Raw genomic sequence first — 54178 nt, 5'->3', positions numbered from 1 at the left:
GGCGAGCTCGCGGAGATCCTGCGCCTCCTCCGCGTCCGCGAGATCCGCGGACACCTCGAGCACTTCGGCGCCGACCACGAGGCCCGCGGCGAGGTCCTGGTCGTCGCGAGCCTGCGCCTGACGCTCGTCGCGCTCGGCCCGCTCGGTGTCGCGGTCGACGAGCGTGGCGCGCACCACGGCGGGATCGGCGCCCGTCTCCAACACCTCGACGTCGTAGCGGTCACGAAGCTCTTGGCGGATGCGAGCCTCGGCGTCACGGGCAGCCTGGTCTTCGTCGCGGAACGTGACGGCCGTCTCGTAGGCTCGGGCGACGTCGCGCACCTGCGCCTGGTCCCACCACGACGCATTGTGCACGGGTGCAAGCTCGGCCCGTGCCGCGACCCTCTGCGCGTCGAGCTGCGCCTGCAGCTGACGTGCTTCCTCGAGGTCGCGCCGCGTCGCCCGCTGGGCGGCGTCCTGTCGCGCCTGGACCGCTGAGCGCGCCAGTTGCGCGGCAGCCATGATCTGCTGGCGGATGTTCCCCTCGGCTTCTTCGAACACTCCATCGGCCTGTAGCTCTGCCATGGCTCTCCCCTATCGCCGTTTCTGTCTAACGCTGCGCGCCGCGCTCGGTCGGCGTAGTCGGTACCTGCGGCCGCGGCGTGAGCGGCGTCGGAAGCGGGCTGCCTGCCGGTCGTGCCGGCGCCTGCCCTCCGGTGGCCTGGCGCAGCGTCTCGGTCATCGGGCTCTCGGCCGCGACGCCGACAAGCTCGGGCATCCGCGCTCGCACGGCATCCAGTCGCGAGCCGAGCGCATTGCGGATCTCCGCCGCGCGGCGCGACTCGTCAACGGCCTGGTGCATCGAGTAGATCGCCTGCGCCGTCCGCATCAGCTGACGGAACAGCATCGCCTCCGCCTGCGTGCCCTGGCCATGCGTCGTCGCCATGGCCAGGAGGTTCGCCGCCCCGGCGATCGAGCGAGGCCCGGTCGTGTTCCTGCGTCCCACGTCGCGGGCTCTGATCTGAGACGTGCGGGCGAGCGTCCGCGAAGCATCTGCGAGCGGGCCGGGTGTCGCCTCGACACGCTGCGACCATGCGGCGAACGCGCCGCTGGTTTCGCGGGCCACCCGCGCCCACGTCGCACGGTCGGTCGGATCGACCGCACTCAGCTGGTCGCGCAGCTGCGTCACCTGGTCGGTGTACTCGCGCCACAGCTCCGCTCCGGGCGCCTGCTGCTCCCGGCCGGGGGCAACAGGACGGTAGCGCATCGGGTTGCGCCAGGTCGCCTGCCACTCGTTGACGCCGGCCTGTGCAGCTGCCGGCGAGTCCTCCCAGCCCTCCCGCAGACGCGGGAGGGTGAGGTCGCGCGCCAGCCGCCCGCCGCCGTACCAGACGATCTGCTCCCCGTCGCGGGGTCGCATGGCCACCGAGTAGCCGGCCACCACGTCGTCGCGGTTCGCGGCGAACCGGGGACGGACAACGACGCCGGCCTGGTGGAGCCGGCGCACGAATTCGCCCTCGTCGACCGATGCCGCGGCAGCCGCTCGCACGCTCCGCTCGAGCCGCACCGACGCCACGGTGTCGTCGCCGCGGCGTTCAGCTGAGGCTCGCTCCCCCGGACGTTCGCCGCGCATGCCCATGTCCGAGCCGCGCGCCTCGAGCAACTGCAGCCCGTGCTCCTGCTCGAGCTCGCGGGCGATCGACTGAGCCCGCGAGTAGTCGTGGTGGATCGACGCCTTGGTGCCGTCCTCCCGCACCAAATTGACCGCGATGTGGATATGGTCGTTGCCTGCCTTCGACAGGCCGTGCCGAACGGCCACCCACCGGCAGCCAGCCTTGCCGGATGCCGCAGTGAATCCCATCCGGTCGACGAACTGCTCCGCGATGGTCGCCCAGTGCTCGTCGGTCAGCTGCCCCTCCTCAGCACGGAGGCTGAGGCTGGCGTGCCAGACGTGGCCGCCGTTGACCTCGACCCCGAACGCCGTCCGGGGTTCGTCGAGGTGCTTGGCGATCGCCAACGCCGTCGACGGTGCAAGCTCGCTGTCACCGAAGAAGGTGAACGTCGCGGAGTCGCCGTTCACCAGGTGCGGCTCGGTGTGCTCGTTCGAACGCCCCTCCCCCGCGAGGTAGCTCAGCAGACCCCCCATGCGGTCGCCGCGGGTGACGTTCGGCATCATGAGTCGGCCAGCCGATCCACCGCGTCAGTGACCCTCGGGAACAGTCGCCGGAACTCGGCGGTGACCGCCGCGGCCTCAGCGGGGAAGGTGCCCTCCGTGTTCGCGTAGCGGGCGAGCTGATTGAGGTTCGTGGCGATGCCGGCGACCTCTCGACGCACCGCGAACAGCTCCGCGATCGCCGCCTTCCGCTCGGTGCTTGTCTCGACGTGCGTGCTCTTCGCGGACTCGTGCAGCAGCCGCGGAACGCTCATGCCGGCAGCCGCGGCCTTGGCCTCGAGCTCGGCCGCCTCGGTCGGCGTCACGGTCACCGGGTAGCGCTTCGTGCGCTTCTCCCCCGCCGCCGCATTGGCACGCCGGCGACGACCGAAGAGCCCGCGATCGGACGACTCGCTCATGGCTCCTCCTCCCCTGGCCCAGCGCAGCGACCCCGCCTCCTGGCGGGGCTTCATACGACCAGTATGCCGAGTCAGGACGCCCCGCGTCTAGACTCCAAGCCGGTTTATGGAACATAAACCTATAGCTTGCTCCGTTCGGAACTCCGTCCCAACGGTGCGCAGCAGCGTGCTCGGATCGAAGAGCCGAGAGAGCCGGAGCGAAGCTCCGCGATGTTGTTGGCCGGCTGCGCCGGCGCGGCAACTCCGTTGCCTTTCGCACCGGGTGAGGGTACGCACCACTCCCCGATCGTCAAGGGCTTTCGCGGCATATCCTCGCTGCGCTCCGGTATTCCACGGTCCCTTGACGACCGACTCCTGGCGCTGTATTCGGCGGGTGCCGAAAGGCAATGGGAGATGTGAGAGAGGGGTCCGTCATGGGCGCAAATGGAACGTCGGTCGTGGGTTCGGTCGAGCAGGTAGGCGAGTACGAAGTGCCCGTCGACCCGATGGAGCTCCTGCAGTGCGACAGCTGCCAGTGACCACCACAGAGCGGTCGGTCGTCGACGTCACAACCGTGATGACGATGCTCCCGACCGGCGACGACGACGCGGGTCGGCGGGGTCAGAAACTCGCCTCCCGCGAAGAAGATCTGCGATCGGCGGGGCGCTACGGATACGTAGTGTGCACAACGGTCGCCATCCCTGCCGGTGATTACGTGATGATCGTCGACACCCTCGCGAGGGAGGAAGTCAGACAGTGAACACGACCACGACCACCGCGCTCGCGCAGCTGACGATCGAGCACGTCGAAGAACTGTTCATGATCCCCGACGAGGTGAGCGCAGTCCTCGGGGTCAGCCGCGGCGACCTTCGCCGGATGCGCGATGCAGGCCTCGGACCGGCGTACTTCTCGATCGACTCAACGATCCGATACCTGCCCGTCGACGTCGACGCGTGGCGCCTCGAGCACCCGAACGGCATCGAGCTTCCACGACGTCGGAAGCTCGGCGCGCGCTAGCGGCCGTAGCCTCGCCCGGCGTCGAATCCCGGAGAACGATACCCAGCACTCGGCGCCGGGTTGGCCGAGGTGCCGGCACTGCCGGCGCCGGGTCGGGTCGGAGTATCTATCCCCGCCAGGCGGGATGCCTCATACGACTTCACCGTGCGCGCCATGAGACCGTCGTCGGTGACGATCGCGCGCAGCGTCGATCGCAGCGGGTCAAGGTTGTTGTTCACTCGCGCCTCGTGCGAGATCCGAATGTTGACGTCGTTCGGGATCGCCTGCCAGTGGATCGTGTGGCCAGCCTCGGCGGCCAGCTGGTCCCACAGCGCGCGTTGAGTGCGACCGTTCCCGTCGCGGAACGGGTGTGCTTCGTTGAGGTCGTTGAAGTGCCCGGCGAGGCGATCGGCAAACTCTTCGTTGCTGAGCCCGCGCAGGTAGTTCTCCTGGCGCAGCTGGTCGGCCATACCGTTGACCACGAAAGGGATGTGCTCGACGGGCAGGAAGCCGGCCTTGGCCTGCGCGCCGTCCGGGAGATCTCTGACGCCCTTGGATATCCCGACCGTGCGCAACTCGCCAGCCCACGGGTAGACGTCGCGGAACAGTTCGCGGTGGATTGCCTGCACGTGCTCGAGGTCGTAGCTGCCGGCGACCGGTTCCGCGCGCAGGCCGATCAGTCGATACTCAACGTGGCTGTTCTCGAACTGCTCGAGTTGCGCCGGCGTTGACACCGGCGGCGCCGATAGGTTGCGCAGCAGACCCGTTGCAGGGTCGAAGTAACCGGCCCACCGTTCCGGCTCGGAGCCGGCCTCCCAAGGCCGGTCACTTCCGGTCACCGCGGAGCGGTCGTAGGGTGCAGCTCCCGCACCATGTCACCGAGCTCGCCGTAGCTGATCTCGCCCGCCACCCAACGATCCTGAGCGGCGTGCACCTGGTCGCTGCTACGTCCGCCCTCGAGCGCGGAAGAGTGGCGAGCGTCCTCGACGATCGCCCGCCGGCGGGCAGCCTCGGCCGACGTGATGGTGGTCTGGATCGAATCCGACATGCTCACTCCCTCACTTGATCGGCTTGCACCAATTCTACCGTCGTCCGGGGACGTCGGTAAGGTGCTGGGCCGGTCGATTGAGGGACGTGGCCGCCGCGGTAACTGGGCAACTTGACTGCGCCGACACTCGAACGTATGTTCGATTCATTCGAGGCGGTGAGGAACGGTTGGGACAGAACAGGCGCTACGGTTCCGACCTCACTGACGCCGCGGTGAACGAGGTCGTCACGCGGCCCATGCCAATATCGCTCTCCAAGCTCGAGCTGGGGCAGCAGATGGTGACCACCCCAGAGGAGCCGGTCGCGGTTGAGGCGTGGGTGCGCTTTCCGGAGCACCCGATCCGGGTTGAGGGTCGTGCGGTCGCGTGGACCGACAAGGCGGTGTGGGTTGAGTTCACGATGCGCAACGGCGCGACGTTGCGCGCTTGGGTGTGGGCTTCGGCTGTCGATCGCAAGGGGGCGAGAAAGCCCCCGCCCGCGGAGAGAGAGTGAGAACGCGGGACGGGGGCTTGGCTCGAGGCGGATCATGCGTCCGCGATCATCTGCAGCGCCATGGCGTTGACGTGCGCTCGAGCGTGCTCGAGCAGCTGGCGGATGCCGTCAACTTCGCCGGGCGCTTGCAGGCCGGCCACCCGGCCGGCTTCGGTTTCAGTGGAGAACTCCGTGAGTACCTGGTGCAGCAGCTGAGCCCTGGTCCACGCAGCACTGTAGGGCAGAGCGGCAGAGGCCGGATCCTCGGCCTCGCACATCTGCCAGCGCAGCACGATCATCTGTCGCAGGTCCTCATCCAGCAGAGGTGAGCTCACGGGATCTCCTTCGGTCGTTGGGAAAGGGGCCGGCGGATGCCGGCCCCGACCCATGAGCTATTCCTGCTTGGCGTTGCGGGTGACGGCCGCGGTCGCGCGGCTCAGGTCGACCCCGATGGTGTCGGCGTCGATGACGCGCCCGTACTGCTTCGCGCCTTCCTTGTCCTCCCAGCTGTTGCTGTGCTCCTTGCCGACGACGATCACGGCGTCTCCCTTGTGTAGGGATGCGGCCGCGTTCTCGCCCAGCTCGAACCGTGCCTCGACGAAGTGCGAGGTTGGGGTGTCGTGCGCGACGAACTTGCCGCCGCGGTACTCCCCCGTGTTCTCGATCACGCGCAGCTTGGTGATGCTGACGTTTCCGGCCTGGACCACTTCGGGGTCTGCGGCCAGGTTCCCGGTGATGGTGCGTGCTGACATGGTGCTTCTCCTTCTCGGTTGTGCGGTTAGTCGTTGCGGGTGAGCGTGTCGATGATGATGGTGTACTCCCCCGACGCCACCGTGACGGTGCTGGCGAGGGTGTAGCCCGATCGGGCGAAGCCGCTCAGGTCCTCGGTACGGCGCTCAAGCTGCGGCACCGTGCGGCTGTCGTCCTCGCGGCTGACCCGCGTGGTGATCGTGTCGATGGTCGCCATGATTACTGGCATCCGTCGCACTGCAGCTGGTCCATTGGGTCGACGGGCACCTCGTACTCGCCTACCTGGTCGACGTTCTCTCGATCCATCGTTCTCGTTCCTCTCTCGATCAACCGTTTTTCTTTGCCTTCCGGCAGAAGAGATCGATTGAGAGCGGGAGTGGCGCAGTGTAGGGACNACTCGCCTACCTGGTCGACGTTCTCTCGATCCATCGTTCTCGTTCCTCTCTCGATCAACCGTTTTTCTTTGCCTTCCGGCAGAAGAGATCGATTGAGAGCGGGAGTGGCGCAGTGTAGGGACCGTGGAATACCGGACTGAGCGCAGCGAGGGAGGATATGCCGCGAAAGCTCGGAACGGAGGCGCGAAGCGAACTATGATCGCGCAGCCGGAAAGGTCAAAGAATTCGGTATCAGGCAGGGCCGCGACGCGGCTCGATCGCCGATCAGCGCAGCTGCGAGGCTCCCCCATCCCCATGACCGATCAGCTCAGCGGTCGTCCGGCGGTGAGCCGGCCTCCGTCGCCGGCATAGGGCTGGCCGTCGTTGTACAGCTGTTCGCGCCGCTCGACCTCGCGGGCGATCGCGGACGCGATGAACTCGGAGAAGGACCCATCCCCCTCGAGGTGGCCGGTAGCACGGAACGCGGCCTTGGCGCGATCGCGCGTCGATCGCGGGATGTAGGTGCTCATCTTCTCGGTAGGGCTGCCCTCTGCCAGCGGAATCGGCCGCTGGACCGCCTTGGGAGCCTCCGCGCGGCTCTTTGGCCGCGTGGGCGCCTTCTGGGCCGCCTGTGGGGCGCTGACGGGCGCTGCAGGCGGTTCGGGGCGTTCAGCCGGCGCAGGCGTTGCCACGGTGGGCGTGACGGTCGCTGCGGGCTGGCCGGTGCCCTTCATCCGGTCGAGGGCGCTCAGGTTGCCGAGCTGGCGCCGCGGTGCGTCACTCATGCCGGCTGTCCTTGCGTGGCGGCCTGTTCCAGGCTCTCGGCGGTCGCGAGGCGGCCGATCAGTTCCTCTGTGACGCTCTGGAAGTCATCGGCAACCGACGTCGCCGTGGGCGGCGCGAAGCTGGCGGCAGCGGCCTCGCCCTTGAGGACCTCGTACCACTTCGGGGCCTCGGCGTTCTTCTCGTCGAGCTCGTGCACGAGCAGGCCGCGTTCGCGGGCGGCTTGGGCGGTTGCCTCGGAGTGGCGAACGGTGGCGGTGAACACGTCGCCGGAGGCTTCCGCGCCTTCACCCTCGATCCGGTGGCGCGCCTCGCGCTGCACGACGGTCGCGGACGGGTTCACGCCCACAAGCACCACGCCCAGCAGCCCGATCGTGGGGTTCACGCCCACTGCGCCGTCGGCACGCTCGCTTCGGACCAACTGCATTCGGTCTGCGACGGCCTCGAATCCGCGACGGCTGGATGCGTCGCTCTTGACCGGGGCGAGGATCCAGCGCGCGGCGCCGGCCGCTGCGGTCTGCAGGGCCTCCTCCCCTGGTGGGCAGTCGATGAGGACAATGTCGTACTGCGAGGCGATCGGCGCCAGCACGCGAGCGAGCGCGAGTTGAGTTGTCTCGGAGCTGGATCCGCGGGTGACCAGGAAGGCGCTGGCCTTCTCGAGTTCGGGGCCACCTACGAACACGTCGAGGTTCGGCCGCACCTGCTTCACGGGTTCGGTGAGGTAGCGGCCTTCGGTCTGCAGTGCGTCTGCGAGGGCTGCGCCGCGGTCGTCGCGGTCGTCGCCGGTGTAGCCCAGATCCTCCGCCAGGTTGCCCTGCGGGTCCAGGTCGACCAGGAGGACGCGCTGGCCGTTGTAGGCCAGCAGCCCGCCCAGGTTGGCGGTGAGCGTGGTCTTGAATACGCCACCCTTGCCGTTCATTACGGCGATCACGCGTGAAAGCGCGGATCGGTCGATGGTCGCTGCCATGGTTCCTCCTCGGTTAGAAATGCTGGCATTACCAGCATAACCCCCATTATGGGTATTACCCGCAATACTGGGATTAGTGGTGTTGGTGGCAATGCCTCTATTGCCAGCATAGCAGGTAACGCCCGCAATACCAGTAATGCGGGCATTTAGGCGGGGGGAGCGCGAGGGGGAGTCAAGGACCCCTCGCCGGCGGCGCGGAAGCGGGGGGGGGGGGGGGGTTGGTCCCCCCCTCGCCCCCCCCCCCCCCCTGTACGCGGCTTTCTCCCGCTTCCGCGCCGCCGGGGGGGGGGGGGTTGGTCCCCCCCTCGCCCCCCCCCCCCCCCGGCGGCGCGGAAGCGCCCCGACCTCGTGCCGGGAGGTCGGGGCGCGTGGTGCCCGCGCGGGGGATCGCGGCGGGCTACCTCTCGGGGGAGTCCTCGGTGATGCCGTCGAGGATCGTGCGGGCGGTGGCAAGCACGCGCGTCGCGGTCGCCTTGACGGTTTCCACGTCGCCCTGAGTCCATCCGGCGATGTAGCCGATGCTCTTGCTGCTTGTGTCGAGTCCGAGCACACCCGCGACGATGTAGGCGACCGACTCGGCCTCGGTTTCGTAGATGCCGCGGTGCTCGTGGTAGTCCTCGTGCTCGGCATGCATCAGCGCGTGCGCTGCCTCGTGCAGCATGGTCGCGGCTGCCTGGGCTGGCTGCAGCTCGTCGTGAATGGTGATCGTCTGCGTTCCGTGCTGGGTGAATCCGTTGGCCTCGCCGGTGTGGGCGTGCTCGATGCTCCATCCCTGCCCGGTGAGCCATTCCGCTGTGGCGTCGTAGATTCCGGCATCGTCGCCTCCGATGAGTCGGGGAGCGAGCTCGGGGATCTCCTCGCCGTCGATCGAGTCAGTCTGGCTGACGTCGAACACGCTGAGAATGGGGAAGTAGGGGCGGCGTTCTTCTTCGCCGCTCTCGTCCTCTGTCCGCTTGGTCGCGAACCCGAAAATCTTGATCGAGCGCTCACCCTTGCGAACCTGTCGACCGCGCGCCTGCCACTGTCGGAACCCGGCGACGCGTGACGCGTCGGGGCGCTGCGACAGGATCAAGAGAACGTTGCTCAGGCTGAAGCTGTGGAATCCGGTGGCGAACGCGAGGAACCGCGCCCATCCTTCGGTGCTGGTCAGCTCCTCGAGCTGCGAGCCGATCGACTCGTGCAGAGTGTCGGCCTCCGCGCGGCGCTCGTCGGAGCTCTTGCGGGTCTTGATCTTCGTGCTGGTCATGACGTATCCCCTCGTCGTCTTCTTGGCCTTTCCGGCACAGAGATCGTTTGAGAGCGTGAGGCGCGCGAGTGCCCGGCCGGAGCGGTTGCTAAGTGGAGGGCGCAGCCCGGAGTCTGCAAATAGCGAGGGCCGGGAACGGTAGCGCCGGAGCGAACTACGGTCGTCGAGTCGGCCAGGCCAGGAGCCTCAGCTGGGGGAGTGTGCCGGCCTCCGTGCCGGCTCCGATCTGCACCGCCGGCCTCCGTGTCGGTGGTGTTGGTCAGCGCCGCCGTGAGGCGGCTCCGTTGGGGCGGGCGGTGGCCCGGCCTTCTCTGTTGAGGCCGGGCCACTGCTTGCTACTCGCCGGGGTCGAAGTCCTCCGCGTCGGCCTCGTCGTGCTCGTCGCCGGGTGTGGTCTTGGCGTCCACGACGATCTGCTCGACATCGGAGAGCGCGTAGCCCCATGCGGCGAGTTGTCCGAAGTACCGCACCGCGGTGCTGCTCGGGTTGCGCCACGTGTGGCGACCGGTGGCCAACTCCATCCCAGCCAACACCACGGCGAGGATCGCGTGCGCTGCCTTCCCGGGCTGCTCGGCGTATCCGTCGACCGGGCTGGCTGACCAGTACCCCTCGGGCTCGGGCAGTCCCAGAAGGACGGCGGCGAACCGGTTACCTGCACCGATAGCGCTGGACACGTCGGCCCGGTACCGGGTCAGGCCGACCGCGACGAACGCCGTGGCGTCCTTCGGGAGGGTCTTGCGAGACAGGAACGACGTGAGCCATTCGCGTCGCACGACCTCGGCAGAGTCCCACGCCTTGTTGTTGGCGATCAGGGTCTTGCGCTCGGCCTTCTGCTCGTCGGTCATCCCGCCGCCGACGTTGCCGCTGGCGCTGACCTTCTTGAAGCCCCATCCCTTCGGGTCGGTGACGAAGTAGGCCACGTCAACGTCGCCGCCGTAGTAGGCGCGCACGTGCGCGAACTTCGGGCTGACCTGGGCGAGGTCCTCGACGGTGACCGGCTCGCCCTCGGCGGTGACCAGATCACGGATGCTGATGTGCTCCTTGTCGTAGTAGGACTCCGGGCGGGATTCGAGGATCGTGAATCCTGCCTCGTCGAGGCGGGTGCGCTCGGCGTTGACCTGCTCGTTGCGTGCGCGGGTGTCGCGCTGGCGCTGCAACTCGTGGGCGAACTGCTCGGGGGAGTCCTCGGCGTACTGTACGAGTCGTTCGACAGCATCCTTGTCGTCCTCGAACTCAATCAGGGCGGCTGCCTGATCGAGGGTCACGTCGTGCTTGCCCGCGATCTTGCCCGCGAACTCGCTTTCTGCGACGGTGATGCCCGCCTCCACGACGGCCTTCTTCACGCCGGTCTGCTTGGCGATCTGGGCGACGTTCAGCCCCTCGAAAGCCAACTGCTGGAACACGGCGGCCCGTTCCGGCTCGGTGAGTCCCGCGCGGTGCTCGTTCTCTGCGAACTGCTCCACGAGTCGGGTCACGGTGGTGTCGTCACCCTCCACGATGTAGGCGGGGATGGTGGGTCGTTCGGCCTTGCGTGCGGCGAGCACTCGGCGCTGGCCCATGCGAACCTGCACGGTGCCGTCCTCGGTGCGTCGGCAGACGACCGGCTCCAAGACTCCGAACTTCTGGATGCTGGCCACGAGGGCCGCGTCCACGTTGACGATCGTTCGCACGTTCGTCTCGACCTCGATGGTGTTCGGGTCGATGTGCTCGATCGTTCCGTGCCCGCCCTCTGTCAGGTCGGTGTGGGTGACCTCCGCGATGATGACGGCTCCCTGCTCCGTCTGCGCGGCGATCGTGTAATCGGCGGTGTCAGTCATGGTTCTCTCTCTCCTTGATCGACTGTTTTTTTGCCCTTCCGGCACAGAGATCGTTTGAGAGTGGAGGCCGCGTAGTGCCTGGTCGTGGAATACCGGACTGAGCGCAGCGAGGGAGGATATGCCGCGAAAGCCGGGCACGAAGCGGCCGGAGCGAACTACGGTCGTCGAGCCGGAAAGGGCAAAAGGTAGCGCTCTTCCACAGCACCGCCGCAGGCGGTTCCGATGCGCACCTGGTGAGGAACGAGCCAGGGCGACAGGCCGGCCCCGGAAGGGCCGGCCCGCGCTGGGCTACAGCTCGGCGGCCTCGTCGGTGTTGGTGACGAGGGTTGCGCCGTGCTCGCGGATGAGGCGGTGGGTGCCGCTGGATGCTGCACTGGTGACCGGGCCGGGGACAGCTCCGACCGGTCGCCCCAGCGCGACGGCGTGGCTCGCGGTGTTCAGCGATCCCGACCGAAACCCGGCCTCGGTCACTAGCACCGCGCCGCTGTTGGCGGCAATGATCCGGTTGCGCTGCAGGAATCGCCACTTGGTGGGCGGCGCTCCGCACGGCAGCTCGGACACGACCGCGCCAGCCTCGACGATTCGGGTCAGTAGCGCGTCGTGCCCTGACGGGTAGAACCGGTCCACTCCTCCGGCGAGATAGGCGACGGTGCGCCCTCCAGATGCCAGAGCGGCACGGTGGGCCATGCCGTCGATGCCGTAGGCGGCACCGGATGCGATGGTGTGTCCTCGGTCGACGAGTCCCGCCGCAATCTCCATCGTGATGTGCTCCCCGTACCCGGTCGCAGCTCGTGCTCCGACGATCGCGGTCGTCTTCACGTCGGTCAGGATCTCCGTGTTGCCGCGCACCCAGAGCGCGTGCGGTGCGTTCTCGCCTAGGTCGTCGACGCGGGTCGGCCAGTGCGGGTGCTCCGGCGTCACCAGCGTTACGCCGAACCGACTGGCGGCCCTTAGCGCCTGCTCGATGCCTCCGATGCTGAACCGGGGGCGTGCCCGGTCGCGCAGCTGCGCGCTGGCTCGGTCGTCGTCGGCGTCGAAGATCACGCGCACCGTCTCGGCGGCGCCGATCGTGTTGACGAGTTTTCCGGCTTCTGAGTCGCCGGGTTCGAGCACGCTCGACAGGATGACGCGCGCGATCGCGTCGACGGTCAGTGCGTGGTGCTGCTGGTGGATAGTTTCGAGTGCGGTTGTGGAGGTGTCAGTCATGGTTCTCTCTCCTTGATCGACTGTGTTTTTGCCCTTCCGGCAACAGAGATCGATTGCGAGTGGACGACCAGGAGTGAACGCAGGGAGCGGTTGCTAAGCGCAGGCGTTAGCCGGAGTCTGCAAATAGCGACCGGAGGGCACGCACGGTTGGGAGCGAGCTACGGTCGGAGTGCTGGAAGGGCAAAACGTGCTTCTGGTGGGCGCCGGCCGCGAACCGCGGCTCCGTCTTACGCCGCGTCGGCGGCGGTGAACGGCGTTGGCCGCAGGATGCCCTCGCGCACGAGCGCGGCCGCCGTGGCGTGGTCGAATCGACCAGGGCCTCGCGTCGGGTATCTCGGGTAGTCGGGTCGGTCGTTCTGATCGAAGAGAACTACGCCGGTCGGCGCTCGTCGGCCGCGTCGCCGCTTGTGCGGGCGTCGCATCCACGTCAGTTCGGCTTGCCACCATGCCCATGCGCCGCGCTCGACGTCGTATCGGGCTGTTCTCGCCTCGAGGTAGCCGTCGACCTCGAGCAGCTGGGCCACCTGGTCGCGCCGGTCGACGTCGGGCCGGTTCCATTCGGTCGACGTTGTTCTCGAGCTGAGGGAGTACCAGGCGAGTCGGTGCAGCGCTCGTCGGATCTCGCGGGGGGAGATCCCGCTGAGCGCACTCAGCTCGGCGGGGCTGCGAGAGACGTCGGGGGAGAGGGCTGCATAGGTTCGTCCAGCTGCGCGACCCAGTGAGTGCGGGGCAGCGAACGTATCGTGCGCGAGGACCTGCAGGGACGCGGTGAGCTGATTAATCCACCAGGTGCGTGCATCGCTGCCGGCGGTAGGCGAGGGGCGCGTGGCCGCTTGTGACCACTTAGAGTCCTCCGATGCTGTGGAGAAGCGCTCAGAGAGCCTGTAGGTCGCGCCGTGCACGCCTTCGGCGGCGTCGACGCGCACCAGCCAGCCGCTCTCGGCGTCCTGCGGGTCCTCCGGGGCGCTGAGGGCTAGCAGGGCGAGGCGGCACGCCTCGCGGCCGTAGCCGGTGTCACGGGCGAGGCGGCGCACGTCGACCTCGACGACGGTGCGGGCGGCTTGGACGAGGTAGAGGCAGACGGCGCGCAGCACGGCGCGGTGGCTGTAGCGGCCGCGGGCGGTGCGTGCGCCGCGTGAGAGGCCGTCCATGCCCCAGAGGCCCGGCATGGCCTGTGCGCGGCTCTCAGCGGCGCGTACAGCGCGCGTGACAGCGATCGCGCGCTCTTGGAAGTCGGCGTCCTGGTTGTCGCCGGCGATCGGGTTGGCGGCGACGTAGTAGACGGTTCGCTGCCAGTCGGCCGCGAGGCGGCGCTGCGCGGCCGCGAGGGGCACGGGCGTGCGTCCGCCGGCGGTCGGGCGGCTGCGTGCGTGCTCGAGCGCGGGGGAGTGGTCCAGCAGGGCGGCGACGTCGGCGTACCGCCACCGGGCGCGGGCGAGGCCCGCGAGCACCGCGGCTTGCGTGGTGGAGCTGTCGGCCGCGGTGGCCTCGGTGAGCAGTGCGCGGATGCGGGCGCTGGGATCCCGGCGCCGGCCGACCAGGTGCGGGTGGCCGTGCTCGTCGCGGCCCATGCCGCGCACGATGCTGACGGGCGCGGAGGGCATGGCCGCTCCTGCGTCGACCAGGAAAGCTCGCAGTAGTGCGAGCTGGTCGATGGTGGTTGCTGCGCGGTGCAGCGTCTCGATCGACCCGCGGGCGATCGTGGATGATCCGCCGGCGCGGTGTGGTGCGCCTGGGGGGCGCACGCATCCGGTGTCAGGGTTGCTGAGTGGGCTCTTGTCGAGCGAGGGGAGGAGGCTGCCGGCGAGGTCCGCGAGTTCGCGGATGAGCTGGGGGTCGGTGGCCTCGTCCAGCGCGACCCAGACGTGGCGGCCGCCGGAGGGGCCGGACACGGTGACCAGGTGCGCGATGTTGAGCTCGTCGAGCCACAGGCTGAGCCTGCCGGCGTCGTGGGCGGCGTTGCCTGCTTTGGCGTCGAGGTCGAAGCACAGGAACCGGTAGCCGCGGCTGTCCGCGAGGTTCATCGCCCACGGTCCCTCGGGTTGATCGCCAGCGATCGGTGCGGTGCTCGAGTAGAGGTTGCTGTAGCCGGTGCTGTCTTGCTCGAGCACGGCGACGCGTACGCGGTCGCGGGGGCTGAGCTCGCGTGTGAGCGCCCAGCTCGCGGCTGCGCGCTCGGAATCTGTTGCAGGAAAATCACCCGATAAAGCCGGGTCTATCCGTGCGGCATGAGCTACTATGGCTGCATCACCTCCTCCGGGAGGAACGACAAAGCTCCGGTTCTACCGGTTGCTTTGTTTGGAGCTCGAACCTCAGGACGCCAATCTCAGAGGGTTTGAGCTAAGACTTAGGGGAGGCCGCCGCGAGGCGGCCTTCTTCTTTTACGCGGCTGTCGTGTGAGCCTCCTCGATGCCGTCGAGTGTGGGGGAGAGCACGGGCAGACTGCCGTGCTCTTGGATTAGGGCGGCGGCAAGCCGCTCGAGGTAGAGCGAGAGCGAGAGGTTCCCGGAATCGCGGCAGGCCTGATCGAACAGGGCGGCGGTGCTGGGCACCTGGCGCACCTTACGCTCGACCACGGGGAGGCCACGGGCCCGGCGAACGCGCTTGATGCCTGCGTTGCTGCCCTGTGTCATGCGGTCATCCTGTTCGATTAACGGGCCGGTTAATCGAAGGCGCGCGGTGTGTCGCCCGATAGCGCTCACCGAGTCCCGCCGGCCTGGATCACGGCGATGGTGACGCGGCAGGTGACGTCGGTGCCGACTCCCAGCCAGTCGTCACCCTGCAGCTCGTAGGGCTTGCCCGGTTCAAGCTCGATCTTCGTTGTGCCGCGCCGGGTGATGTACGTGCCGTTTCCGGAGGCTCGATCGGTGACGACGAGCTTGCTTCCGACCCAGCCGACCTCGCAGTGGACGCGGGACACCTTGCGCTCCTTGTCGTGGATGACCACGAGCTGGGAGCCTGCGGGATCGGTGGCGGTCGCGGCGGGCACGCGGCCGATGATCGCGTGGGGGCCGATCACGGCGGTGTCGCCGGTTGAGAATGCCAGGGTCGCAACGAGCGTGCCCGGCTCGCGGCCGCGAGCGGGCTTCGGTGCGATCACTCTGGGGGTAGTCGCGTCCTGAACTCTGGTCGCGTCGGCAACGCGAGTGATGACGACCGTGTGGGATTCATCGGTGTCAGCCTTGGCTCTGGTAGTGACCTTCGGCGCTGCGGCCGCAGGAGCGGCGGGAGCCTGCTCCACCGGGTCGATGAGGCGCACCGGTGGCCGCGGTGCGACGGCTGGCTTCTTCGCGGCGCCGCGGCCCTTGGCGGGTGTGGGGTCGAGGTCGACCACCTCGCCGTCTGGGTAGACGCCGAGCTTCCATTCGCCGTCTGGATCCACGGTGGTCATTCGCACTCCGCGCGCCAGGCGCGCGGCAACGTCGATCGCGTAGGTGACGACCTGGGCGCGCGTCACTTCGACGTCAGCTGCGGGGTAGTCGACGTGTTTGCCGGCGACGTTCACGTGGGCGCTGCCGTCCGGTTGCATGGTGACGTGTACGACCGGGTAGCTGGGGATCTTCTCGTCGCTCATCAGTAGGTCCTCCTGCAGCTGTCGGGCGGGCACAGGATGATTCCGTACGCCGCGTAGAACTCTTCGGGGCTGACCCATCCGGCGGGCCCGTCGATGCTCTCCGAGCGGGGCAGCGCCGCGACGGCAGGGTTTGTGTTGCCGACGACGTTGATTCGAACGTCGAGGTGACATCCGGTCGAGGGGCCTTCGCTTGCGACGGCCCCGATCACCTGTGCCGGCACCACAGAGTCACCGATGTTGACGACGATTTCCGCGAGCTTCATGTGCAGGTAGGAGACGGTGTAGCCGTCTGGGCTCTTGATCGACAGCTGGTATCCGGCCTTGTAGGTGACGGTGCCGGTGGTGATCGCGTAGACGGGCTGGCCACACGGGTTCGGCCAGTTCTGCAGGTCGACGGCGGGGTGCCACCCGCTCGCACCCTCGACCGGTGCGACGCGGGGGCCGTAGTCGTCGGTCATCTGGAATCCGGCGTTCAGCGGCATGGCGAGGTTGCCGCCCTGGCAGACCGCCTGGCCGCCGCCGGCGAGGTTGCCAACGACCGTCGCAGCTGCCGGGTAGTACCGCTCGTAGTGGTACGGGTCGGCGTTGCCTTGCACCTTGTGAGCCGCGATCGTGGGCGGCAGCGATGCCCAGTTCGGTACCTGCTGCAGAGCTTTGAAGAAGTTGGTCGCGCTGATCGTCGGGTCCATGCGGTCGCTGTAGCTGCCCCATGCTCCGTTGTCGCGCTGCTGGAACAGCCCGCGGCTGTCGGGCCCGGCGGTGTCGCCGTTGTCGAGGACTTGCAGGCTGGACTCGCCCATTGCGGTCATCACGCCGATGATCTGCGCGTCGCGGCCCATGCCGAGTGCGCTGGCGGCGTTCATGATGTACGCGGCATTGGTCAGCTGGACGCCGCTGTATCCCTCGATGGGGCCGGCGGGAACGCTGCCGACGTCGATCACCCGGCCGGGCGCGCACGCTCCGGCTTCTTCGGCCGGGCCGAAGATCAACAGGATGCCCGCCATGAGCGAGCCGACGACTATGAGCGGCAGTGCGATAACGGCCGCGGTTCCCCCGCCCTTGGCCATGGTCAGCCCTGCGCCGGCCTGATTCGGTCCGCGAGCCAGGGGGCGTCGCCGCCTGCTCGCGTGAGCGTGATGTTGTACGGGCCTGCGTCCGTGGGCAGCTGCACGATCAAGCTGACTTCCGTGCTCCCCTCGAGCACGGTCCCGGCGCCGGTGACTTGGCGCACTGGGATTTGCGCGGGGTCGGTGCCTTCGTACGCGACCCCGGCCTGCTGGGTCAGGTGAGGAAGAAGCTCGGCCCACCAGGTGTCGTAGTCCAGCCCCGGTCGGGCGAACGCCTCAAGCGCGGCAGTGGCGGCCTCGAGCGCGCCCGCCTGGCTGTCCCCGCCGGCTTCGGGGGCGGCGCTCACCTCGCCGTCGTCGTGCGGTTCCTCGTTGAGGTTGTCCTGCTCTGTGGTGCCGCCATCGATGCTCGCGGTTGAGGTGGGTGTCGGCGTCGGTCGCGCGTCGACGCACGCGCTGAGAGCCGTAACAGTGGCGATCGCGAGGATGATCGCGGCGGCGGTGTGGTGCGTGCTCGCGCGCGACCCTGAGTGCCTTGATCTCATGACTTCCTTCACTTGACCTCCTTCGATGGCGACTGAGCCGCCTTCGAAACCTGTGTTGAAAGACGGGTTCACCGTTTACTCTTAGCGGAGCGATTGACCACACGGCATTCTCACTATAAGAGCACTTAGCGCGTTTATATTGCGTTTCCGCAACATTGCCACCGGTAGGAGGATTCATTGGAGAAGTCAACAGCGACCGGCCCGGGGTCCTCGGGGCAAGCGTCTGCGGATCTCGCTGCGACGGTGCGTAGCGTCGTGGATGAGCTTGGGTTGTCTCCATATCCGACGTGGGAGGAGGTCCAGGCGCGGGTGTCTGCCCGCTTCGGAAAGCCCCTGCACGTCGCCGCGCTCTCTGGTGATGAGTGGGCCAGTGTCACCGGCCTCTTCCTTGAGGTGGAGGAGGGCGGCTACATCTTCTACCGGGAGTCGGACTCACCCATCTACCAGCAGCACTCGGTCCTGCATGAGTTTGGGCACATCCTCCTCGACGACGACGACTGCCGAATCCTGGACGAGCTGCCTCGGGATCTGGTCGGAGACAGCGGGGTGAGCGGGGCGATCACGCGCGCGGCCGCGCGTGGGCTCGAGGTGAGCGCTACCGAGCTTGCTGCTGAGGCAATTGGGTACGCATTGGCAGAAAGGCTCTTCGGTTCGCAAGTTCTGGGCGAGAGCGCGTTCGGCCTGTGATCAACCTGATCATGTTCGGAGCGCTTGCCGTTCTCGTGCTCCTGCGAGCTCCGGTGGCGCTCAAGCGGCCGGCGGCGCGACCGGCGTGGCTGGCCACTGTGCTCGGCCTCTTGGGGCTCCTGGCCATCGGTGTGATTATCCCGATTCCCGTCGCGGACTCCTGGCTGGGGGGCACAAACGTGTTGCACCTCCTCCGGACGGCCTTGCCGGTAGCGGCCTTCTGGTTTCTACGGGACGCGGTGGCGCTGCAGAGCGGCAGGAAAACCTCCGGTGGTGGGCCTCTGGTTCTCGTTCTTTTGCTGGCCGCCCAGGCGTTCATCTTCTTCCTGATCCCGGATCGAGGCCGGTCGAGCATCTTCTTCGTCGACGAGCACATGATCTACGTCCAGGGCTTCGTGTGGGCCGTTGTGTACGTCAGCGAAATCGTATGGATCGCCCTGACGATGGTCGTGATGCTGCTGCCCCGGTGGAAGGGCATCTACGCGGCCTTCATCGCCGGCGGCCTAGCCACGGTGGCCGGGGGAGTCGCGCTCGTCGTGCACTGCGGCCTGATCCTGGCGGGCGAGCAGGCTCCCGGCGCCGGCGGCGTCCCATGGACGCTGTTCAACTACCTGTTCTACCCGGGCATCTTGATCATCGTGCTTGGCTTCGTCACGATCACCGTGCGGGACTTCTCCCGCGCGGCGCGCTGGAAGCTCGCCGGCTATCGGCTGACCCGAGCGTTGGCCAGCTACGACGACCAGAGCCCTAGACACGTCGCCGGTGCCGAAGCACCTCGAGGGGGAAACGCGATCCTTGCTGCCTATCGAGCCGCGATTCAATTGCGGGATCTTGAGAGCCTTGGGGGAGTGAGCTTGAAGCCGCGCGACACTCGCTTGCTGGCCTCGGTCGAGCGGCGCATGACGGCTTCCCACCTGTCGATGGCGCGGACCCAGTGAACATCGTGATCGCGGTTATCGCGGGCGCGCTGGTGCTGGCCGTTCTCCTGGGCGGGCTCGTTGTGGTCATGGCCGCACGATCACTGGTGATCGGCAGGCCGGCGGCACCCATCAAGTACAGCCGGGTCCGCAAGGACATCGAATTCGACGCCACGGAGCTGACGCGGGCCGCCGGCTCCTACGGCCTGCTGTCGGCGGATGGGGTACACGCTCGGATCGACGCTGTGCTCGAGGAGCATGGCACCGCCGTGAAGCGCACACTGGGACCCGTTACCGGAGGCTCGCTGCCTGATCGAGGCGAGGGCCGTTGGGTCAGGGACGTGTATCCCAGCCCGGCGGAGCTCGGCGTGCCGTTCAGCGACGTTGCGATCATGACAGCAGGTGGCCCCGCGCCTGCATGGCTGATACCCGGTACCGGCGATGACGCCGTGTGGGCTATCCATCTCCACGGAATTCGTACTACGCGATCGGTGGTGTTGCCGTCCGTGAGCGCGCTACTTCCCACGGGGGTCACGTCACTCGTCCCTTCGTGGCGCGGTGACTCGGAGGGCCCGCCAACGGTCGGAGGTGGGTCGTCACTCGGCCAGGAAGAGTGGCGCGACGTCGACGCGGCGCTCGAGTTCGCCGTGGCCTCCGGTGCCCGCTCGATCGTGCTCGTCGGCTGGTCGATGGGAGCGCTGATCAGCAGCTTGCTCCTGCAGAACTCCCGCCACGCGAACCGAGTAGTCGGTGTGGTGATGGTGGCACCGGTTACGAGTTGGCGGACTGTCGTCGCTCACGCGGTTCGAGCAGCACGACTGCCGGCAGTCGTTGCGACGCTCGTCGAGGGCGTCCTGCGCACTCCGGGATTGTGCCGCCTCGCCGGCCTGCCGACACCGGTGCGGCTCTCCGCCCTGGAAAGCGCGGCGGAGCGGGTCACCATTCCTACCCTCGTGATCCACAATCCGGGGGATCCCCTTGCGCCGTTTGATTCCAGCGTGGCGTTCGTCAATCAGAATGACGAAAATGCCGAACTAGTAGTGTTCGAGGAGGCTCCACACGCGATGGAGTGGAATCGAGAACCACGGCGGTTCGAAGAGACCATCACCAACTGGGTCGCGGATGTTGTGGCGCGCGATCGCGCAGCCGCGGGAGAGGAAGAGCGGCCGTGAACGAGAGCGCTGCAGATGGTCCCGGAGAAACCGTTCGTGCGCGTGCTCTCGAGCTCGCGCGGCGGTTGAACCTGCTCCAAGACGTTCACGCCAGCGAGAACGACGGCAAGCCGCTCGCCTTCACCGAATTGAGGGACCGTCTCCTAGAGAACGGCGTGAACCTCTCGGAGGGGCGCTGGGCGTACATGCTCAGCGGCCAAGGCGCCCTGACGACGGACTCGCGCTTGCTCACCGAGCTAGCGCGGTTATTTGAGGTCGACGCTTCCTATCTCCTCGACTGGGAGGACCCGGAGCTCCCAGCGCGAATCCTCGCCAACCGTGAGCTGATCGCGACTTTCCGCCGGAACAAGATCATCAAGGCAGCAGCGCGCTCACTTGGGCCGCTCACTCCGAAGAGCATCGAGGCGCTCTCGAAGATCATTGACGCCGAGATGTCGAAAGACTTCCGGGATAAGGACCAGGGCTAAGAGTCCGCACCCATTTCATGTAGCCACTGCGCGAGTGCGGCGGCGTACGCGGGTCGATTGATCGTTGCATTCACTGTGCGCCCTCGACGCGCGCCCTTGGGAACGTCGAGCGTGACGATCCCTAGGTCCTCAAGGACTGCGACGTGCCGGCCGACCATTGCTGAACTACCGCCGACGAGGGCGGCAAGGTCGGCAAGCGTTGCTGTCCGTCGCGTGAGTAGCGCCTGAATCACCTGCTGACGCTCCCGGCCGTCGAAGACCGCGAACACGTCACCCGCGTTCTGCGGTGTCACTTGAGAACTTTCCGGCACATTCCCATTATCGTGCACGCCTTCACGGAAGTAATGTTGCGGAACAGCAATATTTCTCGTGGAACTGGATTATCTTGATAGGGAACGCTCTGTCTACATCAAAGCAAGGGGGAGCAGTGCCTGAGAACCCATGGGTGCGCCCGGCACCGTCATCTGAGCCGGCGCCGGAGCTCGTCGAGGCGCCGGCCGCTGCGCCGGCCCAGCTCGTCGGGGTCACCGCGCCGCAGTACGGAGTGCCGGTGCCCGATCGCGCCGACCGCCTCCCACAGCGCATCACACCACACGGCGCGACCGTGTGGTGGCTCGGGGTCAATGGAGGGTCGGGGGAGTCCACCCTGGCCGCGCTGGCGCGCGGATCCCGCGCCGCTGATCACGCATGGCCGATTCCAGAGAACCGCGGCTCTTTGAGTCGCGTCGTTCTCCTCGCCCGCACGAACTACACCGGCCTTACCTCAGCGCAGCGGGCGGCGACGGAGTGGGCCTCGGGCGCGCTGGGAGACGCGGTGCGCGTCGATGGTCTGGTGCTCATCCCTGACATGCCCGGTCGGATGCCCAAGGAGCTGCGCCACCTGGCGCAGGTCGTCTCCGGTGGCGTCCCGCACACCTGGACGCTCCCGTGGGTTGAGGCGTGGCGGTTCGGCCCGCTCGACCCGGCGGCTCAACTGCCCAAAGACTTCGCCGCCCTGCTAACCGATCTCCACCTCAACACCGCCGCACCACAACACTGAAAGGTCCCAGCTATGTCACTTCTCGCATCCGTCGTCGACGCACTCTCAACCATCCCTCTTGCGATTCCCGATCCTGACCCGGCGCCGCCGCCCGGCTTCGAGGGGCCGGTCGGGATCCTCTTCGGCTGGCTCAAGTGGGGCGGCCTCGCGATCGCAGTGGCCGGCGTCATGATCATCGGCGGAAAGATGGCTATCAACATCCGCCGCGGTGAGGCCGCCGGCGAATTGGGCCAGCTCCTATTCGTCGCGCTCGGCTGCATTCTCATCGGCGCGGCAGCGTCACTCGTCGGATTCCTCTCCGGCGCCTGATCCAACTAAGGGAGTTCAGCGTGTCAGACGACAACACTCAGCCGGAGAACCCGTTCGCACGACGCGGCTTCATTGCCGCGGCGATCGTCGTTGGGGTCATCGTGCTCGCCGGCGTGATCGTGCTCGTCACGTCGCTCACTTCCCCGAAGGGCGACCCCGTGGTGCAACCCACGAACACCGGGGGGCCCGTGGCCGCCGGTGACGACAAGAGCATCTGCGGCCTCGAGGGATTCGAGGAAGAGAGCACGTTGACGGAGGCCCCCGACACCGAATGGGAGTTGGTCGGTACGGTCGCCGCTCCCACCGACCCGGAGGGTGCGGGGCCGGGGGTCATCGCCGCTGATGGCTTCCGTTCGTGCTACGCACACACGGCGCAGGGCGCGCTCTACTTCACGGTGAACTTCCTGGCGATCGGCACCGACGCGACAATTCGCGATCAGCTGATCGACCTGGTGCAGGCGGGCCCCGGTCGGGACGCAGCCCAAGAGGCTCAGGAGAACTCGACCGGAGATTCCGGGTCGGGGATCCGGGCGCAGGTGGCGGGCTTCAAGATCGGATCGTACGACGGCGATTCCGCCACCGTAGACCTAGCGCTTAACACGAGCACCGGCGTGCTGGTCAGCCAGCCGATCAAGCTGGTGTGGGAGGCCGGCGACTGGAAGGTGATCTTCGCAGAGGACGGCACCCTGCCGCTCGAGCCGGCTCAGCTGCAGAGTCTCGGAGGCTACATCCCGTGGGCGGGGGCGTGACGTGGCCTGCGAACCCCTCGACATCATTTGCGGAATCACGGACGGCATTGGGGATGTAGTTTCCGCGGCAGCGAATAACACGCTGCAGGAGCTGACGAACCAGGCGCTCGAAGGGTTTGGGCAGGCGGTCGGGAGCCTCGGCACCATGTGGGTCTACCTCCCCTCGCCAGTCCTGACGTCGGGTACGGGCGACGCCGGCGGCGGCACCCCTCCGGGTACCGCTGGTGTGACCACGATCCTCGGGTACGTGCAGTGGATCGCGCTGGCGATCTGCGTCATGTCGATCATCGCGGTTGGGGTGATGCTCGCGATTCGCCTGCGTCGCGGTGACGGCGGGCAGCTCCTCGGCCGACTCGGTATTGTCCTCGGGGCGGTCATCCTGATCTCTGGCGGCACCACCCTCGTTGCAGGTCTGCTGCCGAACTCAGCCCCTGAGGGCTCAGCGTCGACGGTCGGGTTCTTGCAGAACTCCTTGTGGTGGTACGTCGGCGCCATGGCGGTCGTGTCGGTGATCGTCGCCGGCATCCGCATGGCGTGGGAACAGCGCGCCAACCCTGGCAAGGAGTTGCTGCAGTCGCTGCTCACCCTCGTAGTGGTCGCCGGCGCCGGCCTAACGATCATCGGCCTCGCGGTTTCCGCAACGGATGCCTTCTCCGTGTGGGTGCTCAACAGCGCGACGCAGTGCGACGTCTCCACGGCGGGGGAGTCCAACTGTTTCGGCACGAACGTCGCTGGAATGATCGCCCTGAGCACGACGTCACCGATCGCTCTCATCGGCATCCTGATCCTGGCTTTGCTCGCGATGCTCATGGCGTGGGTGCAGGTCGCACTCATGATCGTGCGCGGGGGACTGCTCGTGGTCCTCGCGGGCGTTCTGCCGATCACGGCGAGCTTCACGAATACGCAGATGGGCCGTCAGTGGTTCCAGAAGGCGATCGGCTGGACTATCGCCTTCATCCTCTACAAGCCCGCGGCGGCGCTGATCTACGCAGCCGCGTTCCGGCTGGTCGGCTCGGATGCGTTCGCGGATGACGGCGTGGGCCTCGTGTCCATCCTGACCGGCATCGGCCTCATGCTGCTGGCTCTGTTCGCTCTGCCGGCGCTGCTGCGCTTCGTTGCTCCGATGACGGGGGCCGCGATCGGCGGCGGTAGCGGAGGGCTGGCCATGGGCGCCATGGGTGCGGCTATGGGCGTCGAGGCGGCCACAGGTGCGATCCAGCGCACGTCGTCCTCGTCCGTCAGCGCGCCTGCTTCATCGTCCGCGCCGTCTGGTGCGTCGAGCGCTGGCGGCGCCGGAGCGGGTGCCGCCGGATCCTCCGGAGCGGCTGGTGCCGGCAGCGGTGCCGCAGCTGGTGGGGGAGCGGCAGCGGGTGGTAGTGCGGCAGCTGGTGGCGCTGCAGCCGGGGGTGCCGCCGCGGCGGCGGCCGCGACCGGTGTAGGGATTCCAGTCGCGGCGGGTATCGCCGTGGCTCAGGGAGCCGCGCAGGTGGGCGGACAGATCAAATCCGGTATCCAGTCCGCAGCGGCGGACTCGGCCGGTGAACCAAGCGGAGCGTAAGGGGAAATCATGAGCGCGACCACAGCAAATCAGGCGGGGCCCGCAGCGCCTCGCACCTACGGCAACTGGACGCGTCCGAAGTCGGCCGGCCTGCTCGGCCTTGGCGCGATCGGAACGGTGGTGCTCTTCATCGGGATCGGCGTCACGATCATCGTGTCCGTCGTCGGGGGCCTCCTGGGCGGCTTCGTCGTCGCCATGGTGACCCTCGGTTTCCTGCTGCTGATCGCCTTGCGTGACAAGCACGGGCAGAGCACGCTCGCGCGGACGGCAACTCGAGCGGGATGGACGAGCACACGTGCACGCCGGAAGAACATCTACCGCTCGGGGCCGCTCGGCCGCGCGGACTGGGGCACAACTCAGTTGCCGGGGCTCGCCGCCGCGTCGCGGCTGACGGAGTGGCGCGACTCGTATCAGCGCCCGTTCGCGATGATCCAGGTTCCGTCGACGTCGGACTACACCATCGTCATCGGCTCGGAGCCGGACGGCTCTTCGCTCGTCGACAAGGAACAGGTCGATGTGTGGGTTGCCGAGTGGGGCATGTGGCTGGCGAACGTGGCCGACGAACCCGGCCTCGAGGCGGTATCGGTCACGATCGAGACGGCACCCGACACCGGGCTCAAGCTGCAGCGCATGATCCAGAACGGCATCGTCGACGACGCGCCGGAGTTCTCCAAGCGGCTGCTCAACGACATTCAGAACACCTACCCCTCGGGCGCGGCGGTGGTGCGGGCCTACATCGCGCTCACCTTCAACGCGGCCTCGCGATCGGGTGGCCGCAAGCGCACCCCTGATGAAATGGGCCGCGAGCTCGCGTCGCGGATCCCCGGCCTCACACAGGCTCTCTCGGCAACTGGGGCGGGTGCGGTGCACCCGCTGAACGCGCAGGAGCTGTGCGAGGTTATCCGCATCGCGTACGACCCGGCGGCGGCAGTGCTCATCGACGAGGCGAACGCCGCCGGCGAGCCACCGGAGCTGTACTGGCCGGAGGTTGGCCCCACGGCTGCGCAGGCGACGTGGGACTCGTACCGTCACGACTCCGCTACCTCGGTGACATGGATGATGAGCACTGCGCCTCGAGGCAACGTGCCCTCGAGCATCCTCGCCCGGCTCTTGGCGCCGCACCGCGACATCGCGCGCAAGCGCGTCACGCTGCTCTACCGGCCGATCGACGCCGCGCGAGCCGCGGCGATCGTCGAGGCCGACGTGCGGGCCGCCAGCTTCAACCTGTCAGCCTCCGACCGCCCCTCGGCGCGGAACCTGCAGAGCACGCGTGCTGCGTTCGCGACCGCAGCTGAGGAAGCTTCCGGCGCCGGTCTGGTGAACTTCGGGATGCTGGTCACCGCCACGGTCACTGATCACTCGCGCGAGGCCGATGCGCGTGCGGCGATCGACAACCTGACGGCCACGGCCAGGCTCCGGGTACGCCTGGTGCACGGTTCGCAGGATTCCGCGTTCGCGGCCGCGTTGCCGCTCGGCTTGGTGCTGCCGAAGCATTTGAAGGTCCCCGCGGAAGTGCGAGGCCAGCTGTGAGCGTTCAGGAGGGTCGCCGCAGCCACCGCGTCGGCCGGAAGGAGAGCAAGGCGCTGCGTCGCCTCGAGCGCGAGGAGGCTGCTGCTGCTGCGGCCACCAAGCGTGCGGAGGTTCGCCACCGGCCCGCGTCTCGCGGCTGGTGGCAGCCCGCCGCTGGCGCGTCGACCATGATCCAGCCCGTCGACGAGTACCGCGGCACGACGGTGCAGGTCTGCGGCCTGTGGCCTTACGTGGTCGGTGCTGGTACGCCCATGGTGGGCGTGCCTCTCGGCCTGAACCTGATCAACGGTTCGACCGTTTGCGGCGACCCGATCTCCTGGTTCCAGCAGAACCTCATCGGCAACCCGTCCGTCTTCGTCCTCGGCCTACCGGGGCTCGGTAAGTCGACGATCATCCGTCGCATGGCCGCCGGCGGCGCCGGCTTCGGTGCCCTCCCGCTGGTCCTCGGTGACCTCAAGCCCGACTACGTGGATCTGATCAAGGCTCTGGGTGGTCAGGTGATTACCCTCGGCCGCGGCCGCGGGCACCTGAACGTGCTCGACCCCGGCGAGGCAGTGGAGGCCGCCGAACGGCTCCGCGCGGCCGGGAAGGAGAAGGAGCGCGCGCAGGTCCTCGCGGACGCTCACGGCCGCCGGCACACGATGGTGTCGGCGCTGCTGACGATCCTCCGCAAGGAGCCGCCGACCGATCGTGAAGAGTCGATCATCGACCGCGCTCTCAAGGTTCTCGACGAGCGTGGCGACGGTGTGCCGATTCTCGGTGATCTGCTCAAGGTCATCCAGGATGCCCCACCGGAGATCCGCGCTGTCGCGCTCGATCGCGGGGATGACACCCGATACAAGAAGATCACCGAGAACCTCGAGGCGTCCCTGATCAGCTTGACCTCGGGCGGTCGGCTGGGCGAAATGTTCGCCCAGCAAACTGATGTGCCCATGGTGCGCGATCGCCCCGTGGTCTACGACGTCTCCTCAGTCGACGACTCCGACACCGATCTGCAGGCGGCGATCCTGCTCGCCTGCTGGTCTGCCGGCTTCGGCACCGTGAACGTGGCCAACGCTCTGGCGGACGCCGGCCTCGAACCGCGGCGCCACTACTTCGTCATCCTCGACGAGCTGTGGCGGGCGCTGCGCGCTGGACGCGGGATGGTCGAGCGCGTCGACGCGCTCACCCGACTCAACCGGCAGCGAGGCGTCGGCCTGGCCATGATTTCCCACACGATGAGCGACCTCCTCGCGCTCCCCACGGAGGAGGAGCGGATGAAGGCCCGCGGCTTCGTGGAACGTGCCGGCATGGTGATCGCCGGCGGTCTGCCGGGTGCCGAAATGACGATGCTCACCTCTGCGGTCCCGCTCTCGCGCGCTGAACAGGATCTGCTCGTCTCATGGCAGGACCCGCCCGCGTGGGACTCGTCGACGGGCAAGGAGGCTGAGCCTCCCGGCCGCGGCAAGTTCCTCGTCAAGGTCGGTGGGCACCCCGGCACCCCATTGAAGGTGCAGCTGATGGGCCTCGAGCTGGCGGTGAACGACACGAACCGCATGTGGCACTCCGGCGCCGCGGTGCCGGTCCCGGTTGACCTCGACGACGCACGCCCTGAGCTGGCGATCGTGGACCAGGGCGGCGCAGCGTGAGCCAGCCAAACCGCAAGCGGGAGCCCGGCGCCCTCGACGGAACGACGGTCGCAGTCGGGATCATCCTCGGCCTGCTGATCGCCGTGGTGGGTGTCATCTGGGCAGCGGTCGCCCTCGGCTCCCGCATCGACGGAGTGAATCCTGATCTGACGCGCAACCCGCTCGAGGTGGTGTTCGGCCTCCTCCGCGGCCGCGTCGTCTGGCCGCCGTCGTCGACGGCGCTGGCGATCGTGTTCAGCGTGATCGCCGTGGCGATCGGCGCCGGCATCGGCGTGCTGGCGTCTCGCGTTGGTCGACGTCGCACACGCGTCGATCGCTCGTCGGCGTATCTCGCCCGCGGGCGCGACCTCGAGGAGTTGAGCCGCAAGGGCGCTGGCCGCACCGCGGCCCGCCTCGGGGTGACGGGCACGCCGGGGATCCCGCTCGGCAAGTCCATTCCGGGCGGGCAACAGCTCTTCGCCCTCTGGGAATACGTCATGATCGCGCTTGCAGGGCCTCGCGTCGGCAAGACGACGACGCTGGTTATCCCGGCGATCCTTGAGGCGCCGGGCGCGGTCGTCACGACGTCGAACAAACGCGACGTCGTGGACGGCACGCGGGATCCTCGTGCGCTGGTCGGTGACGTCTGGATCTTCGACCCTCAGGGCATCGCGCTCGAGCAGCCGACCTGGTGGTGGAACCCGCTCTCGTACGTCAAGGATGATGTCAAGGCGTTCAAGCTTGCCGAGCACTTCGCATCGTCCGCTAGAGCGGACGGTGCCGTGCAGGACGCATTCTTTGAGCCCGCTGGGCAGGATCTCCTCGCCGGCATGCTCCTTGCGGCCGCGCTCGGTCGCAAGCCCATCACTCAGGTCTTCACCTGGCTAAGCGAGCCCACCAACGAGGAGGCGGTCGATATCCTGCGCCTTCACGAATACGACCTCATCGCAGCTGATGTGCAGGGCGTCATCATGGCTCCGGAGAAGCAGCGGGGCGGCGTGTTCGGCACGGCTCGCCAAATGGCGGCCTGCTTGAAGATCCGCGCGATTGATCGTTGGGTGGCCCCGGTCGGGGGCAACGTCACCGGCGATCGTCGGCCGCACTTCGACCCTGACGCGTTCGTGCGCGGCACGGGCACTCTCTACTCGCTCTCCAAGGAGGGCCAGGGCAGCGCCGGCGCTCTCGTGACCGCGCTCACCGCCGCGGTGGTGGAGGCGGCGGAAGAGTATGCGACCACGCAGCCGGGCGGGCGGCTGGCCGTGCCCATGCTCGTCGTGCTCGACGAGGCCGCGAACGTGTGCCGTTGGAAGAACCTGCCCGACCTGTACTCGCACTACGGTTCGCGCGGCATCCCGATCATGTCTCTCTTCCAGTCCTGGTCACAGGGGCAGGTGGTGTTCGGCCGCGAGGGCATGCGCAAGCTGTGGTCAGCGTCGAACGTGAAGCTGTACCTCGGGGGAGTGTCGGAAGCGGACTTCCTGCGCGAGCTCTCCGAGCTCGTTGGCGACTACGACAAGTCGACGGCCTCGGTCAGCTACAACAGGGGGCTACGCTCCACGAATCACCAGCTGCGCCGTGAGCGCATCCTGGATGCCTCCGAGCTGGCTGCGTTGCCGCGCGGCCGCGCGGTGATGCTCTCCTCCGGATCGCCGGCAGCGCTCATCGAGACGGTGCCGTGGATGAAGGGCAAGCACGCTCAGGCTGTGCGCGAGTCGATCGCCGCGCACGATCCTGCGGTGCCGGTGACTGTGACCGCTCCGAGTGCAGCTCCGGTGGCCACGATCGACCCTGACCTCGAGGGCGATCGCTCATGAGCGGAGACGACGTCGCAGAGTGGGACCTGGCGCCGGCGGCGACACCGGCTAAGCCGATGCCCAAGCTCCCTCCTCGGCCGGGCACTGCTCCGGTCGACGAGGCCCCCGCCGAGCCAGCCTCGGTCGTGGCGCCGGTCGAGCCTCAGCTGTACTTCGGCTCCGTCGACGAGTTCGTGCGGGAGAAGTTGATCTACACATACTCGCGCCGCGTCGGGCCCAAGGGGCAGTTCCGGTGGGATGAGAACTGGTGGATGTATCCGGAGGCGATTAGCCGCCTCGACGCGCTGTGGCGCGCGTGGGAGGCTCTGCGCCTCGAGGGCACGTTCGGGATGAGCGCCTGGTGGCGCGATCACGCCGACCACCACATGCGCATGCTCATGGCGCCGGATGGGGTCTTTGCTGCGTCTCGCAGCGAGAACGCTCAGGGCGACCCGCTGCCATACAAAGCGCCGCCGGCCGGCATGTTCGTCGACGTCCGAACCCTGTGAGCTGATACACACGCTGCCAGACTGGCTCAATGACATACCGAGCGGCGCGCTGGGCGGCGCTCGCACCCGGCGACTCCGTGCGCCTTCGACCCAAGCGCACCCCGGGGGAGCGCGTCGAAACCACCGTCGTGCAGCTTCTGGACCGGAACCTCGCTGATGGCCTCGGATTCGTCGACGATGCCGGCGAGGTCTTCCGGCAGTTCTACTACGACCTCGAAATCTTTACATCCCCCGCTCCATAGCTGGAAGCGTGCCCCCGCCCGGGCAGCTGTCAAGGGTGCCCCGGAGGGGCATCGCAGCCGCGACGCGCAGCGCCCTTGACAGCTGATCGAGGCGGGGCGAAACCCTCACGTAGGGGAGCGGGGGAGTACATGCCCGGCCTTAGGCTCGGGCTATGAACGTGGCGCACCCGTCTGACTCGTCGGCCCAGCGCGCGGCCGAACCCCTGATCGTTGCTGCCGTTGCCGAGCACGTCGGCCTCGAGCTCACGGCGGAGACAATCGACCTGGGCGACGGGGTGCAGGTCCAGATCGACGGTGCGTCGTCGGACCGCTCGGTTCTGGTGGAGGCGTACGCGCACGTCGGGCCGCTGCTCAGTGGGCAGAGCAGGAAACTGACGACTGATGCGTTCAAGCTGGTCTGGGCAGGCCGGCGGCTCGGCGCGAGCCGCCTCGTGATCGCTGTGGCCGATGTCGACGCGGAAGCCTATCTACTACGCCCGCGCGCGTGGCTGACTGCCGCCCTACGAGACTCAGCGGTGGAGGTGCTTCGGGTGTCGATCGACACAGCGACCACGGCGCGCGTCGTCGAGGCGCAGCGCGTCCAGTTCCGGTAAGCCTCACAATGGGCTGGTGAGTGTTCCGACCGTCCGTCTCCTAGCAGGGCGGTATGAGGTGAGCCTGGGCGATGACGTCCAGATTGTGCCCTCAACTCAGGTCGTACTCTCGGTCGCCGGCGCCCGGTCGAGGAATGCTCTTCTCGATGGGAGGGCAGTCCGGCTGTCCTCTGGCGAGGTAGGGCTGCTCTCGGTCGACCTGGTGCGTTCTACTGGATTCCATCGCTTCACCGTGGACGGGCAGACCTACTGGTTCGGCACCGAGGACGCCAAGCTCGGTCTCGCCGGCATCGTTTCGATGCTCGACGAGCTGCGGACCATGGGTACGGGCTGGACAGGTCAAGCGATGTTCTCCGACGGGTCGGGGATGCGGGATCCGCACGTTGCCTATGGCTGGCTGGATCAGTGGGCCGACGAGGCTTTGGGCGCCGTGGCTGCGGTCGTAGAGACCCCTCGCGCGAACCAACGGACGGCGCGTGCGTTGCGCCGTCGAGGAGGTGCGGGCGTGCTCCTGGCTCCGACGCTGCGTCTGTTGCGATCAGACCCTCGCCGCTATCTCGCGGAAGCACCTGGTGGCGTCATCGAGGCAGACGGGCGCCGGTTCGAACCGCTGCGCGTCGTCGCTCGCAAGCGTGAGTCAACGCTGGATACGATCGCGAACCGGCGTGCGGTCGCGATTCTGCCGTGGGTCGACCGCCTCTCGCGGGACGTGATCGCCTCGAGCAGCAGCGCTGATGCGGTGGCTCGTGCCCGGTTATGGTCGAACCGTGCGCGGTCGCTGCAGCGCCGTCCTCTGGTGCAGTCGATTGGGGCACACGCGCTCGGGATCGAGCCACGGCAGGCGGAGGAGATCACCGATGCCCCGTACCGGGCCACGTACCGGATAGCCCGCGACCTGGCGGAGCGGTTCGGGTGGAGCGCGACTGTCGAGCCTCGCTCCCGGCTGAGCTACGTCGAGCAGTCCGATGCGATCTATCAGGCATACGCCGCGTCGAGGCTTGCCCGCGAGCTGGGTCTTCTGCAGACGTCGCCGGTGTTGGGGAGCGTCCAGCCGGCGTTCGCGGGGGAGCGGTTCGACCTGTACTACGACACGTCGCCGCCGCCGGCCGTGCTGCGTTCCTGGCGCCACCACAGTGCACGCCCGGATGACTCGCGGCCCGACCTGCTCCTTCACGAGCGCGCCACCGACGCGATCGCGGTCATCGACGCGAAGTACCGGCGCGCACGCGACGGGGGAGCGTCGGAAGACTCCCGCAAAGACGTCAGCTCGTACATGGGCCTCTACGGCTTGGATGCGGTGACGATTCTCTTCCCAGGTGATGCGGGCGCGAATGCGGTCGTCGAGGGTAAGGGTTTCCGCATCCTCGAACTCGCGGTTTCTCCTGACGCCGAAGACCTAGCCGCCGCCGCGGTGGCGATCGTGTCGACGCTGCGCGTGCCGACGTTCTAGAGCAGCGACAGCAGCTCGTCGGAGGGGCCGTCCATCATGCGCTCGAGGAGCCGGTCGATCTCGTCGGCGTTTGGTAGATCGGCATATGCCACGCGGAGATCCTCGACGTCGCTGAACGTGCCGCGGAGCTGGTGGACCAGCTTGTCGGCGACCGATTCGCCGAGCGCGACGAGCTCGGCCGACTCGGTACGGTCGGCGTGAGCGATGTTGAGCACGACGTCGCGCAATAAGCCCATCGTGAACCACGACCGGCCGGAGGCAGTTTCAAGGATCGCGTTGGCGACCTTCTTGAGCGACGTCTGCACGCCGGGGGAGAGGTGGTCGAGTTGCGTGACGGTGGTCAAGTTGCTTAGACGCAACTTGTCGAATTGCGCTGCGGCGCTGCGGTCGCCGCGGCTCGCGACACGGGCATGCTCCGCCCGGACGAGCTCGATCGCGAGGTCAAGGACGGCGGTGTCGGGGTTGGCGTCGTAGCGGTCACCGAGCACGTTCGGCATGGTGATGATCGTCGATCGCCGCTTCGTTGGCGAGCTCACGCGGGTACGCGTTTCCGGCTCGTCACGGTACGAGTTGCAGGTCGCGATGATGAAGGTGTCGACGGGTAGCTGCGCGTCCTCGCCGGCGGGCAGGCGGATGAGGCGCTCCTGGTCCTGGGTCGCCACGAGAACCGACGACAGATATGTCTCGACCGCGGCGAGGTTGAATTCTTCGAGGATCACCACGCGGGCTTCGAGCGGGTCTGCGGTTTTCAGCACCGACGTGGTGAATTCGCGGAACTCTGGCGAACCGTCCAGTCGCTCGTAGCCGATGAATTCGGCTTCGTCGAAGTCGGCCCTGATGGGTACGACGAGAGGTGCGTCGAGGTCTAGTTCCGCCTCCATCGCGCGGCCGAGCAGGTTCGCGAAGAGAGACTTGCCGGTGCCCGGCTGCCCGACCAGGATCACGATGTCGCCGCGCATCCAGGCGATCAGCACGCGCCGCACGAGCCCAGGGGGGAGCACGTAGTCGGCGGCTGTAATCCGGGCCTCGAGCGCGGCAGTCAGCTCGGGCAGATCCATGGTCACGACCGGGGCGGGCGGCAGCGACCCCAAGAGTTCGTATGTGCCCTCGGCGACCGGTGCATCGACGAACTGTGCATCGCGGTAGTCGCTGGGCACGTCGTCGCTGTAGAGCGTGCCGATGAGGTCGCCCTTGTCGGGATCGAACTCGCTGCGGAACCATGCGATGAGGCGGTCCAGAGGATCCGCAGCGCCGGTAGTGATCGACGCGTCGAGCGCATCGGTGTCAATGTTCCGACCGAACCACACCGCGAGGTCGACGATCCGCACGGTGTGGTCTTGGCGAGCCAGCAGCTCGGCGCCGGCGTGCGCCGTGAGCGACCAGGTGTCGCGGCCGTCAGTGACCTTGTTCTGGACGAACACATCGCCCTGATTCGTGAGGTGGTTGCGTTGGCGCTGCAGACCGCCGCCCGGGTACTTCTGCGTCTGCCAACTCGGCCCGTCTGAGGACTTGGACCAGGGCGCGTAATACGGGCGGTCTGGCTCCGGCGGCCGCGGCAGCGTGAAGAACTGCCGCAGAAGCTCTGACTCCTCCGTGGACCCGAACGGCACTGCCGCGGAGGTGGGGTCTTGGCCAAGCTGCGCACCGGCGCGCAGCAGCGCCGGTATCGAGACCACGGCAAGCGGGTGGGCACCGTCGAGGGCGTCTACCGCCGCGAGGACCAGCTGAGGAGGAGCGAACTTCACATGACGAAGGTACCGCCCACGGGCGGCTACTGGCCGCTGGTGAGCTTCGTCATGTTGTCGGCGACGAGCCCGCAGAATGCGGGGTTGAGCTCGACGCCGACTGAGGACCGCCCCATTTCCTCTGCCACGTACATCGTGGTCCCGCCACCCAGGAACGGGTCGAGCACCGTGCCGCCCTCGGGGACGCCCGCAGCAATGCACCGTTCAACCAGCTGGCGGGGGTAGGGCGCGTAGTGCGTTCCGCGGGCCAGCGACTTTCGATCGGGCTCGATGTACCAGACGTCCTCTTCGCCGTTCAAGCCGTCGCGGTCGAAGAAGTAACGAGGACTCTTGGAGAACAGGAAGATGTGCTCATACTTGCGCCACGGACGGTCTTTGCTCGTCGGCTCGGGGATTGCGCTCTTCCGCACCCAGATGATCGCGCTCCGGAGGGTCCATCCGTCTGCCTGCATGGCCAGTGCTACGCGCCAGGGGATGCCGATTAGCGACTTGCGGGGCAGGCCGAGCCCTGGTCCGTCAACGGCACGTAGGCCCGGAAGCCGTCGGCTCCGGTGCTTGTTGTCCTGACCGTGCGGCTTTCCCTTGGCGCTGTAGAACGTGTCGCCGAGGTTGAGGAACACGGTTCCGTCGTCGGTGAGTGCCGGCCGGATTGCGGCGAAGGCGTCCACCAGGTTGTCGACGAATCCGTCGATCGTCGACTCCAGACCGAACTGACCGTTGACCTCGTAGTCGCGCTGCCAGAAGTACGGCGGTGAGGTAATGACGCTATTCACCGACGCCGGCGGCAGCTGCTTGACGGCCTCTCTGCAGTCGCCGAGGAGGACCTGCCACGTCGTGTTGTCGCGGCCGGTCCCTTCGGCGAAGGTGTTGTCGCCGGGTTCACTGAGCTGAAGTTCCGCGGTCATTGGACTGTGGGAACCATCGCACGAAGGGCTGACATACCGACGAGTGTAAGAGATCTCCGACGGATAGGCGAATCTTTGTACGCGGAGTGTCGGATCGCCCTTCTCGGGGAGTCGCGAGCGTGCCCCGCATACGCTGGTCGCGTGTCGGACGAGCAGGAGGGTCGCAAGAAGCTTCGCGTGCTTGCGAAGTACCTCGTTGGTCCGGCTGAGATAGCCGAACATCTCGGCATCGAGGCGAACACGATCAACGTCTGGAAGACCCGCCACTCCGAGTTCCCGCCGCCGGTGCGCCGGTTGAAGTCAGGCGATGTCTGGGACGTTCGCGAGGTCCGCGACTGGGCTGAAAGCACCGGGCGTTCGTTCCGCGAATAGCGCGGTCACTCGTCGTCTGCGAGCAGCTCGGCCCAGGTCGGGTTCTTCTGACCTGGTACAGGGATCTTCGAGTTGCACCTGGTGCACACCATCAGGGTTCGGCCTTTGATATCGCGCTCGTCAAGGATCTTGAAATCCCGATCAGCGCGACAGACCGTGCACGGCCTGTGGGTGTACTTCGGCCGCGCCATGGCTGCGAGTTTACCGACCGCGATACGTTGCCAAGGGGCGGGTCGCGGTGCTAAATTCGCCCCGATCGCGCAACCTGAGCATTACTCCGATAACCGTCGTTATGTCAAGTAGTAGTTGCTCTGTTTGCAAAAAGTGCAATCAGAGCCAAGGCGGATAGCAGTCCACCCCTCCCCCGATTGTCCGTCTGACCAGGCCTTTCTGGGACGCCGGGACACTGCTCAGCTTTGAGCTTCAAGTAGAGGCCGGTTATCGCGTTCGGCTCGCCTCATCCGGCCTGATTACGCAAGCGCACCGTGCGGCCCGAGCATCAACACGGCGTCGGCGAACTTCGTGGGGTCTTCCTGAGGCGGATTGTGCCCCACCCGGGGTAACACGACACGTCGGAAAGACCCGGTGAAGTAGGACGCGTGCTCCGACGAGTCGAACCATCCGAACCCGTCCGCTTTACTGTCGACTGAGACAGTCGGTACGGAAATCGTAGGCTGCATGGCGAGACGCCGCTCGTGCTCGTCGTAGCGCGGATCCCCATCGACCAGGCCGTAGCGATGCCGGTAGGAGTGAATAGCGACATCGACAAAATCCGGGTTGTGCAAGCTGGGCGCCGATGCCGAGAACGCGGCCTCTGCCTCGGCCCACTCCGGAGACCAGTCGCGCCACAGCAATCGACACAGATCCTCGCGGTACAGCTCAAGCCCGCGCCGACCCCTTTCGGAGTGGAAATAGTACTGGTACCACGCCAGCTTCTCATCCAGAGGATCGTCCGGTTCGACGGATGCTGCGATGTCTTGGATGGCATAGCCGGAGACGGTGACCAACCCGTCGATCCGCTCCGGAAAGAGCGCCGCGGCGACGCATGCGGCGCGGCCGCCCCAGTCGTAGCCCGCAACTATCGCGTGCTCGATGTCGAGCGCATCCATGAGGTCGATCAGGTCCTGACCGAGCGCTGCTTGCTGGCCAGACCGCAGCGTCTGGTCCGAAAGGAACCGTGTCGGACCGTAGCCGCGCAGGTAGGGCGCGACGACCCTGGAGCCAGCCTTCGACAGCCGGGAGGCCACCTCGTCGTAGGACCGCACATCGTAAGGAAACCCGTGCAGGAGTATGACGGTCTGAGCACCCGCCTCGCCGAGCGCCTCGTACCCGACGCGGAGGAGAGGAGTATCGACGAACTCGACCTCGCTGATCGGCATTCCCGCTCCCCTCGGTCAACATGTTCGGGCCTTTTCGATGACCACAACTAGAAGGCTAAGGCCTTCACAGGATGCGTCAGTCGGGCTTGGACGACGGCAATCACGGCCGCGGGCCGCGCTGGGTTCCACACATTGAGGCTGTGAGTCGCACCGCTGCACGTCGCTTCAGAGTAAAAGCGGATAACGGTCTTCACCAGTAGAAGTTTCTCCGACCGCAGAGGCGGCCAAGACGCGGCCCGCCCTCTGATCAGACCCTATCCACGAGCGTCGGCCGCTAGGTCTTGTGCCACCTCGTCCTCGGCCCGCCGAGGTGTGCCGTACCGGTCGAAGCGAGGGACTGTGACGGATGCTCACACTAAAGTCGGAGCAACTTTAGAAAGCTCGGATCCCGATGTCATTCCAGTCCCCCGTCACCGTGGAGCACGTTCCCTCCGAGAGAGATACCGGCAAGTACGTGCTGCCGACACTGAGACACCGCGGCGTGTCAAAGGATGATCCTTCGGTTTCTGAAGTAAATCCCGCTACTCTGACGACCATGCTCGGCGATCGAGGTGCCAACAACGAGGAGTTGGTCTTGCTGCGAGCCGGAGCCTTCCTGACTGCTCTTGCAATGGTCGCGGAGGGCGTCCGGGCGGCCGCCGGCGTCCACGAGTCTGGAGAAGACATCTCGCACGTCACTATGGAGGCGACAAGGCAACTAGTTCGTACTGGCGCACTCGGGCAAGCGGATGAACACACGGTATCCACAGCACTCAGCTACGCACGCGGACTTGGATACGACCTCGTCCGCACGCCTGTCGGGCTCGACAACAGAATCGATATTGAACTATTGGAATTCCTCGTGTCCCTCCAAAGAGTGGCTGGACGCCTCGAGGCAGGACGCTCGCAGCGACCAAGCGCCGCTAGGGCTCTAGCTATTCTGGTGAAGCAGTCGCAGCCGCCTGCGGAACATGAAAACGCGTCGTTGGCGCCGAAAGTGAACACGTCACAGTGAGCCCGGGATCGCAGGGCAGGTCCGTCCCCCGGGACAGTGGCCTGTCCGGTGAACGGCGAGAAGCTGCCTCGAGTCTTGCGCGGAACCTCATGGACCTCATGCGCACAATGGTGTTGCTTGGAAGCCTGGACGCGGAGCGTCGAGGATTCAGCAAGACGGCGTTCAGAGCGCTGCTGTGTATAGCGGACCCCGGCGGTGCGACACCCTCGGAGCTGGCCCAAAGACTGGACTTGTCCCCCGGAACACTCACATCGATCGCCGAAGACCTCATTGAATCGGGCCACGTGATACGAGTCGCTCATCCCACCGACGGGCGGAGCCACGTCCTCCAAGTGACCGGGTCTGGGGCGGCGGTTGCCGCCGAAGTGCTCGGCGGTTTGACATCGACCTTGGGTTCCGCCCTCGGGCCTTCCTCGACGAGTGAGATCCGAGATCTAGCGCTGTTGCTCAACCTGACCAACAGACTTCTCAATCAGTACGTGCCGCCCAAGTAGCCAACGCACACCCGCCGGACCCGACAGCCGCGCCCCCACTGGCACTAGACGGGATTGGCACCATGCCCTAGCTCGGGTCCTCATCCAAGTACGAGGGCATCAGCTGTCCCTCCGAGAGCGCCACGGCGGGGATCTCCTTCTCAATGCGCTTGAGGCAGAAGAGTAGGCGCTCAGGATCTTAGTGAACATCTTGCGTCGCCTGCGAAGTAACCGCCCCACAGAGCAGCGAGCTCGGCGGGGCGGCCATCTCGAAGAATTAGGCGGTGGGGGCGTTCGCCAGCTTCTTCATCACTTCGCCGAAGATCTGCTCGATCGCGGGATCCGGGCGGCCAACGCCGCCTCCGGCGACCCATCCTCCGTCGACCACCAGGTTGGATCCCGTCACATAGTCGGCCTCGTCAGAACACAGGTACACTGCTGCCATCGCGATGTCCTCCGGCCGCCCAACACGGGGATTAAGCAGCGACTTCTCGACCGGCCCGCGCCCTCCGGCTTCGAGCAGCGAACGCGTTGCGGGGGTGTCGATGAACCCGGGAGAAACGGTGTTAACCCGAATGTTCCATGGCGACAACTCCACTGCGAGATTGGTCGTAAGCCGTAGCACGGCACCCTTGGCCACGTTGTGCACTAGGTTGCCCGCCACGTTGCCGGGCATCGCCGAGCCCACCATCGCGGCCACCGAGCCCGTGTTGAGGATTACGCCGTGGCCCTTGCGCTTGAATACCGGGAGGGCCTTCTGGATTGCCAGGAACAGAATCGTGACTTCATTCGTCATGTCAAAGTCCCAGTCAGCGCGAGTGAGCGATTCGATGGTTCCACCGCGCACGCCTGAGGCATTGTTATAGAGGATGTCGAAGTCGCCATACGCGTCAACTGCGAAGTCGATCCAAGTCTGAACCGCGGCTTCGTCGCTCAAGTTCAGCGGCTGCATGGAGACCATGTCCCCTCCCTTCGCCCGCACCATTTCGACGGTCTCCTCACCGAGGCCCGCCTTGAGATCGCAACCCACGATCTTGGCGCCCTCGGCAGCGAAGGCGAGCGCCGCCGCCCTCCCCTGTCCGTCCGCCGTGCCGGTAATGAGAGCCACTTTGCCCTCTAGCCGTCCTGCCATGTTGTAGTCCCTTGTTCGTGAAATGAATGATGCCGTGCGGTGCAGAGACGCAAAAGCGTTTTTCCGAACCGCCTCACCGCTCAGCATCTTCTTCACCTCTGGAAGGTAGCTGTGAAGGCCCCTTCCCGATGCGGCGACTGGCTCATCGTCCGCTGCGGAATCGACATCTGCAGTCCCCTGGGATTTTTCGACCCGTACACTCGAGCTGTGAAGCCGATCCTGCCGCTCTGGGCCGCTTTGCTCGTGGCCGCGGCGTCCGGTCCGATAATGGACGCCGGCTTCCCCGACAAGAACCTCTGGCCGCTCACCCTGGTCGCCGTCTGCCTCATTCTCCTGACTCTGATCGGCCGCCGACTTGGTTCCTCACTGCTGGTCGGCTTCATCGCGGGCGCAGCTTTCTACTTCACGCACATCCAGTGGGCATCACTCTTTCTCGGTCCGCTTCCGATGTCGGCACTGGCCGTTCTCGAGTCGCTGTTCTTCGCCGCCGGTGCGGCGGCGATTGCACTCGCATATAGCTGGCTACCGAAGGTTTGGCCAGGTGCCCCAGGTCGCCTTGGGCTGTTGCCCCTAACCGTGGCAGGTCTCTGGACCGCTCGTGAAGCGTGGTCGAGTGTGTGGCCATACGGCGGCTTCTCGTGGGGGAGGGTGGCGTTGTCGCAATCCGAGGGCCCGTTCGCGCCCCTCTTCGCGTGGTTTGGCATCTCCGGAGTGACCTTCCTGATGGTACTGCTCGCGGCGGTCACGGTGGAGGCAGTGCGGATTGCCGGCGTGAGGCCGCTTGTGCGAGCATCCGTAGTGATCGGTCTGGCCAGTCTCATGCTCGTGCTGCCGGCCTGGCCAACCAAGGCGGAGGGCACCATACGGGTTGCCGCTGTCCAAGGAAATGGGCGCGCGGGCTACTTCGACAGTTCGAGCGCGCGCGACTTGCTGCAGGCCCAGCTCGATGCCACCACCTCGCTCTTTGATCAATCTGTCGATGTGGTGCTCTGGCCCGAAGGCACGACCTACGACGACCCGATGACCGACCCCTACACAACCGGTGTGTTCGACTACGTCTCTCGACAGATGGATGCCCCGCTCATCGCTCAGGGGGTGAGCGAGCGCAACAGCCTCCACTACAACACTGCGGTGCTCTGGCAGGCAGGCGAGGGCGTCCTAGACTTCTATGACAAGAAGCATCCGGTCCCGTTCGGAGAATACATTCCGGATCGAGAATTTTGGCGTCAGTTCGCGCCTGATCTCATTGACCTGATCCAACGCGAATACACACCGGGCAGCACTGACAATGTCTTCGACATCGATGGCACGATCGTCGGGATCAACATCTGCTTCGATATCGTCGACGATCAGATCCTCACAGAATCGGTGGAACAGGGCGCGCAGGTTATCTTCGCCTCGTCAAACAACGCGGACTTCGGTCGCACCGACGAGAGCGCTCAGCAGCTGGCCATGGCACGAATCCGAGCAATAGAATTGGGGCGCAGCGTCGTGAATATCTCCACTGTGGGGTTGAGTGCGATAGTGGCTCCTGACGGCTCCGTCATACAGCAGCTGCCATGGTTTACCGCAGGTGCGATGGTCGAAGACTTGCAAACCTCATCGGTGATCACCCCGGCGGTTTCGTTTGGCCGACAGTTTGAATGGCTGGTATCCCTGCTAGCGCTCGGAACCCTTGTCGTCGCCTGGTTCCCTCTCTCGATACGACGTCGCTGATATTGGGGATCGCTCGGCCTACAAATTGAAGCTGGCTGGTATTCGGCAGATTTATCGACCGCGGAGCTTGTGTGTTGGGCTTAGCCGCTCGGTCATGGTGTTGTTCGAAACGTGTTGCCGCCGGATGCGTGCGGACGCTCGGGATCATCGGGTTTGCGGCGGTCGTTGGCCGCGATGTGGTTGAGATGTGAACGCGTCTCGGCGACGGCTGCCCTCAAATTCTCGCCGTCGAGGCCCTCCTGTGAGCAGCCTCGCTCTGTGTCGTCGTTTTCGCTGCGATCGGTGTCGGGTCAGGTGGTGCCGATGACGAGGGTGCTGCGGGCGGCCTCGACGACGTCGTTGGTGATGACGTCGAGCTCGTTGATCTTCAGGACGCGTTGGATCTGAGGGAGGAGGCGCTCAAGGAGCCGGAAGTTGCCGCGGGTGATGCGTTCGACGGCGGCGATGGCTTGCGCGTCGGTGAAGTCGTCGGGGTCGAGCGTCTTGCCGAGCTTGCGCCATTGACGTTCGAGGACGAAGAGCAGCTCGTCGTGGCCGAGCGGACGGTACTGGTGGGCGAAACCGAGGCGGCTGTAGAGCTGCGGGTAGTGGCTGAACTGCTTCTCGATGCCGGGCATGCCGATGAGGATCATCGCTATGCCGGTGCGGTCGTACTGGTCGCGGAGCCACTCGATCGCGTTGCCGGTGAGGCGTTCGGACTCGTCGATGATGATCAGCTCGAGCAGGGACGGGTTGGGGCCGTGTGCGTGGTCGAAGTGGCGACCCTGGAGCAGGAGGTGTTCCTCGATGCAGCGTTCGGTGCGGAGCATGTCGTGCCGGAGGTCGTCCTGCAGGGCGCGCATCGTGGCGGAGACCTCGGGCGTGTAGAAGACGGTGCGGGCTCGGTGGGCGGCGGCGTAGATCTTCGTGTCGTCTTCGCTGCGTGCGGCCCATCTGGCGATGAACGGGCCGATGCTGTCCCAGTGGGCGTAGCGGCGTGCGGAGAGGGTCTTGCCGACGCCAGCGGGGCCGAAGCAGACGCCGATGGTGTTCTGCTTCCGGACGGCGTCGGCGAACTCCGCGAACCGACGGTGTTCCTTCGTGATGATGAACTGGCTCGTCATGACCGGTCCTCCTCGTAGGTCATCAGTCGCGGTTGATCCGGTGCCGGTGCGGGTGCTGGTGGGGTGTGATCATCGGGTGTGGGGCGGACGATCGCGATGCGTTCGCGGATCTGCCCGCGCAGGGCTCTTCGTTGCGCGTTCCGGGCGGCCTGGATCTGCTTGAGACTGATGGTCTCGGTCTGATGCGCGGTACTGATCGCGGTGCACAGGAACGCGTCGCGGTGAAAGACACGGATCTCGGTGACGTCGCGGGGGTCGTACCGGACGCTGACGGTGCTGCCCACGAAGGGTGCGAGAGTGGTTGCGGTGTAGCGGAGCCCTTCGAAGTGGATGCCGTCTCGTTGCACGACACGCGTGGTCGGGACGGTGAGCAGGAACCCGTCGAGCTGCTCGAGGGAGTCCGGCATTCGTGGCAGCCACCCGTCTGCGATCCACGCTTCCAGTGGGCTCTTCCGGAGCTCGCGGTGGATGCGGGCGTTGTAGCGGCGGATGAACGTGTTGATGGCACTGTCGACACCGGCGAGATCCAGCGCCGGCGTCGGCGCCGGCGCCGAGGATCCGGGTGCGAGGTGGCCGGGGAGCGTTGGGAGCAGCTCGGTGTTGATGGTGCCGAAGAACCGCTCGATCTTCCCGCGGCCCTGGGGGCGAGCGACCTGCGAGTGGATGATGCGGAGGTGCAGCACGGCGGCGGTGTCGCCGATTCGGTGGCTGGTGAAGTCGGACCCGTGGTCTGTGTAGAGCACGTCTGGGATCCCGCAGACAGGCCAGTCCGGTTCCGGCTTGTGCCAGATCGCTTGCCGGAGCGCGAGCGCGGTGTTCGCGGCGGATGGGGCGCCGAGGAACACCATGTACCCGCAGACCGCGCGGGAGTAGTCGTCGAGGATCACCGTCAACCACGGCCGTTCGGGCTTGCCGTCGGGTCCGACGATGAGCAGATCGAGCATCGTGTGGTCCGCCTGCCAGATCGCGTTGGGGCGATCCGCACGACGTCGGAGCAGCAGTTCGTGCTTGTCCCGATATGACGCGGGCCCCTCAAGCGCGAGCGTCACCATCCCGGGATCAAGCCCGTTCACGATCGACCGCACAACGGAGTACGACGGCGCTGAGAGACCTCGTTTGGTGCAGTAATTGTCGACCTGGCGGTGAATCGTGGCGATCGAAGGTCGTGGCTTGGTGAGTGCGAGCCCCTCAATCAGGCGCACCAGTTCCGGTGCCGTCCGTCGGGCGCCGTGATCGGTGCGGGTGCCGTCGGCGAGAGCCGGGTATCCGCCGGTTCGGTAGCGGGCCAACCAGCGTTGCAGGGTGCGCTCAGCGACGCCCGTGGTGCGGGCCAGGGTGGCGAGCGGGATGGCGTCCTCGACGTGCAGTCGAAGGATGCCCCACCGCTCGCTCGCGTCCATAGCCAGCTACATCGTTGGGGAAGGCTTGGTTCGTCGCGCCGCGACGGGCTCGGCGTGCTTCGCGAGTGCACGGTAGATGGTGGTGCGGCTAACGCCGAGCACGTCGCCGATCTGCGCGACGGTCATGTCCTGCTGTTCGTAGAGCCGGCGTGCGGTGCGCACCTGGTCCGCGGAGAGCCGAGATGGTCGGCCGCCGGTGCGGCCGCGGGCTCGAGCGGCGGCGAGGCCGGCGTTGGTGCGTTCCTTGATGAGGTCCCGTTCGAACTCCGCCAACGCGGCGAAGACGTGGAACACGAGCCGGCCGCCGGGCGAGGTGGTGTCGATGGTCTCCTGCAGGGACCGGAACCCGATGCCGCGCTCGGCGAGAGCGTGCAGCTGATCGATGAGGTGCCGGATGGACCGGCCGAGCCGGTCGAGTCGCCAGACGACGAGAGTGTCGCCGGGGCGGAGCTGGTCGAGGAGCTTGTCGAGCTCGGGCCGGTGTTGGAGCGACCCGGACATGGTGTCGACGAACACGCGGTAGCAGCCAGCGGCGTTGAGCGCGTCGATCTGCAGCGACGCGTCCTGGTCTGTGGTGGACACGCGCGCATACCCGAGAAGGTGACCCATGAAGAGAACGTAGCGAAACTCGACCAGGAGGGGTAGTGGCGGCACGTAGATTCTGGGACTGGGTTCCGCTACAAGACACGGCGCCTCGCACCCGGACTGAGCGCCGGTACGGATAGTTGTAGCGGAATCGTTCGTATTTGTTACGTCTGCCGCGCTCGCGCGGCGAGCCGGAGTGCTTGCACGGAACGGAGGTGTTGTTCCGATCGGTGGCGGCCGTTGGCGGGAGACGGATGTGGTGCTGCGATGACCGGAAGGAGTCGGGGGTGCTCGTCCAGGGTGAAGTGTCGCATGACGCCGTCGAGGGCAACGGCCCCGTACGTGACGATCGCAGTGAGAGCGGGGAGGGCCGCGAGCAGTGTGGCGAGGGCATGCCGCCCCTCGTCGATGTCCTCGAGTCGCACGCGGTCGGGCAGTTCCCATGGGACAAGGTTCCAGCGGACGTACTCGCCGCGTGCGAGTCCGGACTCGATACGGGCTGCTCGGAACGCGGCCGCGGTCGGGCCCGGGTTGTCCTCGCTGCAGATCGCTGCGTGCGCTGCGGCGATGGTCTGGGGGCCAGGCGACTGCATCAGGACCAGGACACGGCTGAATCTGCCGCCGGATCGTGGGTCGAAGCTCGGGACGAACCGTCGGCTGCCGTCGGGCGCGGTCCGCCACGTCTCCGCGAGACCGTTCAGCGATCGAACGTCAGCGAGTTCCTCGGGGGTACTCATGCCGGCTGTGGCGGTGCCAGCAGGGTGCCACGGATGACGGATCCGTGAAAGGTGCGAAGGGCAACGGTGATCCATGCGGCGACGAGGCCGGCGTAGTAGATGACGGCGAGGACGGCAACGACGGTCAGGCCTGAGTGCAGGGCGAGCCCGTTCAGGCCGGTGACGCAGGTCCCGACGGGGAACGTGAAGGACCACCAAGTCAGGCTGAACGGCAAGTGTTCGCGGGCAGTGCGGATGGTGATCGCGAGGGCGATGACGGTCCACAGCAGCGCGAAGCCGAGCATCGCGAACCCGTACACCAGCGCCACGACCAGCAGGGCATGCGCGGTACTCGCATCGACAACGGTGGGGGCGTTCGATGCGAGGAGGTTCACCGCGGTGATCGACTGTCCGACCGGCCCGAGGACGATCCACAGAGTCGGGACCATGCCGGCGGCCCCGACCTTGTGCTGCGCGAGACGGTTCCAGATCAGCGTGATCACGACCAGCGACGTGATGAGGCTGAGGCCGAAGAAGCCGTAGCAGGACCACAGCAGCGTCTCCCGCGCCTGCCCGGCGGGGGCGTACGGCAGCAGGAGCGCACCGGTGGAGGCGGACACCATCGGCGGGACGATCGGCATCAGCCAGCCGCCGAACGCGGAGTCGGGCTTGTTCTCGTGGCGGGTGAACGCCAGGTACGGCACGAGCACTGCCGTGAGCAGTCCTCCGATGGTGCCGATGGTCCACAGGACCCAGTCGATGGTGACGGCGGCGGGCAGGCCGACCCAGTCCTTGCCGAGCAGGAGTGTCCCGGCGCCGACGGTGAGGAACGCCATCGGTGGTGCGCCGTAGAAGTGCGAGATCACCGGGTTGAGCTGGTGCCCGGCTGCAGTGCTCCGGTAGCGGATCCAGTGCAGCACCGTCGCGGTCGTGAGGGCGACGAGGAGCACCGCGGCGATCGCCCACACGACCGTCGCCGCGAGGCGCAGCCCGGGGAACTGCAGCGGCAGTGACGCAGCTGCGACAGCGACGATCCCCGTGCCCATGATCGACGCGAACCAGTTCGGTGTGAGATTCGACACGATCAGGCCTGGCCGCTCCAGGTCACGGAACAACGCCGTCTGCGGCCGTTGGGGCAGCTGGCTACCGTTCGCGGGTGCAGGGTCCGTGCGGAGCGTTGTCATGGGCCAAGCCTGCGCGAATCCTGCCTCTGGCGGTACCCGGAACCTCTTGGCAGGGCACAATCAATGATTGTGGCACTACGGCGACTCACGGACCGAACCCTCGACCTCGACACACTCGACGTGCTCGCACGCGTCGCCGAGACCGGCTCCCTCTCCGCTGCCGCTGGAGCGCTCGGCGTCACGCAACAGGCAGTGTCTGCTCGGATCCGGGTCGCCGAGCGCATGGTCGGTCACTTGTTGGTGCACCGCTCGACCACGGGGTCGGTGCTGACCGAGACCGGCAGGCTCGTCGTCGGGCTGGCCGGACCGGTCCTCGACGCGTCTCGCCACCTCGAAGCAGGAGTGGCTGCGCTGCGGACTCCCACGGGTTCGCTCGTCGTCGCAGCGTCACAGACGATCGCGGAGCTGCTGCTGCCGGGCTGGCTGCTCGAATTCCGCCGCCGCGAACCCGACGTGCGGGTGCGCCTGATCGCGGGCAACTCCGCCGCGGTGACGGACCTCGTGCAGTCGGGTGGCGCGAACCTCGGGTTCACGGAGACCCCGGTGACGGCGGCAGGTGTGTCCGCGCAGGTGATCGCGGACGATGAGCTCGCGGTCGTCGTTGCGCCGGAACATCCCTGGGCTCGGTCGACCGGGATCACTGCGGAGGTCCTGGCGGCGACGGCTCTGCTCCTGCGGGAAGAAGGTTCCGGAACTCGCGCGACCCTCGCCGCATGGCTCAGGGAGGCCGGTTTGAGCATGTCGGTTCCGGCCGCGGTGCTGGAGACCACGAGCATCATCCGGGCGAACGCGCAGGCTGGAATTGCACCGGCGGTGATGAGCCTTCGCACGGTCGCCGCCGACATCAACGACGGGTCGCTGGTGCGGGTCCCGCTCGCTGGGCCGCCACTTGCCCGGCCGTTGCGGGCGATCTGGTCGGGAGAGCCTCAGCCAGCTGGTTCTGCTTTCCTGCGCGTCGCCCACGAGGTGACCGGTCGGGGTCAGCGCAGCCCGTAGGGCAGCTCCGGATTGTTCTCCGCGATCTCGGTGAGCCGGTTGTACTTGGCGACGCGTTCTCCGCGGGCGGGTGCGCCGGACTTGATCTGTCCGGTTCCGGTGCCGACGACGAGGTCCGCGATGAACGTGTCGGTGGTCTCGCCGGACCGGTGCGACACCATGCTCCGCATCCCGAGCGAGCGTGCGACGCCGATCGCGTCGAGGGTCTGGGAGACGGTGCCGATCTGGTTCGGCTTGATGAGCGCCGCGTTCGAGAGCCCGTCCTTCCCACCGTCGCGGATGCGCTGCGGATCGGTGACGTAGAGATCATCGCCGACGATCTGGAGCATGTCGCCGAGCGCGAACGACATCGCCTTCCAGCCGCCGTGGTCATCTTCGGAGAAGCCGTCTTCGATGCTCCGGATCGGATACCGGCTGATGAGGTCGCGGTAGTAGTCGACCATGCCTGCGCGGTCGAGCCGGCGGTCCACGACCCGGTAGCTACCGTCACCGAGCGCGAACTCGTTCGCCGCCGGGTCGAGTGCGATCGCGACGGTGTCCACGCCGGGCTCGTAACCGGCGGCACTGATCGCGGCGACGAGGAGGTCGAGGGCCTCCTCGGGCGCGGCGATCGACGGGGCGAAGCCGCCTTCGTCCCCGAGACCGAGACTGCCGAACCGTTCCCGGACCAGTGCCGCCAGCGCGTGGTAGACGTCCGATCCGATCCGAACCGCGTCGGTCATGGTCTCGGCGTTCACCGGGGCGATCATGAACTCCTGGAAGTCGAGCGCGTTCGCTGCGTGCGCTCCGCCGTTGAGCACGTTGAAGTGCGGGACGGGCAGGCGGGGCGTGCTGCCGGTGACGTCTGCGATCCAACGCCAGAGCGGCAGCTCCGCTGCGGCGGCGAGAGCGCGTGCCATCGCGATCGAGGTCGCGACGACACTGTTCGCGCCGAGCCGGCGGTGGTTCGGGGTGCCGTCGAGGGCAGCGAGGGCGGCGTCGGCCTGCCCGATCGAGGTCCACGACTGGCCGGTGATCATCGGTGCGACGTCCGTCGTGATGAGGTGCAGTGCCTGGCTCACGTCGCGGCCGCCGTAGCTGCTGCCGCCGTCGCGAAGCTCGACAGCCTCATGCGCGCCAGTGGATGCGCCTGCGGGGGCGTCACCGGTGACGACGGTGCCGTCCTCGAGCTCGAGACGCACCTGGATCGTCGGGTAGCCGCGGGAGTCGAGGATCCGGGAGCCGTGCAGGCTGCTGATGGTGACGGGGCGGCTGGTGTGGGTCACGTACTCGCCCTGATGGTGGGTGGTGTGGTGGACGTTGCTGATGTAGTCGTTCACGGCGGTTGTCGCCTTTCGGGTTGGTCGTGCGGGTGTGGGCCGCGGGGAGGCGGAGGGACGACCTCCTGGCGATCACTGGGCGCCAGTTGCCTCCCCACGGCGGTTCAGGGCGCGCACTGGATGGTGTCGGGTGCGCGGGTGCCGGTCAGGGGTGCGGGGTGAACCGTTCCTGTGCGGCGCGGATGATGGCTTCGGCGTCGACACGGTTCGCCCACCCGTTGGTGGTGACGTGCTTGCCGTGCTCGATCTCCTTGTAGTGGGCGAAGAAGTGCTCGATCTCCGCCAGGACCGGCTCGGCGACGTCGGAGATGTCCTGGACGTGGTCGAAGCGGACGTCTCCGGCGGGGACGGTGAGGATCTTGTCATCGCCGCCGTTCTCGTCGACCATGCGGAGCATCCCGACCGGGCGGACGTCGATGACGACGCCGGGGAACGTGGGCCGGGGCAGCAGCACGAGCGCGTCGAGGGGGTCGCCGTCATCGCCGAGAGTGTCGTCGATCGAGCCGTAGTCCTGCGGGAACACCATGCTGGTGAACACCGCCCGGTCCAGGCGGATCCGTCCGGTGGCGTGGTCGACCTCGTACTTGTTGCCGCTGCCGCGGGGGATCTCGATCGTGATGTCGAAGTGCATGAGCTGTTCGTCTCCCAGTCGGATGGTCAAGTGAGGGTGCCGAGGGTGACGCCCCCGGCGGCTGCGGCGACGGAGACGACGAGCATCCCGAGCCCGTTCACGGCAGCCGCGGTGGTGCGGCCAGTGCGTGCGAGGCGGACGGTCTCGAAGCTGGCGGTGCTGAACGTGGTGTAGCCACCCATGAGCCCTGTTCCGAGCACCGCGACGGGGGTGGCGCCGAGGTGACCGGCGGCGCCGGTGATCAAGCCCAGCAGGAACGAGCCGGTGATGTTGATCGTCAGCGTCCCGACCGGGAGCCGGAACTGCCGACCCCGGTTGATCGCACCATCCACGAAGAACCGTGCGGCCGCGCCGACACCGCCAGCGACCGCGACGCTGAGGAAGGCCAGGGCGCTCATGATGTGGCCCCGTTCGGTCGGACCAAACCCGCGATCGCGAGGCCGCTACCGGTGGCGATCGCGCCGGCGAGGACCGTCAGGAGCGCGTACCCGGTGCCGGCCAACCCGCGGCCAGCGAGGAACAACACCGCGGTGCTGGTCGCGAGGGTGCTGTAGGTGGTGAACCCGCCGAGGACACCGGTTCCCAGAAGCAGGCGCAGTGTCCGGCGGCGACCCTCGTCAGGTCCGCGATGCGCGAGGTGTTCCAGCAGCACACCCAGTAGGAGCGCGCCGGCGATGTTGATCCAGAAGATCGCCCAGGACACCTCCTGCTGAGCGGGGAACGCGGTGCTGAGTCCGTCGCGTGCGGCGGTACCGATGGCGCCGCCGAGTGCGACGACACCGAGGTACCGCCACCGCAGATGCACTGGCCGGTCGATACGTTCCGGGTCGTTGGCGTCGATGTCTGGGTCGGGCGGGAGCTGCCCATCGGGCAGGTGCGTGTCCGTTCGGGAGGTCATGTTCCACCTTCCGCAGCGACCGCTGCCGCTGCTGCTCGTGCTGCCGGATGCAGGTACTCCCCACCCCGCGGACAGAACCCACCGTCGCCGTCGAACCGGTAGATCAGGGGTTCGCCCGTGGGGAGGTTCAGGTCCGCGAGCTCACCGTCAGTTAGGCCGTCCATGCAGGCACACAGTGCCCGCAGTGAGTTGCCGTGCGCGACGACGAGCACTGTCTGCCCGTCGCGGAGTGCCGGGGTGATGCTGTGCGACAGGACGGGTTGGACCCGGCGGATGACGTCGGAGAGTGTTTCGGTTCGACGAAGTGCCGCCCACGGCAGTCCACGAAGCGCCGGCGTCCGCCGGAGCGCCAGCCACGCGCGGATCGACATGCGTGGTGGCCGTCCCGTGCGGGTCCGACGAACAGCGAAGAACTGCTCCGCCCCCAACGCCGCTTGCGCATTCTGCTTGGACATGCCGGTGAGGGCGCCGTAGTTCCGCTCGTTCAACCGCCACGTCGACTCGATCGGCGCATCACGTCCGAGGACGTCGGTGACGAGCTCCGCCGTGTGGAGCGCCCGCTCGAGCGTCGACGTGAGCACGAGGTCCGGTCGGATGCCGGCATGCAGAAGTAGCAACCCAGCCCGATTCGCTTCGGCGCTGCCCTGTTCGGTCAGCGCGACGTCTCGCAAGCCGGTGAAGGTACCGGCAGCGTTCGCAGTGCTCTGTCCGTGGCGGAGCAGAACAAGCTGGCCGGTCACGGGGTGTCCCACGGCAGTGGGGCATCGAACCCGACCGGATCAACGGGCACTACGAGCACTGAACGGTGCTGCTGATGGGTCAGCCGTACCGCGACCGACCCCGTGAAGAACTCCGCGATTCGACCCGCTCCCGTCCTGGCCCCGACGACCAGCATCGCCGCGTCGCGGTCTTCGGCCACCTGCGACAGTGCCCGGCTCGGATCCCCGACACCCGGGACGAACGTGACGTCGACGCCGTAGGTCGTTGCGGCAGCACGTACTGCCGCCTTGTCACTGTCCGACAAGCCCTGCGGTGTCGTGTCAGCGGTGTCAGGGTCGATCGGTTCCACCATCACCGACCCGTCCGAGCGCGTACCGGCATCGAAGAGCGATGCATCCACGCTGACGCACACCAGCGTCGTACCGAAGCGCCGCGCGATAGACGACGCAACCTCGATGACCCCCGGAGCGAGGCCGGGCAGGACGCCGACGACGACCGGTCCGGAACCGATTGGTGCTGTCATGACACTCCCTACCTCAGGCGCGCAGAAGCGCGACCAGCTGAGATAGGGACTGTTGTCGACAACTGTCGAGGTTGGGTCCGGCAAGCCCCACTACCGGGTCCGAAGACACCACCATTATGCACCCGAACCCCAAGTCACGCGGGCCGTCTCGCGCACCCGCGACGTCCCGACACCGAAGGAAGCGATTCCGACGACACGGAGCGAAGCTGCCCACAGGCCACTTCAACGTACATGAGCCCCTTGAAGAGCTTGGACGTACCATCTATCTGCAGGCCTCCAAGGCCGTACTTTCCCATTTCGGCCAGCATGCCGAAGGGGAACTCTTCGCGGTTCCAGAAATCGATCGACTGAGCCCGGATCCTGGTCTGGAGGAAGCCCCGGATCTCCATGTACCGTTCCCGTTCCACGTCGGGCAGTAGATCCACGATGTACATGAGGTCCGCGTCCGGGAACGGGAATTGCAGTTCCCCAGTGGTTCCGTAGGGGGCAGTTAGCCCGGTGGCGGGTTGTTGTGGCAAGACCGAGGTCCTCTCACTCATTAGAAATTCCCGGATGGTCTCGAACCGTAGAGGCTCTACCGTTGGTTGAATTCCGGCTGCCGCTTTTCCGTGAAGGCCGCCATGCCTTCCTTCTGGTCCTCGGTGGCGAAGGTCGAGTGGAAGATGCGGCGTTCGAACAGCACGCCTTGGGCCAGCCCTGTCTCGAACGCTGCGTTGACAGCCTCCTTCGCGAGCATGGCCACAGGCTTGGATTTGGAGGCGATGACATCTGCGGCCTTCAGTGCCTCGGTCACTACGTCCTCAGCTGGCACCACACGGGAGACGAGTCCTGAGCGCTCAGCTTCGTCAGCGCCTATGAAACGTCCGGTGAGGATCAGGTCCATGGCCTTCGCCTTGCCCACGGCGCGGGTGAGCCGCTGTGATCCGCCCATACCTGGCAGCACGCCGAGGTTGATTTCGGGCTGACCGAACTTGGCGTTGTCTCCGGCGATGATGAGATCGCACATCATGGCCAGTTCGCAGCCCCCGCCCAGCGCGAAGCCGGATACCGCCGCGATGATGGGAATACGCAGTCGGGTGAAGTCCTCCCAGCCTCGGAACCAGTCGGCCGCGTACATGTCCATGTACCCTTGGGCAGCCATTTCCTTGATATCGGCCCCAGCGGCGAAGGCCTTGCCGGAGCCCGCGATCACCACGGCACCAACGCCAGGATCGGCGTCCATGGCTGAGACTGCTGCCACCATTTGCTCCATGGTGCTCTTGTCCAGAGCATTGAGCGCGGCGGGTCGGTTGAGCGTGACCAGTCCGACCCGGCCGCGCTGTTCCACCAGAATGTTCGTGTAAGCCGTCATCCCTGGCTCCCGTGTTCCTGCGACTTGCCGCGGATGTCCGTGATAATTCCCGAGAAGTCTCGGCCCGCGCCGCCTTCTGCCGCGAATGCGTCATAGATTTCCGACGCGAGCGGGCCCAGCCGGGCCGTCACACCCGTGCTTTGCACAGCATTCAGCGCCAGTTTGAGATCCTTGGCCATCAGGGCCCCTGCGAACCCCGGCTGGTAATCACGGTTCGCGGGGCTCGTCGGAACTGGCCCGGGAACAGGGCAGTTGGTCGTCAGCGCCCAGCATTGTCCCGAGGCGTTGGAGGCGACGTCGAACAGCGCTTGATGGGTCAGGCCCAGCTTCTCGCCCAGCACAAAGGCCTCGCTCACGGCGATCATGGAGATGCCAAGGATCATGTTGTTGCAGATCTTCGCGGCCTGGCCGCCGCCGTGTTCACCGCAGTGGACCACCCGTTTGCCCATCACTTCGAGGAGTGGCCGGACTGCCTCGAAGTCCGCCGGTTCGCCGCCAACCATAAAAGTCAGTGTGCCTGCTTCGGCGCCCACCACTCCTCCCGAGACGGGAGCGTCCATGGCCCGGTGTCCTGCCGCGATGGCTAGCGCGGAGGCTTTCCGTGCCTCATCGACGTTGATACTGGAACAGTCCAGGAAGACCGTGCCCGGTAGGGCCACGTCGAGCAGCCCGGGCTGCCCGTCTGTCCCGCTGTAGGCATCCAATACGTGCCGACCGCTCGGGAACATGGTCAGGACCACGTCCGCTCCGAGGACAGCTTCAGCCGGGCTGGTCGCAGTGGCCACGCCGTTGGCCTTTGCTGCCTCGAGTGCCGCGGGTGACAGGTCGAAGCCCATCACGTGATAACCGGCCCGGGCCAGGTTAGCGGCCATGGGACCGCCCATGTGGCCCATTCCGAGGAAGGCGATTGTGGTTTTCTCAGACATTGTTTGGTTCCTTTGACTGAAGGTTTAGCTCTTGGTCGCCCAGCGGGGCGAAATACCGTTCCACATCCGCCGCTTGTACCTCGTGCAGTGTAGGGGGGTTCCACTGCGGATTGCGGTCCTTGTCGACTACTTGGGCCCGTATGCCCTCAAGGAAATCGGGGCCGCTCAAGAACCGCAGGCCAACCCGATATTCCTGGGCTAGGGCCTCTTCGATCGTGAGGCCCTTCACTCGGCGCAAGGATTCCAAGGCAACCTTCACGGCTGTGGGCGATTTCGCTTCGATGGTCTGTGCCGCCAGAGCAGCGGCACCGCCGGTGGCACGGAGCCGGTCGAGAATTTCGTCCGCATCGTCTCCTAAGTAGCAGGCATCAATCCAGTTGCGCTGTTCCTCCAGATTTGAGCGCGGGGCCTTCTCGCTGAAGCGTACGACGGCAGCTTCCGCGTCTTCGCTTTCCAGCGCGACTGCCAGATCCGGGAGTCTCTCTGACGGGACGTAGTGATCCGCGAGAGCAAGGAAAAGCGCGTCCGCCCCATTGAGGTGGGCCCCTGTAAGTGCAGCGTGCGTTCCGGATTTCCCCGGCGAACGGGAGAGTAGGAGCGTTCCACCAACGTCCGGGACGAATCCGATGGTGGTCTCCGGCATGCCGACTCTGGTGCGTTCGGTGATTACGCGGATGGAGCCGTGTGCAGAGATCCCTACGCCGCCGCCCAGTACAAGCCCGTCCATGAACGCCACATACGGCTTGGGGTAGCGGGCGATGAGTGCGTTCAACGGGTACTCTGTCTGCCAAAACTTGGCCGTTTCCGTCCCACCGGCGAGCATGTCCCGGTAGATTGCCACGATGTCCCCGCCTGCACATAGACCACGTTCACCGGCACCGTGGACGAGGACGGTGGCCACCGCATCGTCCTCGGCCCATTCGGTGAGCTGCTGCAGCATCGCCACCGCCATTCCGGCAGTGAGCGCGTTGACCGCCTTGGGGCGGTTGAGGGTAATGACCCCAAGGTGGCCGCGGCGCTCAAAAAGTACCTCTGCCTCGTTCTCGGTTCCAAGCGCGTCGTTCATTAGCTACCTTCGGGCATGATGAAGCTGGCGCCCTGGCGGATGCCGGATGG

60 protein-coding genes and 1 pseudogene (1 of these 61 cut by a window edge) are annotated in these 54178 nt (G+C 66.8%); 23 read left to right on the top strand and 38 right to left on the bottom strand.

Annotation, left to right across the window (positions count from 1 at the left end):
- The 3 genes in view from ACLF6J_RS17525 to ACLF6J_RS17515 are tightly spaced (at most 25 nt apart) and all read right to left on the bottom strand, a layout consistent with a single transcriptional unit that may run on beyond the window.
- Positions 1-564 carry the 5' portion of a hypothetical protein gene (locus tag ACLF6J_RS17525; protein WP_421076972.1) on the bottom strand. The gene continues 240 nt to the left of window position 1, outside the view, so the window shows 564 of its 804 coding nt (coding positions 1-564); it begins with the start codon at positions 562-564; its stop codon lies beyond the left edge, outside the window.
- A gap of 25 nt (positions 565-589) precedes the next feature.
- Complete coding sequence (locus tag ACLF6J_RS17520) at positions 590-2155, bottom strand: relaxase/mobilization nuclease domain-containing protein (protein WP_421076971.1); 1566 nt, start codon at positions 2153-2155, stop codon at positions 590-592.
- Entirely contained in the window at positions 2152-2604 is a 453-nt protein-coding gene (locus ACLF6J_RS17515; protein ID WP_421076970.1) for a MobC family plasmid mobilization relaxosome protein, read from the bottom strand. The genes ACLF6J_RS17520 and ACLF6J_RS17515 overlap by 4 nt, the downstream gene beginning before the upstream one ends.
- A gap of 460 nt (positions 2605-3064) precedes the next feature.
- Here ACLF6J_RS17515 and ACLF6J_RS17510 point away from each other — a divergent pair, with 460 nt between their 5' ends.
- Both ACLF6J_RS17510 and ACLF6J_RS17505 read left to right on the top strand, forming a co-directional pair.
- Positions 3065-3289, top strand: a complete 225-nt coding sequence (locus ACLF6J_RS17510) for a hypothetical protein (protein ID WP_421076969.1) — start codon at positions 3065-3067, stop codon at positions 3287-3289.
- Complete coding sequence (locus tag ACLF6J_RS17505) at positions 3286-3546, top strand: helix-turn-helix domain-containing protein (protein ID WP_421076968.1); 261 nt, start codon at positions 3286-3288, stop codon at positions 3544-3546. Before ACLF6J_RS17510 ends, ACLF6J_RS17505 begins: the two co-directional genes overlap by 4 nt.
- Here ACLF6J_RS17505 and ACLF6J_RS17500 read toward each other — a convergent pair.
- Together ACLF6J_RS17500 and ACLF6J_RS17495 are read right to left on the bottom strand one after the other, a co-directional pair.
- Complete coding sequence (locus ACLF6J_RS17500; protein ID WP_421076967.1) at positions 3543-4364, bottom strand: Fic/DOC family protein; 822 nt, start codon at positions 4362-4364, stop codon at positions 3543-3545. The two genes, ACLF6J_RS17505 and ACLF6J_RS17500, sit on opposite strands and share 4 nt — an antisense overlap.
- A complete protein-coding gene (locus tag ACLF6J_RS17495; RefSeq protein WP_421076966.1) occupies positions 4361-4573 on the bottom strand; it encodes an antitoxin VbhA family protein in 213 nt (70 codons plus the stop codon). The genes ACLF6J_RS17500 and ACLF6J_RS17495 overlap by 4 nt, the downstream gene beginning before the upstream one ends.
- Positions 4574-4659: 86 nt before the next feature.
- Between ACLF6J_RS17495 and ACLF6J_RS17490 the strand changes: the two genes are divergently transcribed.
- The gene (locus ACLF6J_RS17490) at positions 4660-5064 is read left to right on the top strand and encodes a hypothetical protein (RefSeq protein ID WP_421076965.1); all 405 of its coding nucleotides are present in this window, start codon (positions 4660-4662) and stop codon (positions 5062-5064) included.
- Between the two features lie 32 nt (positions 5065-5096).
- Here ACLF6J_RS17490 and ACLF6J_RS17485 read toward each other — a convergent pair whose 3' ends face one another.
- From ACLF6J_RS17485 to ACLF6J_RS17425, 13 genes are all read right to left on the bottom strand, one after another.
- The gene (locus ACLF6J_RS17485) at positions 5097-5378 is read right to left on the bottom strand and encodes a hypothetical protein (protein ID WP_421076964.1); all 282 of its coding nucleotides are present in this window, start codon (positions 5376-5378) and stop codon (positions 5097-5099) included.
- Between the two features lie 57 nt (positions 5379-5435).
- On the bottom strand, positions 5436-5795 hold the full coding sequence (locus ACLF6J_RS17480; protein ID WP_421076963.1) for a single-stranded DNA-binding protein: 360 nt from the start codon (positions 5793-5795) through the stop codon (positions 5436-5438).
- A gap of 26 nt (positions 5796-5821) precedes the next feature.
- Positions 5822-6010 carry a hypothetical protein gene (locus ACLF6J_RS17475; RefSeq protein WP_421076962.1) on the bottom strand — a complete coding sequence of 63 codons (189 nt, stop codon included), beginning with the start codon at positions 6008-6010 and terminating at the stop codon, positions 5822-5824.
- A gap of 480 nt (positions 6011-6490) precedes the next feature.
- Positions 6491-6952, bottom strand: a complete 462-nt coding sequence (locus ACLF6J_RS17470) for a ParB family protein (protein ID WP_421076961.1) — start codon at positions 6950-6952, stop codon at positions 6491-6493.
- Positions 6949-7917, bottom strand: a complete 969-nt coding sequence (locus ACLF6J_RS17465) for a ParA family protein (RefSeq protein ID WP_421076960.1) — start codon at positions 7915-7917, stop codon at positions 6949-6951. Before ACLF6J_RS17465 ends, ACLF6J_RS17470 begins: the two co-directional genes overlap by 4 nt.
- A 397-nt stretch (positions 7918-8314) precedes the next feature.
- Positions 8315-9163 carry an ArdC-like ssDNA-binding domain-containing protein gene (locus tag ACLF6J_RS17460; protein WP_421076959.1) on the bottom strand — a complete coding sequence of 283 codons (849 nt, stop codon included), beginning with the start codon at positions 9161-9163 and terminating at the stop codon, positions 8315-8317.
- Positions 9164-9498: 335 nt separating this feature from the next.
- Positions 9499-10980, bottom strand: a complete 1482-nt coding sequence (locus tag ACLF6J_RS17455) for a ParB/RepB/Spo0J family partition protein (protein ID WP_421076958.1) — start codon at positions 10978-10980, stop codon at positions 9499-9501.
- Positions 10981-11268: 288 nt separating this feature from the next.
- Positions 11269-12186 carry a DNA-processing protein DprA gene (gene dprA, locus ACLF6J_RS17450; protein ID WP_421076957.1) on the bottom strand — a complete coding sequence of 306 codons (918 nt, stop codon included), beginning with the start codon at positions 12184-12186 and terminating at the stop codon, positions 11269-11271.
- A 227-nt stretch (positions 12187-12413) separates the two neighbouring features.
- A complete protein-coding gene (locus ACLF6J_RS17445; protein ID WP_421076956.1) occupies positions 12414-14297 on the bottom strand; it encodes a hypothetical protein in 1884 nt (627 codons plus the stop codon).
- Between the two features lie 270 nt (positions 14298-14567).
- Positions 14568-14819, bottom strand: coding sequence for a hypothetical protein (locus ACLF6J_RS17440; RefSeq protein WP_421076955.1), 252 nt, complete (start codon positions 14817-14819; stop codon positions 14568-14570).
- Positions 14820-14884: 65 nt separating this feature from the next.
- Positions 14885-15760, bottom strand: a complete 876-nt coding sequence (locus ACLF6J_RS17435) for an FHA domain-containing protein (protein WP_421076954.1) — start codon at positions 15758-15760, stop codon at positions 14885-14887.
- Complete coding sequence (locus ACLF6J_RS17430; RefSeq protein ID WP_421076953.1) at positions 15760-16827, bottom strand: M23 family metallopeptidase; 1068 nt, start codon at positions 16825-16827, stop codon at positions 15760-15762. The genes ACLF6J_RS17435 and ACLF6J_RS17430 overlap by 1 nt, the downstream gene beginning before the upstream one ends.
- A gap of 2 nt (positions 16828-16829) precedes the next feature.
- Positions 16830-17384, bottom strand: coding sequence for a hypothetical protein (locus tag ACLF6J_RS17425; RefSeq protein WP_421076952.1), 555 nt, complete (start codon positions 17382-17384; stop codon positions 16830-16832).
- A 165-nt stretch (positions 17385-17549) separates the two neighbouring features.
- On the opposite strand from ACLF6J_RS17425, the gene ACLF6J_RS17420 reads away from it, so the two are divergent.
- Genes ACLF6J_RS17420 through ACLF6J_RS17405 form a run of 4 tightly spaced genes read left to right on the top strand, consistent with a single transcriptional unit; the run spans position 17550 to position 20615 of the window.
- Positions 17550-18059 carry a hypothetical protein gene (locus ACLF6J_RS17420; RefSeq protein WP_421076951.1) on the top strand — a complete coding sequence of 170 codons (510 nt, stop codon included), beginning with the start codon at positions 17550-17552 and terminating at the stop codon, positions 18057-18059.
- Positions 18056-18997 (top strand): hypothetical protein, encoded by a 942-nt coding sequence (locus ACLF6J_RS17415; protein ID WP_421076950.1) that lies wholly within the window; start codon positions 18056-18058, stop codon positions 18995-18997. Before ACLF6J_RS17420 ends, ACLF6J_RS17415 begins: the two co-directional genes overlap by 4 nt.
- Positions 18994-20148: an alpha/beta hydrolase family protein gene (locus ACLF6J_RS17410; RefSeq protein WP_421076949.1), complete on the top strand. Its 1155-nt coding sequence runs from the start codon at positions 18994-18996 to the stop codon at positions 20146-20148. The genes ACLF6J_RS17415 and ACLF6J_RS17410 overlap by 4 nt, the downstream gene beginning before the upstream one ends.
- Entirely contained in the window at positions 20145-20615 is a 471-nt protein-coding gene (locus tag ACLF6J_RS17405; protein WP_421076948.1) for a hypothetical protein, read from the top strand. Before ACLF6J_RS17410 ends, ACLF6J_RS17405 begins: the two co-directional genes overlap by 4 nt.
- On the opposite strand, the gene ACLF6J_RS17400 is transcribed toward ACLF6J_RS17405, so the two are convergent.
- Positions 20612-20908, bottom strand: a complete 297-nt coding sequence (locus ACLF6J_RS17400; protein ID WP_421076947.1) for a winged helix-turn-helix domain-containing protein — start codon at positions 20906-20908, stop codon at positions 20612-20614. The genes ACLF6J_RS17405 and ACLF6J_RS17400 overlap by 4 nt on opposite strands.
- Positions 20909-21042: 134 nt before the next feature.
- Between ACLF6J_RS17400 and ACLF6J_RS17395 the strand changes: the two genes are divergently transcribed.
- From ACLF6J_RS17395 to ACLF6J_RS17345, 11 genes are all read left to right on the top strand, one after another.
- The gene (locus ACLF6J_RS17395) at positions 21043-21654 is read left to right on the top strand and encodes a DUF6668 family protein (protein WP_421076946.1); all 612 of its coding nucleotides are present in this window, start codon (positions 21043-21045) and stop codon (positions 21652-21654) included.
- Positions 21655-21666: 12 nt separating this feature from the next.
- Entirely contained in the window at positions 21667-21963 is a 297-nt protein-coding gene (locus ACLF6J_RS17390) for a hypothetical protein (RefSeq protein ID WP_421076945.1), read from the top strand.
- Positions 21964-21983: 20 nt separating this feature from the next.
- Entirely contained in the window at positions 21984-22712 is a 729-nt protein-coding gene (locus ACLF6J_RS17385) for a hypothetical protein (RefSeq protein WP_421076944.1), read from the top strand.
- A gap of 1 nt (position 22713) precedes the next feature.
- Positions 22714-24270 carry a hypothetical protein gene (locus ACLF6J_RS17380; protein WP_421076943.1) on the top strand — a complete coding sequence of 519 codons (1557 nt, stop codon included), beginning with the start codon at positions 22714-22716 and terminating at the stop codon, positions 24268-24270.
- Positions 24271-24279: 9 nt separating this feature from the next.
- Positions 24280-25800 (top strand): SCO6880 family protein, encoded by a 1521-nt coding sequence (locus ACLF6J_RS17375; RefSeq protein ID WP_421076942.1) that lies wholly within the window; start codon positions 24280-24282, stop codon positions 25798-25800.
- Between the two features lie 167 nt (positions 25801-25967).
- A complete protein-coding gene (locus ACLF6J_RS17370; protein ID WP_421076984.1) occupies positions 25968-27428 on the top strand; it encodes an ATP/GTP-binding protein in 1461 nt (486 codons plus the stop codon).
- A complete protein-coding gene (locus ACLF6J_RS17365; protein ID WP_421076941.1) occupies positions 27425-29221 on the top strand; it encodes a type IV secretory system conjugative DNA transfer family protein in 1797 nt (598 codons plus the stop codon). The genes ACLF6J_RS17370 and ACLF6J_RS17365 overlap by 4 nt, the downstream gene beginning before the upstream one ends.
- Positions 29218-29709 carry a DUF4913 domain-containing protein gene (locus ACLF6J_RS17360; protein ID WP_421076940.1) on the top strand — a complete coding sequence of 164 codons (492 nt, stop codon included), beginning with the start codon at positions 29218-29220 and terminating at the stop codon, positions 29707-29709. The genes ACLF6J_RS17365 and ACLF6J_RS17360 overlap by 4 nt, the downstream gene beginning before the upstream one ends.
- 29 nt (positions 29710-29738) lie before the next feature.
- On the top strand, positions 29739-29951 hold the full coding sequence (locus ACLF6J_RS17355) for a hypothetical protein (protein ID WP_421076939.1): 213 nt from the start codon (positions 29739-29741) through the stop codon (positions 29949-29951).
- A 152-nt stretch (positions 29952-30103) separates the two neighbouring features.
- The gene (locus ACLF6J_RS17350; protein ID WP_421076938.1) at positions 30104-30544 is read left to right on the top strand and encodes a hypothetical protein; all 441 of its coding nucleotides are present in this window, start codon (positions 30104-30106) and stop codon (positions 30542-30544) included.
- 232 nt (positions 30545-30776) lie between these two features.
- On the top strand, positions 30777-31994 hold the full coding sequence (locus ACLF6J_RS17345; RefSeq protein WP_421076937.1) for a hypothetical protein: 1218 nt from the start codon (positions 30777-30779) through the stop codon (positions 31992-31994).
- Here ACLF6J_RS17345 and ACLF6J_RS17340 read toward each other — a convergent pair.
- Both ACLF6J_RS17340 and ACLF6J_RS17335 read right to left on the bottom strand, forming a co-directional pair.
- Positions 31991-33739 carry an AAA family ATPase gene (locus tag ACLF6J_RS17340; protein ID WP_421076936.1) on the bottom strand — a complete coding sequence of 583 codons (1749 nt, stop codon included), beginning with the start codon at positions 33737-33739 and terminating at the stop codon, positions 31991-31993. The genes ACLF6J_RS17345 and ACLF6J_RS17340 overlap by 4 nt on opposite strands.
- A gap of 26 nt (positions 33740-33765) precedes the next feature.
- Positions 33766-34644 (bottom strand): DNA-methyltransferase, encoded by an 879-nt coding sequence (locus ACLF6J_RS17335; protein ID WP_421076935.1) that lies wholly within the window; start codon positions 34642-34644, stop codon positions 33766-33768.
- Between the two features lie 141 nt (positions 34645-34785).
- Here ACLF6J_RS17335 and ACLF6J_RS17330 point away from each other — a divergent pair, with 141 nt between their 5' ends.
- A complete protein-coding gene (locus ACLF6J_RS17330; RefSeq protein WP_421076934.1) occupies positions 34786-35016 on the top strand; it encodes a terminase gpP N-terminus-related DNA-binding protein in 231 nt (76 codons plus the stop codon).
- A 470-nt stretch (positions 35017-35486) separates the two neighbouring features.
- Here ACLF6J_RS17330 and ACLF6J_RS17325 read toward each other — a convergent pair whose 3' ends face one another.
- Positions 35487-36395: an alpha/beta fold hydrolase gene (locus ACLF6J_RS17325; protein WP_421076933.1), complete on the bottom strand. Its 909-nt coding sequence runs from the start codon at positions 36393-36395 to the stop codon at positions 35487-35489.
- Positions 36396-36786: 391 nt separating this feature from the next.
- Here ACLF6J_RS17325 and ACLF6J_RS17320 point away from each other — a divergent pair, with 391 nt between their 5' ends.
- Together ACLF6J_RS17320 and ACLF6J_RS17315 are read left to right on the top strand one after the other, a co-directional pair.
- Complete coding sequence (locus tag ACLF6J_RS17320) at positions 36787-37389, top strand: hypothetical protein (protein ID WP_421076932.1); 603 nt, start codon at positions 36787-36789, stop codon at positions 37387-37389.
- An 89-nt stretch (positions 37390-37478) separates the two neighbouring features.
- Positions 37479-37883: a MarR family winged helix-turn-helix transcriptional regulator gene (locus ACLF6J_RS17315; RefSeq protein ID WP_421076931.1), complete on the top strand. Its 405-nt coding sequence runs from the start codon at positions 37479-37481 to the stop codon at positions 37881-37883.
- Between the two features lie 256 nt (positions 37884-38139).
- Here the strand turns inward: ACLF6J_RS17315 and ACLF6J_RS17310 are convergent, their stop codons facing one another.
- A complete protein-coding gene (locus ACLF6J_RS17310) occupies positions 38140-39081 on the bottom strand; it encodes an SDR family NAD(P)-dependent oxidoreductase (protein WP_421076983.1) in 942 nt (313 codons plus the stop codon).
- Positions 39082-39201: 120 nt separating this feature from the next.
- On the opposite strand from ACLF6J_RS17310, the gene lnt reads away from it, so the two are divergent.
- A complete protein-coding gene (lnt, locus tag ACLF6J_RS17305; RefSeq protein WP_421076930.1) occupies positions 39202-40710 on the top strand; it encodes an apolipoprotein N-acyltransferase in 1509 nt (502 codons plus the stop codon).
- Positions 40711-41000: 290 nt separating this feature from the next.
- Here the strand turns inward: lnt and ACLF6J_RS17300 are convergent, their stop codons facing one another.
- The 5 genes from ACLF6J_RS17300 to ACLF6J_RS17280 all read right to left on the bottom strand — a co-directional run bounded on the left by ACLF6J_RS17300 (position 41001) and on the right by ACLF6J_RS17280 (position 45698).
- Positions 41001-41813: an AAA family ATPase gene (locus ACLF6J_RS17300; protein WP_055960810.1), complete on the bottom strand. Its 813-nt coding sequence runs from the start codon at positions 41811-41813 to the stop codon at positions 41001-41003.
- Entirely contained in the window at positions 41810-43213 is a 1404-nt protein-coding gene (locus tag ACLF6J_RS17295) for a Mu transposase C-terminal domain-containing protein (RefSeq protein WP_071301383.1), read from the bottom strand. The genes ACLF6J_RS17300 and ACLF6J_RS17295 overlap by 4 nt, the downstream gene beginning before the upstream one ends.
- Positions 43214-43219: 6 nt before the next feature.
- A complete protein-coding gene (locus tag ACLF6J_RS17290; RefSeq protein ID WP_055960814.1) occupies positions 43220-43822 on the bottom strand; it encodes a recombinase family protein in 603 nt (200 codons plus the stop codon).
- Positions 43823-43962: 140 nt separating this feature from the next.
- Complete coding sequence (locus tag ACLF6J_RS17285) at positions 43963-44535, bottom strand: uracil-DNA glycosylase (RefSeq protein ID WP_055960816.1); 573 nt, start codon at positions 44533-44535, stop codon at positions 43963-43965.
- Positions 44532-45698, bottom strand: a complete 1167-nt coding sequence (locus ACLF6J_RS17280; RefSeq protein ID WP_060915499.1) for a TDT family transporter — start codon at positions 45696-45698, stop codon at positions 44532-44534. Before ACLF6J_RS17280 ends, ACLF6J_RS17285 begins: the two co-directional genes overlap by 4 nt.
- Positions 45699-45767: 69 nt before the next feature.
- Here ACLF6J_RS17280 and ACLF6J_RS17275 point away from each other — a divergent pair, with 69 nt between their 5' ends.
- On the top strand, positions 45768-46694 hold the full coding sequence (locus ACLF6J_RS17275) for a LysR family transcriptional regulator (protein ID WP_055960820.1): 927 nt from the start codon (positions 45768-45770) through the stop codon (positions 46692-46694).
- Here the strand turns inward: ACLF6J_RS17275 and eno are convergent.
- From eno to ACLF6J_RS17225, 10 genes and pseudogenes are all read right to left on the bottom strand, one after another.
- A complete protein-coding gene (eno, locus tag ACLF6J_RS17270) occupies positions 46679-48013 on the bottom strand; it encodes a phosphopyruvate hydratase (RefSeq protein WP_083393829.1) in 1335 nt (444 codons plus the stop codon). The genes ACLF6J_RS17275 and eno overlap by 16 nt on opposite strands.
- Positions 48014-48158: 145 nt before the next feature.
- Positions 48159-48644 (bottom strand): inorganic diphosphatase, encoded by a 486-nt coding sequence (locus ACLF6J_RS17265; protein WP_055960822.1) that lies wholly within the window; start codon positions 48642-48644, stop codon positions 48159-48161.
- A 26-nt stretch (positions 48645-48670) separates the two neighbouring features.
- Positions 48671-49042: a fluoride efflux transporter FluC gene (locus tag ACLF6J_RS17260; RefSeq protein WP_055960823.1), complete on the bottom strand. Its 372-nt coding sequence runs from the start codon at positions 49040-49042 to the stop codon at positions 48671-48673.
- Positions 49039-49542, bottom strand: coding sequence for a fluoride efflux transporter FluC (locus ACLF6J_RS17255; protein ID WP_228506157.1), 504 nt, complete (start codon positions 49540-49542; stop codon positions 49039-49041). Before ACLF6J_RS17255 ends, ACLF6J_RS17260 begins: the two co-directional genes overlap by 4 nt.
- A complete protein-coding gene (locus ACLF6J_RS17250; RefSeq protein WP_055960826.1) occupies positions 49539-50282 on the bottom strand; it encodes a 2,3-bisphosphoglycerate-dependent phosphoglycerate mutase in 744 nt (247 codons plus the stop codon). The genes ACLF6J_RS17255 and ACLF6J_RS17250 overlap by 4 nt, the downstream gene beginning before the upstream one ends.
- Positions 50279-50785, bottom strand: coding sequence for a universal stress protein (locus ACLF6J_RS17245; RefSeq protein WP_060915497.1), 507 nt, complete (start codon positions 50783-50785; stop codon positions 50279-50281). The genes ACLF6J_RS17250 and ACLF6J_RS17245 overlap by 4 nt, the downstream gene beginning before the upstream one ends.
- 215 nt (positions 50786-51000) lie before the next feature.
- A pseudogene (locus ACLF6J_RS17240) lies at positions 51001-51219 on the bottom strand (acyl-CoA dehydrogenase family protein); the annotation flags it as partial.
- Positions 51220-51359: 140 nt separating this feature from the next.
- Positions 51360-52136: an enoyl-CoA hydratase gene (locus ACLF6J_RS17235; protein ID WP_421076929.1), complete on the bottom strand. Its 777-nt coding sequence runs from the start codon at positions 52134-52136 to the stop codon at positions 51360-51362.
- Entirely contained in the window at positions 52133-53062 is a 930-nt protein-coding gene (gene mmsB / locus ACLF6J_RS17230; RefSeq protein WP_421076928.1) for a 3-hydroxyisobutyrate dehydrogenase, read from the bottom strand. The genes ACLF6J_RS17235 and mmsB overlap by 4 nt, the downstream gene beginning before the upstream one ends.
- A complete protein-coding gene (locus ACLF6J_RS17225) occupies positions 53055-54128 on the bottom strand; it encodes an enoyl-CoA hydratase/isomerase family protein (protein ID WP_421076927.1) in 1074 nt (357 codons plus the stop codon). Before ACLF6J_RS17225 ends, mmsB begins: the two co-directional genes overlap by 8 nt.
- Between the last annotated feature and the right edge of the window lie 50 nt (positions 54129-54178).

It is taken from the genome of Microbacterium sp. IO18 (assembly GCF_049099505.1).
GTDB classification, from domain to species: domain Bacteria; phylum Actinomycetota; class Actinomycetes; order Actinomycetales; family Microbacteriaceae; genus Microbacterium; species Microbacterium aurugineum.
This window is presented reverse-complemented; position numbering and strand designations above follow the sequence as displayed.

Excerpts from the sequence above, each read along its gene's own strand:
- ACLF6J_RS17360 (WP_421076940.1), top strand. The coding sequence starts at position 29,218 with ATGAGCGGAGACGACGTCGCAGAGTGGGACCTGGCGCCGGCGGCGACA.
- ACLF6J_RS17460 (WP_421076959.1), bottom strand. The coding sequence starts at position 9,163 with ATGACCAGCACGAAGATCAAGACCCGCAAGAGCTCCGACGAGCGCCGC.
- ACLF6J_RS17455 (WP_421076958.1), bottom strand. The coding sequence starts at position 10,980 with ATGACTGACACCGCCGATTACACGATCGCCGCGCAGACGGAGCAGGGA.
- ACLF6J_RS17370 (WP_421076984.1), top strand. The coding sequence starts at position 25,968 with ATGATCCAGCCCGTCGACGAGTACCGCGGCACGACGGTGCAGGTCTGC.
- ACLF6J_RS17470 (WP_421076961.1), bottom strand. The coding sequence starts at position 6,952 with ATGAGTGACGCACCGCGGCGCCAGCTCGGCAACCTGAGCGCCCTCGAC.
- ACLF6J_RS17260 (WP_055960823.1), bottom strand. The coding sequence starts at position 49,042 with ATGAGCGCCCTGGCCTTCCTCAGCGTCGCGGTCGCTGGCGGTGTCGGC.
- ACLF6J_RS17265 (WP_055960822.1), bottom strand. The coding sequence starts at position 48,644 with ATGCACTTCGACATCACGATCGAGATCCCCCGCGGCAGCGGCAACAAG.
- ACLF6J_RS17255 (WP_228506157.1), bottom strand. The coding sequence starts at position 49,542 with ATGACCTCCCGAACGGACACGCACCTGCCCGATGGGCAGCTCCCGCCC.
- ACLF6J_RS17285 (WP_055960816.1), bottom strand. The coding sequence starts at position 44,535 with ATGAGTACCCCCGAGGAACTCGCTGACGTTCGATCGCTGAACGGTCTC.
- ACLF6J_RS17390 (WP_421076945.1), top strand. The coding sequence starts at position 21,667 with ATGTCACTTCTCGCATCCGTCGTCGACGCACTCTCAACCATCCCTCTT.
- ACLF6J_RS17465 (WP_421076960.1), bottom strand. The coding sequence starts at position 7,917 with ATGGCAGCGACCATCGACCGATCCGCGCTTTCACGCGTGATCGCCGTA.
- dprA (WP_421076957.1), bottom strand. The coding sequence starts at position 12,186 with ATGACTGACACCTCCACAACCGCACTCGAAACTATCCACCAGCAGCAC.
- ACLF6J_RS17430 (WP_421076953.1), bottom strand. The coding sequence starts at position 16,827 with ATGGCCAAGGGCGGGGGAACCGCGGCCGTTATCGCACTGCCGCTCATA.
- ACLF6J_RS17495 (WP_421076966.1), bottom strand. The coding sequence starts at position 4,573 with ATGTCGGATTCGATCCAGACCACCATCACGTCGGCCGAGGCTGCCCGC.
- ACLF6J_RS17435 (WP_421076954.1), bottom strand. The coding sequence starts at position 15,760 with ATGAGCGACGAGAAGATCCCCAGCTACCCGGTCGTACACGTCACCATG.
- ACLF6J_RS17325 (WP_421076933.1), bottom strand. The coding sequence starts at position 36,395 with ATGCCGATCAGCGAGGTCGAGTTCGTCGATACTCCTCTCCTCCGCGTC.
- ACLF6J_RS17355 (WP_421076939.1), top strand. The coding sequence starts at position 29,739 with ATGACATACCGAGCGGCGCGCTGGGCGGCGCTCGCACCCGGCGACTCC.
- mmsB (WP_421076928.1), bottom strand. The coding sequence starts at position 53,062 with ATGTCTGAGAAAACCACAATCGCCTTCCTCGGAATGGGCCACATGGGC.
- ACLF6J_RS17520 (WP_421076971.1), bottom strand. The coding sequence starts at position 2,155 with ATGATGCCGAACGTCACCCGCGGCGACCGCATGGGGGGTCTGCTGAGC.
- ACLF6J_RS17475 (WP_421076962.1), bottom strand. The coding sequence starts at position 6,010 with ATGGCGACCATCGACACGATCACCACGCGGGTCAGCCGCGAGGACGAC.
- ACLF6J_RS17375 (WP_421076942.1), top strand. The coding sequence starts at position 24,280 with ATGAGCGCGACCACAGCAAATCAGGCGGGGCCCGCAGCGCCTCGCACC.
- ACLF6J_RS17335 (WP_421076935.1), bottom strand. The coding sequence starts at position 34,644 with ATGACCGCGGAACTTCAGCTCAGTGAACCCGGCGACAACACCTTCGCC.
- ACLF6J_RS17350 (WP_421076938.1), top strand. The coding sequence starts at position 30,104 with ATGAACGTGGCGCACCCGTCTGACTCGTCGGCCCAGCGCGCGGCCGAA.
- ACLF6J_RS17225 (WP_421076927.1), bottom strand. The coding sequence starts at position 54,128 with ATGAACGACGCGCTTGGAACCGAGAACGAGGCAGAGGTACTTTTTGAG.
- ACLF6J_RS17315 (WP_421076931.1), top strand. The coding sequence starts at position 37,479 with ATGGACCTCATGCGCACAATGGTGTTGCTTGGAAGCCTGGACGCGGAG.
- ACLF6J_RS17440 (WP_421076955.1), bottom strand. The coding sequence starts at position 14,819 with ATGACACAGGGCAGCAACGCAGGCATCAAGCGCGTTCGCCGGGCCCGT.
- ACLF6J_RS17245 (WP_060915497.1), bottom strand. The coding sequence starts at position 50,785 with ATGACAGCACCAATCGGTTCCGGACCGGTCGTCGTCGGCGTCCTGCCC.
- ACLF6J_RS17515 (WP_421076970.1), bottom strand. The coding sequence starts at position 2,604 with ATGAAGCCCCGCCAGGAGGCGGGGTCGCTGCGCTGGGCCAGGGGAGGA.
- ACLF6J_RS17480 (WP_421076963.1), bottom strand. The coding sequence starts at position 5,795 with ATGTCAGCACGCACCATCACCGGGAACCTGGCCGCAGACCCCGAAGTG.
- ACLF6J_RS17295 (WP_071301383.1), bottom strand. The coding sequence starts at position 43,213 with ATGGACGCGAGCGAGCGGTGGGGCATCCTTCGACTGCACGTCGAGGAC.
- ACLF6J_RS17310 (WP_421076983.1), bottom strand. The coding sequence starts at position 39,081 with ATGCTGAGCGGTGAGGCGGTTCGGAAAAACGCTTTTGCGTCTCTGCAC.
- ACLF6J_RS17320 (WP_421076932.1), top strand. The coding sequence starts at position 36,787 with ATGTCATTCCAGTCCCCCGTCACCGTGGAGCACGTTCCCTCCGAGAGA.
- ACLF6J_RS17235 (WP_421076929.1), bottom strand. The coding sequence starts at position 52,136 with ATGACGGCTTACACGAACATTCTGGTGGAACAGCGCGGCCGGGTCGGA.
- ACLF6J_RS17300 (WP_055960810.1), bottom strand. The coding sequence starts at position 41,813 with ATGACGAGCCAGTTCATCATCACGAAGGAACACCGTCGGTTCGCGGAG.
- ACLF6J_RS17290 (WP_055960814.1), bottom strand. The coding sequence starts at position 43,822 with ATGGGTCACCTTCTCGGGTATGCGCGCGTGTCCACCACAGACCAGGAC.
- ACLF6J_RS17280 (WP_060915499.1), bottom strand. The coding sequence starts at position 45,698 with ATGACAACGCTCCGCACGGACCCTGCACCCGCGAACGGTAGCCAGCTG.